The organism is Streptomyces sp. NPDC127038 (assembly GCF_042725875.1).
In the GTDB taxonomy this organism is placed as follows: domain Bacteria; phylum Actinomycetota; class Actinomycetes; order Streptomycetales; family Streptomycetaceae; genus Streptomyces.
In genome coordinates this window covers 1-55844 of the sequence record NZ_JBHXDQ010000047.1, presented here as the reverse complement: position 1 = coordinate 55844, position 55844 = coordinate 1, and the positions used below count along the sequence as shown (strand labels likewise).

General features: G+C 71.0%; 55 protein-coding genes and 1 pseudogene. 30 read left to right on the top strand and 26 right to left on the bottom strand.

Going from position 1 to position 55844, the window contains the following annotated elements:
* Positions 1-53: 53 nt before the first annotated feature.
* From ACFWI4_RS27810 to ACFWI4_RS27795, 4 genes are all read left to right on the top strand, one after another.
* Entirely contained in the window at positions 54-263 is a 210-nt protein-coding gene (locus ACFWI4_RS27810) for a hypothetical protein (RefSeq protein ID WP_387201357.1), read from the top strand.
* A 3-nt stretch (positions 264-266) separates the two neighbouring features.
* Positions 267-452 (top strand): hypothetical protein, encoded by a 186-nt coding sequence (locus ACFWI4_RS27805; protein WP_387201354.1) that lies wholly within the window; start codon positions 267-269, stop codon positions 450-452.
* Positions 453-538: 86 nt separating this feature from the next.
* The gene (locus ACFWI4_RS27800) at positions 539-2623 is read left to right on the top strand and encodes a cell division protein FtsK (protein ID WP_387201352.1); all 2085 of its coding nucleotides are present in this window, start codon (positions 539-541) and stop codon (positions 2621-2623) included.
* 390 nt (positions 2624-3013) lie between these two features.
* A complete protein-coding gene (locus ACFWI4_RS27795; protein WP_387201349.1) occupies positions 3014-3388 on the top strand; it encodes a hypothetical protein in 375 nt (124 codons plus the stop codon).
* Between the two features lie 46 nt (positions 3389-3434).
* Here the strand turns inward: ACFWI4_RS27795 and ACFWI4_RS27790 are convergent, their stop codons facing one another.
* Together ACFWI4_RS27790 and ACFWI4_RS27785 are read right to left on the bottom strand one after the other, a co-directional pair.
* Positions 3435-3650, bottom strand: a complete 216-nt coding sequence (locus ACFWI4_RS27790; RefSeq protein ID WP_387201346.1) for a hypothetical protein — start codon at positions 3648-3650, stop codon at positions 3435-3437.
* Positions 3651-3716: 66 nt separating this feature from the next.
* Positions 3717-4151 (bottom strand): hypothetical protein, encoded by a 435-nt coding sequence (locus tag ACFWI4_RS27785; protein WP_387201343.1) that lies wholly within the window; start codon positions 4149-4151, stop codon positions 3717-3719.
* An 811-nt stretch (positions 4152-4962) separates the two neighbouring features.
* On the opposite strand from ACFWI4_RS27785, the gene ACFWI4_RS27780 reads away from it, so the two are divergent.
* The 5 genes from ACFWI4_RS27780 (at position 4963) to ACFWI4_RS27760 (ending at position 7498) form a co-directional block, all read left to right on the top strand.
* Positions 4963-5166 carry a hypothetical protein gene (locus ACFWI4_RS27780; RefSeq protein WP_326787868.1) on the top strand — a complete coding sequence of 68 codons (204 nt, stop codon included), beginning with the start codon at positions 4963-4965 and terminating at the stop codon, positions 5164-5166.
* Between the two features lie 3 nt (positions 5167-5169).
* Positions 5170-5706, top strand: a complete 537-nt coding sequence (locus ACFWI4_RS27775; RefSeq protein WP_387201340.1) for a DUF6879 family protein — start codon at positions 5170-5172, stop codon at positions 5704-5706.
* Positions 5703-6548, top strand: a complete 846-nt coding sequence (locus ACFWI4_RS27770) for a helix-turn-helix domain-containing protein (protein WP_387201337.1) — start codon at positions 5703-5705, stop codon at positions 6546-6548. Before ACFWI4_RS27775 ends, ACFWI4_RS27770 begins: the two co-directional genes overlap by 4 nt.
* 87 nt (positions 6549-6635) lie before the next feature.
* Positions 6636-7100 carry a hypothetical protein gene (locus tag ACFWI4_RS27765; RefSeq protein WP_387201334.1) on the top strand — a complete coding sequence of 155 codons (465 nt, stop codon included), beginning with the start codon at positions 6636-6638 and terminating at the stop codon, positions 7098-7100.
* Positions 7097-7498 carry a hypothetical protein gene (locus ACFWI4_RS27760; RefSeq protein WP_387201331.1) on the top strand — a complete coding sequence of 134 codons (402 nt, stop codon included), beginning with the start codon at positions 7097-7099 and terminating at the stop codon, positions 7496-7498. Before ACFWI4_RS27765 ends, ACFWI4_RS27760 begins: the two co-directional genes overlap by 4 nt.
* A 130-nt stretch (positions 7499-7628) precedes the next feature.
* Here ACFWI4_RS27760 and ACFWI4_RS27755 read toward each other — a convergent pair whose 3' ends face one another.
* The 14 genes from ACFWI4_RS27755 to ACFWI4_RS27690 form a co-directional block, all read right to left on the bottom strand.
* The gene (locus tag ACFWI4_RS27755) at positions 7629-11675 is read right to left on the bottom strand and encodes a phage tail tape measure protein (protein WP_387201328.1); all 4047 of its coding nucleotides are present in this window, start codon (positions 11673-11675) and stop codon (positions 7629-7631) included.
* Positions 11675-12088 carry a hypothetical protein gene (locus ACFWI4_RS27750; RefSeq protein WP_387201325.1) on the bottom strand — a complete coding sequence of 138 codons (414 nt, stop codon included), beginning with the start codon at positions 12086-12088 and terminating at the stop codon, positions 11675-11677. The genes ACFWI4_RS27755 and ACFWI4_RS27750 overlap by 1 nt, the downstream gene beginning before the upstream one ends.
* Positions 12089-12156: 68 nt before the next feature.
* Complete coding sequence (locus tag ACFWI4_RS27745) at positions 12157-12378, bottom strand: helix-turn-helix domain-containing protein (RefSeq protein WP_387201322.1); 222 nt, start codon at positions 12376-12378, stop codon at positions 12157-12159.
* 144 nt (positions 12379-12522) lie between these two features.
* Complete coding sequence (locus ACFWI4_RS27740; protein WP_387201319.1) at positions 12523-13170, bottom strand: hypothetical protein; 648 nt, start codon at positions 13168-13170, stop codon at positions 12523-12525.
* A 35-nt stretch (positions 13171-13205) separates the two neighbouring features.
* Complete coding sequence (locus ACFWI4_RS27735; RefSeq protein WP_387201316.1) at positions 13206-13922, bottom strand: hypothetical protein; 717 nt, start codon at positions 13920-13922, stop codon at positions 13206-13208.
* Positions 13923-14011: 89 nt separating this feature from the next.
* Positions 14012-14218: a WhiB family transcriptional regulator gene (locus ACFWI4_RS27730; protein ID WP_387201427.1), complete on the bottom strand. Its 207-nt coding sequence runs from the start codon at positions 14216-14218 to the stop codon at positions 14012-14014.
* 405 nt (positions 14219-14623) lie between these two features.
* Positions 14624-14869, bottom strand: a complete 246-nt coding sequence (locus tag ACFWI4_RS27725; RefSeq protein WP_387201313.1) for a hypothetical protein — start codon at positions 14867-14869, stop codon at positions 14624-14626.
* Positions 14866-15222, bottom strand: coding sequence for a helix-turn-helix domain-containing protein (locus ACFWI4_RS27720; RefSeq protein WP_387201311.1), 357 nt, complete (start codon positions 15220-15222; stop codon positions 14866-14868). The genes ACFWI4_RS27725 and ACFWI4_RS27720 overlap by 4 nt, the downstream gene beginning before the upstream one ends.
* A gap of 385 nt (positions 15223-15607) precedes the next feature.
* On the bottom strand, positions 15608-15832 hold the full coding sequence (locus ACFWI4_RS27715; RefSeq protein ID WP_387201309.1) for a hypothetical protein: 225 nt from the start codon (positions 15830-15832) through the stop codon (positions 15608-15610).
* A gap of 30 nt (positions 15833-15862) precedes the next feature.
* Positions 15863-17458 (bottom strand): DEAD/DEAH box helicase, encoded by a 1596-nt coding sequence (locus ACFWI4_RS27710; protein ID WP_387201306.1) that lies wholly within the window; start codon positions 17456-17458, stop codon positions 15863-15865.
* A gap of 325 nt (positions 17459-17783) precedes the next feature.
* On the bottom strand, positions 17784-20465 hold the full coding sequence (locus tag ACFWI4_RS27705; RefSeq protein ID WP_387201303.1) for a bifunctional DNA primase/polymerase: 2682 nt from the start codon (positions 20463-20465) through the stop codon (positions 17784-17786).
* Between the two features lie 139 nt (positions 20466-20604).
* Positions 20605-21153: a hypothetical protein gene (locus tag ACFWI4_RS27700; RefSeq protein ID WP_387201300.1), complete on the bottom strand. Its 549-nt coding sequence runs from the start codon at positions 21151-21153 to the stop codon at positions 20605-20607.
* Positions 21154-21286: 133 nt separating this feature from the next.
* On the bottom strand, positions 21287-21502 hold the full coding sequence (locus ACFWI4_RS27695; protein WP_387201296.1) for a helix-turn-helix transcriptional regulator: 216 nt from the start codon (positions 21500-21502) through the stop codon (positions 21287-21289).
* The gene (locus tag ACFWI4_RS27690) at positions 21502-21738 is read right to left on the bottom strand and encodes a helix-turn-helix transcriptional regulator (RefSeq protein ID WP_387201293.1); all 237 of its coding nucleotides are present in this window, start codon (positions 21736-21738) and stop codon (positions 21502-21504) included. The genes ACFWI4_RS27695 and ACFWI4_RS27690 overlap by 1 nt, the downstream gene beginning before the upstream one ends.
* A gap of 116 nt (positions 21739-21854) precedes the next feature.
* On the opposite strand from ACFWI4_RS27690, the gene ACFWI4_RS27685 reads away from it, so the two are divergent.
* The 4 genes from ACFWI4_RS27685 (at position 21855) to ACFWI4_RS27670 (ending at position 26338) form a co-directional block, all read left to right on the top strand.
* Positions 21855-22709 carry a hypothetical protein gene (locus ACFWI4_RS27685; protein ID WP_387201290.1) on the top strand — a complete coding sequence of 285 codons (855 nt, stop codon included), beginning with the start codon at positions 21855-21857 and terminating at the stop codon, positions 22707-22709.
* Between the two features lie 73 nt (positions 22710-22782).
* On the top strand, positions 22783-23991 hold the full coding sequence (gene xerC, locus ACFWI4_RS27680) for a tyrosine recombinase XerC (protein WP_387201287.1): 1209 nt from the start codon (positions 22783-22785) through the stop codon (positions 23989-23991).
* 153 nt (positions 23992-24144) lie between these two features.
* Positions 24145-25176: a non-homologous end-joining DNA ligase gene (gene ligD / locus ACFWI4_RS27675; protein ID WP_387201284.1), complete on the top strand. Its 1032-nt coding sequence runs from the start codon at positions 24145-24147 to the stop codon at positions 25174-25176.
* A 124-nt stretch (positions 25177-25300) separates the two neighbouring features.
* Positions 25301-26338: a LacI family DNA-binding transcriptional regulator gene (locus ACFWI4_RS27670; protein WP_387201282.1), complete on the top strand. Its 1038-nt coding sequence runs from the start codon at positions 25301-25303 to the stop codon at positions 26336-26338.
* 117 nt (positions 26339-26455) lie between these two features.
* Here ACFWI4_RS27670 and ACFWI4_RS27665 read toward each other — a convergent pair whose 3' ends face one another.
* Complete coding sequence (locus ACFWI4_RS27665) at positions 26456-27247, bottom strand: VOC family protein (protein WP_387201279.1); 792 nt, start codon at positions 27245-27247, stop codon at positions 26456-26458.
* A 279-nt stretch (positions 27248-27526) separates the two neighbouring features.
* Here ACFWI4_RS27665 and ACFWI4_RS27660 point away from each other — a divergent pair, with 279 nt between their 5' ends.
* Together ACFWI4_RS27660 and ACFWI4_RS27655 are read left to right on the top strand one after the other, a co-directional pair.
* The gene (locus tag ACFWI4_RS27660) at positions 27527-27772 is read left to right on the top strand and encodes a WhiB family transcriptional regulator (protein WP_385398436.1); all 246 of its coding nucleotides are present in this window, start codon (positions 27527-27529) and stop codon (positions 27770-27772) included.
* Positions 27773-27899: 127 nt separating this feature from the next.
* Positions 27900-29117: an esterase/lipase family protein gene (locus ACFWI4_RS27655; protein WP_387201276.1), complete on the top strand. Its 1218-nt coding sequence runs from the start codon at positions 27900-27902 to the stop codon at positions 29115-29117.
* A 115-nt stretch (positions 29118-29232) separates the two neighbouring features.
* Here the strand turns inward: ACFWI4_RS27655 and ACFWI4_RS27650 are convergent, their stop codons facing one another.
* The 3 genes from ACFWI4_RS27650 to ACFWI4_RS27640 all read right to left on the bottom strand — a co-directional run bounded on the left by ACFWI4_RS27650 (position 29233) and on the right by ACFWI4_RS27640 (position 32964).
* A complete protein-coding gene (locus tag ACFWI4_RS27650) occupies positions 29233-30210 on the bottom strand; it encodes an acyl-ACP desaturase (protein ID WP_387201273.1) in 978 nt (325 codons plus the stop codon).
* 213 nt (positions 30211-30423) lie between these two features.
* Positions 30424-31200, bottom strand: coding sequence for a dimethylargininase (gene ddaH, locus ACFWI4_RS27645; protein ID WP_387201269.1), 777 nt, complete (start codon positions 31198-31200; stop codon positions 30424-30426).
* 129 nt (positions 31201-31329) lie between these two features.
* The gene (locus ACFWI4_RS27640; protein ID WP_387201266.1) at positions 31330-32964 is read right to left on the bottom strand and encodes an ABC-F family ATP-binding cassette domain-containing protein; all 1635 of its coding nucleotides are present in this window, start codon (positions 32962-32964) and stop codon (positions 31330-31332) included.
* A 318-nt stretch (positions 32965-33282) separates the two neighbouring features.
* Between ACFWI4_RS27640 and ACFWI4_RS27635 the strand changes: the two genes are divergently transcribed.
* Together ACFWI4_RS27635 and ACFWI4_RS27630 are read left to right on the top strand one after the other, a co-directional pair.
* Positions 33283-33969, top strand: coding sequence for a GPP34 family phosphoprotein (locus ACFWI4_RS27635; RefSeq protein WP_387201263.1), 687 nt, complete (start codon positions 33283-33285; stop codon positions 33967-33969).
* Between the two features lie 106 nt (positions 33970-34075).
* Positions 34076-34912, top strand: a complete 837-nt coding sequence (locus tag ACFWI4_RS27630) for an isocitrate lyase/phosphoenolpyruvate mutase family protein (RefSeq protein WP_387201260.1) — start codon at positions 34076-34078, stop codon at positions 34910-34912.
* A 13-nt stretch (positions 34913-34925) separates the two neighbouring features.
* On the opposite strand, the gene ACFWI4_RS27625 is transcribed toward ACFWI4_RS27630, so the two are convergent.
* Complete coding sequence (locus ACFWI4_RS27625; protein ID WP_385398498.1) at positions 34926-35342, bottom strand: SsgA family sporulation/cell division regulator; 417 nt, start codon at positions 35340-35342, stop codon at positions 34926-34928.
* Between the two features lie 324 nt (positions 35343-35666).
* Between ACFWI4_RS27625 and ACFWI4_RS27620 the strand changes: the two genes are divergently transcribed.
* Positions 35667-36746 (top strand): WD40/YVTN/BNR-like repeat-containing protein, encoded by a 1080-nt coding sequence (locus tag ACFWI4_RS27620; protein WP_387201257.1) that lies wholly within the window; start codon positions 35667-35669, stop codon positions 36744-36746.
* 99 nt (positions 36747-36845) lie between these two features.
* Here ACFWI4_RS27620 and ACFWI4_RS27615 read toward each other — a convergent pair whose 3' ends face one another.
* Complete coding sequence (locus ACFWI4_RS27615; protein WP_387201254.1) at positions 36846-37142, bottom strand: YciI family protein; 297 nt, start codon at positions 37140-37142, stop codon at positions 36846-36848.
* Between the two features lie 219 nt (positions 37143-37361).
* On the opposite strand from ACFWI4_RS27615, the gene ACFWI4_RS27610 reads away from it, so the two are divergent.
* The gene (locus tag ACFWI4_RS27610; protein ID WP_387201251.1) at positions 37362-38051 is read left to right on the top strand and encodes an endonuclease V; all 690 of its coding nucleotides are present in this window, start codon (positions 37362-37364) and stop codon (positions 38049-38051) included.
* Positions 38052-38263: 212 nt separating this feature from the next.
* Positions 38264-38410, top strand: coding sequence for a morphogenic membrane protein MmpA (gene mmpA / locus ACFWI4_RS27605; protein WP_385398456.1), 147 nt, complete (start codon positions 38264-38266; stop codon positions 38408-38410).
* A gap of 48 nt (positions 38411-38458) precedes the next feature.
* Here mmpA and ACFWI4_RS27600 read toward each other — a convergent pair whose 3' ends face one another.
* Positions 38459-39631: a saccharopine dehydrogenase family protein gene (locus tag ACFWI4_RS27600; protein ID WP_385398458.1), complete on the bottom strand. Its 1173-nt coding sequence runs from the start codon at positions 39629-39631 to the stop codon at positions 38459-38461.
* Positions 39632-39773: 142 nt separating this feature from the next.
* Here ACFWI4_RS27600 and ACFWI4_RS27595 point away from each other — a divergent pair, with 142 nt between their 5' ends.
* The 5 genes from ACFWI4_RS27595 (at position 39774) to ACFWI4_RS27575 (ending at position 46084) form a co-directional block, all read left to right on the top strand.
* Complete coding sequence (locus tag ACFWI4_RS27595) at positions 39774-40154, top strand: MmcQ/YjbR family DNA-binding protein (RefSeq protein WP_387201248.1); 381 nt, start codon at positions 39774-39776, stop codon at positions 40152-40154.
* 124 nt (positions 40155-40278) lie between these two features.
* Positions 40279-41415, top strand: a complete 1137-nt coding sequence (locus ACFWI4_RS27590) for a CaiB/BaiF CoA transferase family protein (protein ID WP_387201245.1) — start codon at positions 40279-40281, stop codon at positions 41413-41415.
* 58 nt (positions 41416-41473) lie between these two features.
* Entirely contained in the window at positions 41474-42616 is a 1143-nt protein-coding gene (locus ACFWI4_RS27585; RefSeq protein WP_387201242.1) for an acyl-CoA dehydrogenase family protein, read from the top strand.
* 22 nt (positions 42617-42638) lie between these two features.
* The gene (locus ACFWI4_RS27580) at positions 42639-43853 is read left to right on the top strand and encodes an acetyl-CoA C-acetyltransferase (protein ID WP_385398466.1); all 1215 of its coding nucleotides are present in this window, start codon (positions 42639-42641) and stop codon (positions 43851-43853) included.
* A gap of 38 nt (positions 43854-43891) precedes the next feature.
* Positions 43892-46084: a 3-hydroxyacyl-CoA dehydrogenase NAD-binding domain-containing protein gene (locus ACFWI4_RS27575; RefSeq protein ID WP_387201238.1), complete on the top strand. Its 2193-nt coding sequence runs from the start codon at positions 43892-43894 to the stop codon at positions 46082-46084.
* Between the two features lie 161 nt (positions 46085-46245).
* Here the strand turns inward: ACFWI4_RS27575 and ACFWI4_RS27570 are convergent, their stop codons facing one another.
* The gene (locus ACFWI4_RS27570; RefSeq protein WP_387201235.1) at positions 46246-46944 is read right to left on the bottom strand and encodes a MerR family transcriptional regulator; all 699 of its coding nucleotides are present in this window, start codon (positions 46942-46944) and stop codon (positions 46246-46248) included.
* 156 nt (positions 46945-47100) lie between these two features.
* On the opposite strand from ACFWI4_RS27570, the gene ACFWI4_RS27565 reads away from it, so the two are divergent.
* Together ACFWI4_RS27565 and ACFWI4_RS27560 are read left to right on the top strand one after the other, a co-directional pair.
* The gene (locus ACFWI4_RS27565; protein ID WP_387201232.1) at positions 47101-47580 is read left to right on the top strand and encodes a macro domain-containing protein; all 480 of its coding nucleotides are present in this window, start codon (positions 47101-47103) and stop codon (positions 47578-47580) included.
* A 144-nt stretch (positions 47581-47724) separates the two neighbouring features.
* A complete protein-coding gene (locus tag ACFWI4_RS27560; protein ID WP_387201229.1) occupies positions 47725-48657 on the top strand; it encodes an adenosine kinase in 933 nt (310 codons plus the stop codon).
* A gap of 130 nt (positions 48658-48787) precedes the next feature.
* On the opposite strand, the gene ACFWI4_RS27555 is transcribed toward ACFWI4_RS27560, so the two are convergent.
* On the bottom strand, positions 48788-50287 hold the full coding sequence (locus tag ACFWI4_RS27555; RefSeq protein WP_387201225.1) for a M1 family metallopeptidase: 1500 nt from the start codon (positions 50285-50287) through the stop codon (positions 48788-48790).
* 182 nt (positions 50288-50469) lie between these two features.
* On the opposite strand from ACFWI4_RS27555, the gene ACFWI4_RS27550 reads away from it, so the two are divergent.
* Complete coding sequence (locus tag ACFWI4_RS27550; protein WP_387201222.1) at positions 50470-52428, top strand: Xaa-Pro dipeptidyl-peptidase; 1959 nt, start codon at positions 50470-50472, stop codon at positions 52426-52428.
* 77 nt (positions 52429-52505) lie between these two features.
* Here ACFWI4_RS27550 and ACFWI4_RS27545 read toward each other — a convergent pair whose 3' ends face one another.
* Entirely contained in the window at positions 52506-53462 is a 957-nt protein-coding gene (locus tag ACFWI4_RS27545) for an FAD-dependent oxidoreductase (RefSeq protein WP_387201219.1), read from the bottom strand.
* Positions 53463-53528: 66 nt separating this feature from the next.
* On the opposite strand from ACFWI4_RS27545, the pseudogene ACFWI4_RS27540 reads away from it, so the two are divergent.
* Both ACFWI4_RS27540 and ACFWI4_RS27535 read left to right on the top strand, forming a co-directional pair.
* Positions 53529-54026: pseudogene (locus ACFWI4_RS27540) on the top strand (oxidoreductase); the annotation flags it as partial.
* Positions 54027-54157: 131 nt separating this feature from the next.
* Positions 54158-55795, top strand: coding sequence for an ABC-F family ATP-binding cassette domain-containing protein (locus ACFWI4_RS27535; protein WP_387201216.1), 1638 nt, complete (start codon positions 54158-54160; stop codon positions 55793-55795).
* Positions 55796-55844 lie beyond the last annotated feature (49 nt).

Genomic DNA, 55844 nt, shown 5'->3' with positions numbered 1-55844 from the left:
ACTGCGGGGGCGCGGTGGGGCCGGACCGTCCAGCCCGCGACCAGGAGGAACCCGTGAACCGAGAAGCACACGTGAAGCTCGCGGACGAAGCAGTCACCAAGGCGGAGAGGCTCGCCGGATGGGCCGAGAACGCAGCCCGCGGCGACGGCCCGCACAAGGCCGCCCCCTACGCCGCCGCCGGCACCCTGTGGGACTCGATCGCCCGCACCCACCTGCTCATCGCCGAAGCAACGCCCGCCGACGACACCACCCCGGAGGTCTGACCCATGGCGTTCACCGACAAGGACCCCCACTCCGCGGGCGAGATCCTCCGCGTCGTCGCCCTCGGCCTCCGCATCGAGCGCCGCAGGGCCCGCGGCAAGCCCGTCAAGCGCCTGGAGAACCGCGTCGACCGCATCGCCGAGAAGGCGCAGCAGCGCGAGAACCAGCGCGGCAAGGGCCGCAAGAAGTAGATCCACCCCGGGGACGGCGTCACGCCGGCAAGCAGACCGCCGTCCCCGGGCCCGGACCGCCCATCAGAACGACCGGAGAGCACAGCATGACGGACACCATCGTCCCTGCCCAGCCTGCCGCCGCCGAGGTCGTGTCTGGCATGCCAGACACCGACGTCCCGGCGCAGCCCGTCCCCGTCGACAACCCGAAGCTGCCCGACCCCGGTGTCACTACCGAGAAGCGGCGCCCCGTCGTCGCCCCGTGGCTGCGGTCCCGCCGTGATCTGCTCGCCACCGTCGAGCGCGCGGCCGGGCACGCCGGATACGCCACCGCCTTCCACGGGCTGCGCGCCCCCTGGTACGGCATGCAGCTCGCCCTCATGGCGCCGCGCGGCACCGCCCGCCTGGTCACCGGCACCAGCCGGTGGGTGTGGGACCGGGAGGCCGCACCCCTGCGGGACTACGCCGTGCGCACCGAGGACGTCGAGGAGTACATGCGCCTCGCCCGCCTGCGCGCCGGCCGCGTCCGCCTGCGCGGCCTGGTCACCGTCGTCGCCTGCACGTTCGGCCTCGGCTTCGCGATCTGGCTGTACGTCATGGCCCCCGCGTTCCTGTACGTCTTCGCCGCCGGCGGGGTGATGACGCTCGGCTTCTTCGGCCAGCAGCCCGACGCCCCGGTCATCGGCCCGGCCGTCATGCGCACCGAACTCCAGAAGCTCACCGGCACGATCGTGCTCCGCGCCCTCGACGCCATCGGCAACGCCAAGATCAGTGCGGCGGTGAAGCGGGGCGGCGACATGAACGGCATGCGCTTCACCAGCGAGATCACGCGCGACGGCCCCGGCTACCGCGCCGACCTCGACCTCCCGTATGGCGTCGTCCCCGAGGACGTCATGGAGGAGCGCCAGGCCCTCGCCTCCGGCCTGCGCCGCAAGCTCGGCTGCGTTTGGCCCTCCGGCGACCCCGACGAGCACGAGGGCCGCCTGATCCTGTGGGTCGGCGACAAGCCCATGAACGAGACCACGAAGCCGCCGTGGCCGCTGCTCCGCGAGGGCGAGGTCGACCTGTTCAAGCCCGTCGTGTTCGGCAACGACCAGCGGATGCGGGACATCGTCGTCTGCCTGATGTTCGTCTCCGTCGTCATCGGCTCCGTCCCCCGCATGGGCAAGACGTTCCTGCTCCGCCTGCTGCTCCTGATCGCCTCTCTCGACCCCCGGGCTGCCCTGCTCGCGTTCGACTTCAAGGGCACCGGCGACCTCGGCCCGCTGGAGCCGGTCTGCCACCGTTACCGGTCCGGCGAGGAGGACGAGGACCTGCTGTACGTCCTGCACGCCATGCGCGAGCTGAAGGACGAACTGCGCCGCCGGGCCAAGGTGATCCGCTCCCTGCCCAAGTCCCGCTGCCCCGAGTCGAAGGTCACCCCGGCCCTGGCCAGCGACAAGGCCCTCGGTCTCCACCCGATCGTCGTCGGCTTCGACGAGTGCCAGGTCCCCTTCGAGCACGAGAAGTACGGCGCCGAGCTGGAGTCCATCTGCACCGACGTCGCCAAGCGCGGCCCCGCCCTCGGCATCATCGGGATCTTCGCGACCCAGCGCCCGGACGCCAAGAGCCTGCCGCCCGGGATCAGCGCCAACGCGATCCTGCGGTTCTGTCTCAAGGTCATGAGCCACACCGCGAACGACATGGTGCTGGGCACCGGCGCGTACAAGGCCGGCATCCGCGCCACCATGTTCAGTCGCTCCGACCGCGGCATCTGCTGGATGTCTGGCGAGGGCGACGACCCGGTCATCGCCGCGTCCGCGTTTGTCGACGGGCCGGCCGCCGAGCTGGTCGTCGTCCGCGCGCGCGAGCTGCGCGAGGCCTACGGCAACGTGACCGGGCACGCGATCGGCCAGGGCCCGTCGGAGTCGCGCGGGATGGACGTCCTCGGCGACGTCGCCAAGGTGTTCCGGCCGGACGAGGAGCAGCTGTGGTGCGAGCGGATTGCCGCCCGTCTCGCCGAGTCCTGGCCGGACGTCTACGGGGAGTGGACCACCGCGCGGATCGCCCCGGCGCTGAAGCCGTGGGGTCTCGCGACGGCCGACGTGTGGTCGGCCGGGGAGGACGGCAAGGGCACCACGAAGCGGGGCATCAGGCGGGCCGACGTGCACGCCGCGATCACTCGCCGTGACGCGGACCGGGTCGCGGCGTAGCACCAGAACGGCAGCTAGGCCTAGCACCCCGCACTGCTAGGCCTAGCACCTCCGCTAGCACCAGAACATGCCCCTGACCTGTTACCTAGCGCCTAGCAGTAGGGGCCACCGTGAGCGGGATTCACCAGGATTCGAAGGGGAGGACATCCCATGTGGCTTGCTATGGCTGCGGTCGTCGGCTGGCTCGGCGGCTACGCAGTGTTGTGCGCAGCGCGACCGTTCGGGGCATGCCGCCGGTGCCGCGGCGCGGGTGAGGTCGAACGGTTCGGGAAGCCGCGGACGTGCCCGCGCTGCCATGGGAAGAAGCTCCGGCTGCGTCTCGGTCGGCGAGCCCACAACGCATGGCGCCGAACCCATGACGATGGCACCCGCTGAACGGGAAGATGCCCCATGCCCTCACGCCAGCCCTCACCCACCGGGCCGAGCCTGCTCGTTGCCCTGTGGTGGCTGTTCCTCGCCGCCTGCGCCGCCGTGATGTTCCTCGGGGGCATCAACTTCCTGTTCCTGGATAGCCCCGACGACGGGCCCAGGCCGACGCCGACCGTCACGGTCACCGAGATCCGGCCCGAGCAACCTGAGGTATCAACCGACCTCCCGGACACGGCTGTCGACGACGGCCTGACGGACATACCCACGCCCGCCGTCTGCACTGATGCGGACGCCCGAGGCGTGGTCCCCCGGGACCGGTGGACGCCCTGCGGCCAGCTCCTCGGCTACTTCGACGACTCGGCCACGCCGCCACCTGGTGCCCCTGTCGCACCGTGAGAGCAACGAACGCCCCGCTCGGGCTGATAGCGGGGCGGGGCGCTCGTCATGTCGTCCAGACCTCGGGCCCGCCGCCCCGCCACTCGATCAGCTCGGACCTGACGACATCCATCTCGTCCCAGCCTTGGAGACCTGCCTCCTGAAGGAACGCGACGATGTCCCGGACCGAGAACGCGCGGCCGAGGATCACGCCGTCCGCGCGGACACGCCGGCCACCGTCCTCGTCGGGCGGGTACACGATGACGGGCGTCGCAGCGTTCATGATCACAGCGTCACCCGTGTCCGTCGCGGGCGCATGTCGTAGCGGCGGGGAGTCGCGGGCCGCCACTCAATCCGAAGCGCGCTTGCTGCCCATCTTGCGGGCCATCTGGGCTGCCTGCTCCGGGGTCACCAGTTCCACCCGACGGCGGAAAGCGCCCTTCACCACGAAGAAGCCGGAGAACTTCCCGAGCAGCCCGATCTCCCGGCATTCGTACAAGCCATTTCCGGGCAGCGGCCACCCGTAAGGCGGTCCGCTGCGATTGAGGAACGTCCGCGCGTACACGTACTTCTTGTTGGTGCCTCGGATCTTGGCGACCCAGCCGATCGGGCTGTCGCTGATCACCCGCTTCGGAGTGATCGACACCATGGGAAACACGCATGCCGGGTCCGCGGTGGCGATGTTCACGGGGACGTCCAGGGCCGCTTCCGATGCCGCCTTCTGCTCCGGGGTGGCGTGCCGCTGGCAGACCTGCGGGTGAGGGCCGATGCCGTGCCAGACCATGAGCGAGAAGCTACAGCGGGTCCCCTTCTGCGTTGTAGCCGTGCACTGACTCACGCTGCCCCATTCCTTGCGGTCTTACCTGCTCAGCGAGCACTTCGGCAGGACAGTACTTCGCGAGACCTCGATCTCAGCAAGCCGGGCCGACCGAGACCTGGACCCCCTTGAGGCGCCTGGCTGGCGTGGCGTCGGGGTCGTACCCCGGGTTGTCACTCGCCCACGCCGCTTCGGTGCAGGCCCCGGCCACGTTCGGCGATGTCCGCTGCACCGTGTCAAAAGTGGACTCGCAGTTCGGGTATCCATTGCCACCCAACAGCTGGGCGCTGTCGGGGACCCCAGGCACCCTCATCCACACGACGATGTCCCCCACGTCCGGGCATTCCTTCACGGAAGTCGACGGGGTCGGCTTCGCCTTGGACGCGGGAGACGGGCTGTGGACTGGCGCAGCCGCGGAATGGCTGCGCGTCATGGACGGCTTGACCGAGGTGTGCGTCGGTCCCGATGCAGAGTCCACGGCACCGGAGCCGCAGCCGGCAGTCAGCAGAACGGCAGTGATGGGCAGGATGAAGCGGCGCACGAGGCCCCCATGGTGGTGCGGCAGTTGAATGCGGCCACCGTGGCAGGTGCGCGCGGAGCGTGCGCGAGTGTTTCCGGACCGTGACATCCGATCGGCAGCAGAGCAGTCAGCCCCTGTGCCTCTCTTGCGCGCAATCGGCTCGCGCCCCGCTCTCCCCGCAATCCTGAGCAATCCACCAGCGCGCACGCGGAATGCCGCGCATCCTGGGATCTTCAACCCGGCCAGACGGAGGATGAGATGACGCTCAGGTTCCTCGGCACCACCAGCGACGGCGGCGACTGCCCGACCCTGTACGAGGTCGAGGAGACGGGCGACATCGTCGTCCAGGGCGACAAGCTCACCGACCCCGAACACCTCGCCCAACTGCGCGACGTGAAGGACTCCGAGACGTTCGTCGTCATCCCGCGCGAGCTGCTCACCCGCTTCGCACCGAAGGAGTAGCCCGTGCCCGAGGTGATCCCCTTCAAGGAGATCGCGCACGTCTTCAGGACCTTCGAGCACACCGCGTGGAGGTTGGAAACCCGGCGCGGCTACGCCACGGACCGGAACAGTGAGACGTGGGCGCGATGGCAGGCCGGTGAGGACGTTGCCCTTGAGCCACCGGACGGCTGGCGCCGCAACGTCGCCGAGCAGACCGCGCTCGGCAAACGGTTCGGCCGCGTCCGTATCATCGACCAGCCGCTCACTGAGGGGCAGAAGTTCCTCCTGGCCCGCGCGCCGAGCAATGTGGCCGCGGGCGACGAGGTCCGCTACCTGACCCGCACAGACGCGGACCGGCTCGGCCTGCCGGACTTCGACTTCTGGCTCCTCGACTCGCGCACCCTGCTGCGGTTCGTCTTCGACGAGCAGGACACCACCCTCGGGGTGACCGTGTCGCAGGAGCCGACCGACGTCCTCGCCGCGTGCCAGGCCCGGGATGCGGCCTGGCATCACGCGATCCGTACCGCCGAATTCGCGCGGCGGGTAGCTTCCACAGTGTGAGCACCGACTACCAGTCCGCCCGGGTCGCCCTCGGTGCGCGCCTTCGGGAGCTGCGCACTGAGGCCGGGTTGGACGGCAAGGGCATCGCCGAGCGCCTCGGCTGGCAACGCTCCAAGGTGAGCCGGCTAGAGAACGGGAAGCAGACCCCGAGCAGCGACGACCTGCGGCTGTGGGCCGAGGCCGTCGAGCGCCCGGACGTCACGGCCGAACTGTCCGGACGGCTCACCGGTCTTGAGACGCGGTACCGGTCGATGCGCCGGCAGTTGGCCAACGGGCACCGAGCCCGCCAGGAGCAGGCCGTCGCCGAGACCGAGCAGACGCAGATGATCCGCGGCATGGAAGTCGTGCGAATCCCGGGCCTGTTCCAGACCGCCGAGTACGCGCGGCACGTGTTCGCCGCGAACGCTGCCTTCCGGCAGGTCCCCGACATGGACATCGAGGACGCCGTCCGGGCCCGCATCCGCCGCCAGGGCGCCTTGTACGAGCCGGGCCGCTCCTTCCGCATGCTGATCTGGGAAGGCGCCCTGTACGCCCTCACGTGCCCGCGCGAGGTGATGGCGGCCCAACTGGACCGGCTCGTCTCCCTGATCGGCCTGGACACCGTGGAGCTCGGCATCGTGCCCTTCTCGGCGCAGCTGCGACGCAGCCCCTCACACGGCTTCTGGATCTACGACCGTCGATTGGTCATCGTCGAGACCCTCAGCACGGAGATGTGGCTCGACGACGAGGAGAACCTCGCCCTGTACGGGCGGGCGTGGGAATGGCTCGCCGAGTCCGCGGTCCACGGAGCACCAGCGCACCGGCTGATCGGGCGGGCCCGGGCCGCGCTGAACCTGTCGTGAGCAACCCTCGGCAACACCGCGTGTAGCGCGAGCAATCCGGCGCAATCGGCGCGCGGGCGCGCAATCGCAGTCCCTACGGTCCTGGTCATGGCCTTACAACCTGCCCTGTACGAACGGCAGGCGGGACAGGATTGGCTCCTGTCCTGCGCCGACATCCCCGCCGAAATACGGTCCCTCTGGGACGCCGACGAACTCGGCCCGTTCCCCTCCGGCGGCCACTGGATGGTCGCCGAGACCACTCTCGCGCGGACCATGGACGCCCTCCGGCGCATCGACCAGCCGCGCCGCGGCCCGGTCCTGAGCGACGTCACCACGGGCCTCGCCTGGTGGCTGCTCCCGGCCACGCTCGGCGAGGAGCTGGACGACGTCCGCACCATCACCATCCACCCCCGCGGCTGGGTACTGCGCTGCCCGCCGGTGCTGTACCCGGTGCGTGGCCGGGTCTGGCTGGAGCGCCCGGACGGCACCGGACGGCTCACTGACCCTGTCCTGCTCGGTGCCGCGCTCGGTCCCGGTGGCGGGCCCCGACTCCCCACGGAGGCATTCGCATGACCGTCACCTCAGCCCAGACCGCGGACGGCGCGCTGCTCGACGAGCCAGCGAAGCGCCTGCTCGCCTCGGCGAAGACAGCCGGGGACCGGGCCGCCGCGCAGGCGCTCGTCGAGGAGGAGACGATCCTCGCCCACCGCAGCGTGCTGAGCGTGCTCGGTCTCCTGGATACGCCGGCTTGGTCGCCGGTCCGCTGGGAAGGGCTGACGGGCCGGGTCTACAGCCTCGGCCTGGACGAGGAGCAGCGGGCGTTCCTCGGCCTGACGCTGTCGATGGTGGGCATCGGGCAAGTCACCCTGGCCGCAGTGACCGATCTAGGCGAGCGTCGCCTGGCGGTCATGCTGCGTGCGATCGCCCGTCTCGCGGGCAACGACACCCTCGCGGTGGGCACCCGCGTCTGAACTCTCGCGGCCGGCCCCGTGGTCGGCGGCGAGTAGGGGCCGACCCGCCCCGGCTGTACACGGGACGGGTCGGCGACGGCTGTCCGCCCGCCCTCAGCACCCCAGGCGACATGAGGGCGGGCGGGCTCGGCTACATCCCTCGCGGCGGGTTGATGACCTGCTGGACGTTGCCGCCGCGCGCACGGACCATTCGCCGAATCTCGGTCAGCAGAAACTCCTCGTACCGAGAATTGGTGGTCCCCTGAATCTCCAGCACCACCTTCACCTCCTGCGCGCGACCACCGACCCCGCCGGCAGCAGTGGGCGCCCGGCGGGGGGTGTTGAGCATCGACGCCCACGGAGCCTGAGCCGCCGCCAGCCGCCGCATGCTGTCCGGGTTCGACAGCACCCGCGACCCCACCGGCAACTCCGCCAGCTCAGGGCCCTGCTCGCCGACCAGCGTCAGCCCCGACCGGATACCGCCCGTCGCAGCCGCACCGACGATCCCACCGCTGGCCTTGCCCTTGAGCGCCTTCTCGATCATCTTCTCCATGGACTTGGCCAGCCGGTCCATGCTCTTCTTCAAGTTGTTCTGCGACGTCGTCAGCGTCTTCACGACCGCCGTCTGAGCCTTGATCGCAGCCCCATACACGGAGTCCGCAGTGGTCTGGCCAGCCGAACCAGCAGCGGACTCGATCTGCGACTGCGTGGAATTGAACGACGACACCTCAGACGACGACGCCTCCAGCAGGGCGCCAGCCGTCTCCAGGCCACCGCCGTCGATACCCGCCTCGGCAACCTGCTGAATGATCGACTTGCTGTAGCCCTTGGCACGCAGCTGCTTCAACGCACTGGCGAAGGCGACGACCTTGTCCCGCGACATGACCATCTGCCCGCGGATCGACCCCAACGTCACCGTCTGATCGCCGCCGGCCCCCTTGGTGATGTTCGCCGAGCTGATGAGACTCGACTTCACCGAGTCCTTCAGCTGCGAGGCAGCGTCCTTCAGGCCGTTGAGCTTGTCCTTCGCCTTGTCCAGCGATGCAGTGACGCTCGTCAGCTTCTTCTCGTAGTTGATCAGGCTCTTGCCCACCGAGTTGAGGTGCTTCAGCAGGTTCGACTCGGTGCGTCCATGGAACGCCGCCTTGATCTTCCCCGCCGCCTCGTTCAGCGACGACACCAGCGCGTTCACATCCGACGGCGCACCCAGATTGTGCTCGAACGGCGTCCGCGTGTAGCCCGCCGCCCGGCCGAAGTAGCTGATCCCGAACTCGCCGTGCAGTTCGTGACGCGCGTCGGCCTCGGCCTTCGCAGCAGCCTTCGCCTTGGCCTGCGCCGCCCTCTGCGACTTACTCAGATGCCCGCCCTTCGCGAAGTGCGGCACCCGGTCCTCGTTGATCGCCTCCAACAGTGCCCGATACTTCGACGTCTGCCGCTTGTTGACGATGAACTCGCCGCCCATCGCCAGCAGCGGCACATCATCCTGCGTGCCCGAACCGCCCTCGATACCACCACCGTCCGCGTAGCGGCGCACCATGCCGCCGGCCGCGTACTTGCCGCCCTCGTGGAACACGGAGCCCGCGTTCGACGTGGACGTCTTGGTGATGACGTAGGTCGTGGCCGTCTTCCCGTCCAGGGCGTTCATCGCCCCATTCACATCCGCGATCTGGCCCAGCGCCTGGCCATCCTTCGCGAAGATCTGCACCGTGCCGTTCTTCAGGTGCTTCACCTTGAATCCGAAGGACTCCAGCACCTTCTCAGCCCCCGAGGACAGGGCCTTCAGCGTCACGCTCTTCGCACCGGGCGACTTCTTGACCGCGGCGTTGAACGACTTGAGGTCCGCCTCCGCCGCCTTCTTGTCGACCTTGAGCTTTGTGGCCTGCGCCTTCGGGGGATTGAGGAGCAGCTTGGCCAGCTTCTCTGCTTCCTTGCGGGTGTCGCCCATCGCCATCGCCGTGTCGATGAACGCCTTCCGGCCCTTGGCGTAGGCCTTGTCGACCTGGTCAGCAGCGAAGTGCTGCTTGTTCATCTTGTCGATGTAGTCCTCGGTCTTGGCCGCGAGATCCGACAGCACAGCGCGGTTCTTCCGGCCCGCGTCCGTGTGGATGTTGAGGGTCCGTCCGTTCTCCTTCACAGCCTTCGAGGAGTCGGAGATCGCCTGCTCGAACGCGGTCTCTGCGTCGAACGCGGCGCGGTGTACTGCGTTGAGCGCCATGATCGACTGCTCCAGGCCCTTGGCGCTCATCGCCTCAGCGTCAAGGTTCTTCTGCGTCGACACTGCCGCCGCGCCGAAGATGCCCATGGCTTTGGCCGTCAGCTCCGACTCGGCCCCCGCATCCGCCACAGCCAGCGAGTACTTCGGGAACAGGGCGTTGATGTCCTTCTGAGTGCGCCCTGACGACAGCATCGCAGCCTCGTACCCCCTGAAGGCGTCCGCGGCCTCCTTGGCATGGCCGCCCTGCGCCAGCTGCGCCAGCCCTTCGTCGAAGGCCTTGAAGTCGTCCTTCGCGGCGCCCATCGACTTAGTACCGTGGAGCAGGTCGTCGATCTTCGGCACGACATTGTCGATGATCGGCCCCATGGCCAGGTACTTCTTCGACCAGCCGAGCCCTTTGTCGAGACCCGCCTCCTCGCCCTTCAGCCGGTTCAGCTTCGCGACGAACTGGTCCACGCTGCCGATCGACGACTTCAACTCGCCCGTCGTCTTGCCCGTCGCGGCAAGGGTCTTCAGGCTCGTCGTCAGCTTGTCGACGTCCGGCGGCGCACCCCGGGCCATCGTTGCCAGCTTCTGAATCCCCACAGCCGCAAGCGCCAGGCCAGTGATGATGATGCTGCCCTTGCCAACAGCGCTCAGCGATGCGAACGCCGCTTTCAGCCCGGCAATGCCGCCGCCGGCAGCGGAGAACGCCTCCCGCATGTACATCGCCTTCAGGGCGACCGTCTCGAAGACGCCCTTGATCGCTGCCACGCCCCGGGTAGCGCCGGACCACAGCATCGTTGCGGCGGCTGCGGCCTTCATCGCGGCGGAGACAGCAACTGTGACGGTGAGGAGTCCCGCGAGAGCACCGGCCACCGCGACCGTCGCACCCTTGTGCGCGAGCATCACCCCGACCACCGACTGCAACGGTGGCATGAGCTTCGTCCCGACAGTGATCGCGAGCGCGTCGAACCCGGCCTGCAAGGCCTTCATCTGGAACGCGAAGGTCTTCTGCGTAGTGGCCCACGCACCCCCGAACTTGTTCGCCCCTGCGATCCCCGCCGGGTACTTGGACTCCAGCTTCTCGAATTCCCTGACCAGGATGTTCAGGCCCGAACCGGCCTTCTTCCCGAAGGCGTCCGTGATCACCCCGCCCTGCTCCTTGGCGGAGATCCCGGCCTTCTTCATCCGGCCGACCAAGTCCTCCATCGCCAGCTTCAGGCCACCCTTCTGCATGTCGTTCTTGAGGGTGTCCTGCGTCAGGCCGAGTCGCTTCAGCGCCTCCCCGGCCGTCGCGACCGGATGGGCGAGCGCCTGAACGGACATGCGGAGCTGAGTACCCGCGTTCGCACCGCGGATGTTGTTGTCACCGAACACGGCCAACGCCGCTCCGACGTCCTGGATATTGAGGCCGAAGCCGGCCACCGTGGCGACCATGCCGGACCCGAACGCGCTTGCCAGGTCCTGCATTTTCATGTCGCCGGTGCCGACGGTCGCGTTGAGGACACCCATCGCCTTGTCGAAGTTCTGAACGCCCGGAATGCCGGAAGCCACAGCTGCGGTCAGCGCGTTGGTGACGTCGACGAGGTCCGCGTGACCGAGCGTGGCGCCCTTTGCCGCGGTCTCGACGAGGGACAGGGCCTTCTTACCGGAGATGCCCGTCGACTCGAAGTTCGACTCGACGTGGTACAGCGACTCGGCGAGGCTGTCGGGGTCCTGCCCGACCTTCCCCGCCAGCGCGAGAACGCCCTGCTTCAGCCCGGCGATCTTGTTCTGAGAGACGCCCGCCTGCGTATGAAGCTGCGTCATGGAGGCGTCGAACTTGGCGGCCATCTTCACCGACTCGTAGCCGAACGCCGCCAGGCCCACGCCAGCCAGCGCGGTTGCCTTGTGGAAGCCGCGCATCACGCCGCCGGCCTTGTTCACCTCGGCGTTGACACCGGCCATCGCGGGGCCGGTGAGGTTCTTCGCTGTGACGAGGATTTCAACAACGTTCGCCATCACTCACCACCCCCACTCGCAGAAGGTTCGAGCGAGGTCGCCCGCTGGCCCTCGTCCAGCACCCGCCGAGCGCAGCCAAGACACACAGCCGAGACCACGACCCACGACGCCATCTCCACCACGACCGGCCGCGCCCCCGCCATCAGGTCACCCGGGCAGCAACCGCACTGCGCCGTCACGCCCGCCGGGATGCCGGTCGCTGTCCGCTCCAGGTGGCAGGCCAGACAGCGGGCGTAGCCTTCCGTCGCGAACAGGTAGCCCCGGCCCGGTCGGCGCCGAAGATGTCTGCACCGCGGCAGATCCTCAGTGAGGACCCGCTCGACCATCCCGTCGAGCAACTCAGAATCCCCGCGGACGTAGTCGGAAACGATCAGCGCCTTCACACCGTCCGGCGCCACGTGCGCGAACAGCACAGGCAGCAGCGCAGGCCTGCCCGCCGCGCCCTTTGCCGTCCGCCAGCGCGTCCGACCTCCCGCCCGGCTCACCGCTGCTGTCCGAACGTCACAGTGGCCACGGCCCCGTCCAGCAGGCGGAGCCGCACCCTGCTGATGTCCGCCCGCATCTCCGGACGGGCCCGCCAGCGGCGCACCGTCCGCCCGGACACCCCGACCTCGGGGCCGATCTCCTCCGTCGGCCGACCCAAAGCCAGCAGCACCGCCGCCCGCATCCGCGCGGGCATCTCCACATGTCCAACAGCGTCCATTGTTGTCCACCTCCTACAAGGAGATTACGGCTGAACGCGGCTATTCATGCGCCTGTCGACCATCGAAATTGGAGAGTTCCTACAACATGACGGCGCCCGGCCTCCCCTCTCAGGAAGACCGGGCGCCGCGCCCCGCGAGACCCCTCAGCGGCGCCTCTCCGCCCGCACCAGCGCGAGCACCTCATCCCGGCCCCGCGCCGCCGTCACACCCCCGTAGGGAGGCGCAGCGAACCGAGCCAGCGGGTGCCGCGGCTGCACCGCCGCCACCACGTCGGCGAGCACCTGGCCGAGCACCGCCCCGCCGTCGACGAGCGGCCACAACTGGCCGCGCACCCACGCAGATCCGTCGAGGCCGGCGCCCGTCTCCTCACCGTCGGCACACCGCAGCCCACGCGCCGCGAGCTTCGCACCCACCACACGAACCCGGTCGTCGTGTTCCGCGAGCGAGCGCGCCGCCGCCTTCATCGCCTCCGCAGCGGCAACGGCCGCCGCCACAGCCGCCGCCCGCGACGCGGCCAGGCCCTCGACATCCCGGCCCATCTCCTGCGCCGCCGCCTCGCCCTCGGCCGCCCGCCGCTGCCGCGCCTCCTCCTGCACCTCCCAGTCCTCGCGCATCAGACGCGCCCGCACCGCCGCATGGTCCGCAGCGTCATACGCGTCCTTGTGCCTGTCGTAAGCGGCCGGCGAGGCGCGGTTGGTGGCGTACTCCCGCTCCGCCTCCCGCAGCTCCTCCGCGGCCCGCCGAGCCAACGCCTCGGCCTGCTCCAACTGCTCCGTCGTCACCGTGATCACGGCACTCCTCCTCAAGAACTCGTCTACCTGACCGGTCACTTCGACGCCTGCATCGCCTGAAACGCGTTCACCAGCCGCGGCGGCTCGGGGTGCTTCACGACCGGCACCGCCGGCACCCCCGACATCAGGCCGTCCCCCCGCTGCTCCCACGCCCGATAGCCGAGCAGACCCGCCAGCGACGCCCGCACCGGACTCATATGCGGCAGCCTCGCCTCCGCCACCCGGTCCGCCACCCAAAGCAACGCCCCCGCCGGCGCCAGACCCTCATACGACGCACCCCGCACCCGAACCGTGGTGGTGAACAGCCCACGATTCCCGCCGGTCTCCCCGTCCAGCCCGAGCCCGGCCGCCGCCAGCGCGTCCGCGTGCCGGCCCACCAGCCCGTCGTAGGCCTCCGCGGCCGTCATCAGCGCCACGAGCGCCCGCTGTGCCACCTCGGCCGACTGCTCCAGCTCCTTGCGGGCCGCGGCCATCTCCTTCCCCGCCGCCGTGATCTCCTTCCCTGCCGCCTTCTCCCGCTCCTCCCGCGTCGCCGCTGCCCGCTCCGCCACCACCTGCTCGTCGTACCTCTCCCGCAGCTCCCGTGCGCTGGCCCGCAGCCGGGCCGCCAGCTGCGAAGCCTCCGTCAACTCCAGCGCTGCCACCTCGCTGTAGGGCGCCGACTCCAACCGGGCCGCCGCCGTCTCGCGCGCCTGCTCCTGCTCGGCCGCCCGCTCCTCCGCCTTCTCCACCTGCCGTGCCGTGATCTTCATGACGCCTCCGTTACCTTCCGACTCGATCTACCGGTAACCGGGTGGGCACACGCCCGCCCGGAAGTCCTCCGCCATCCCAGGGGTTCGGGCTACCCCGGGACCACGGCAGCGGCTCGGCGCCGCAACGACGCCCGCTCCAGCCGCGTCGTCCCGCCCCACACCCCCCACACCGCAGGCCGCTCCAACGCCCACGCCCGGCAGGCCTCGACGTAGCCGCAGCCCGCACACAACGCCCGCGCCCCAGCCGCCCGCACCCCGTCCTCGAAGTACGCATCCGGATCCGCCCGACACCGCACCTCCGGGCCGACCGCCGTCACGAACTCCGGCACCCCCAACCGCACAGCAGGCCGAGCCCCACTCACCCGCCACCCTCCATACGCCAGTTCAACGCCAGCACCCCCAGCCCGGCGGCAACGAACCCAGCCGTCACCGACCACGTAAACGCAGCCACCGCCAGCAGACCGAGCCCGATCGCGTCCAGCAGCGCCGGCCGCACAGCCACCAGGCCAGCCCGCACCCTGCGCGCCGTCACAACCCCACCCCCTGCGACTCCCGCCACCGCTCCGCCGCCAACACGAGCGCTGCCTGCCGCCGCGGATCCGACGGCTCCAGCCCCAGCCACGCCGCCGTCCCGTATTCAGGGACCCCAGCCAGCACCGCGATCTCCTCCCGAGCCCACGAAGCGGCCTCACCCTCGCCGCTCACCACTGACCCCGGCCCTCACGCCGCGCACGCTCGGCCGCCGCCTCGATGCCCTTCCGCAACGCCGCCTGCCGCTCCTCGCTGTCCCTCTGCGACGCCTCGGGCCGTTCACCCCCCGACACCACCGACTCCGCCGCGCTCACCGAGCCCGCCCGCTGCCCCGCCCGAACCATCGCCCACAGCAGTACGACGATCACCACCGTCACGCACACGACGACTACCGCCGCCAGCCCATACCCGTTCACCACCGGTCTCCCTCACTCCGCTCCAGCACCCGGGCAATCCCGGCCGCCAACAACCGCCGACGCCGAGCCGGAGACGCACCCGCCGGAATCACCACCGTCACCGGACCCCGGTCCCGGCCATCCAGCCGGGCCTCCGCCTGAGCCACCGCAGCCATCACCCGCTCCGCATCCAGCGGCTTCACCGCCACCGCGGCACGCACCCGCTCCAACTCCGCCACGAACACCGGATCCCGCAGCCACGAGCGCACCGTGCTCGGATGCACACCCACCTCATCCGCCGTCGCCCGCTGCGACTTACCCGCAGCCAACGGCCACAGCGCCTCCACCCGCTTCCGCGGATCACGCCTGCTCATACGTCGCCTCCTCGATGTAGCGGCCCACCCGGGCCATCCAGCTCCTCGATGAACGGCCGCCCCCGCGGACACCTCCGCGTCCCCCGCATCGGCGGCAACCGCCCCGCCCTCACCCCCCACCGCTCCGGCAGCGTGAAGTCCATGAACCAGTGGTAGCGGCGCCACGCAGTCGTCGCCGACAACCCCAACGCCGCCCCCGCCGCCCGAAACGTCAACCCCCGCCCCAACACCAACTCCGCCACCGCCAACCCCTGGTCAGCCTTCACCGCCAAACCCAGCCGAAGCCGCGGATACGGACCCCCCTGCCCCACCCGCCCAACCAACGGAGAAGGTGAAACAGCCTGGCCCTTCAACCGCATCGACACCCGACCCCGCGGCCCCCCGGTCACAGCGCCACACCCTCGTCGGATACGGCCGACTCCTCGTCGGCCTGGCGGCGCTGCTCGGCCTCGGCGAGGTTCCGCAGCTTGCGGGCGTGCCGGTGGGCGAGGCCACGCCGGCGGGCGGCGGCAAGGTCGTCCCGGCGCTCCTTCGCTGCTTGGATCCGGGCGCGGGCCGCGGCGATGCGAGCCTGCACCTGCTGCTCGACGTGCGAGACAAGCTCAGTCATGACGTCCTCCGGGCCGAGTTGCGGACGGGGTCAAGCCGCATGGGCGTAGCTGTCCAGCCGGGCCGATGCCTGCTGCACCGCCTGAAGGTCCGAGACCTCCCCGGCTGTCGCGCCAGGGGGCACCGGGATCCTCTTGAAGCGGCAGTAGTTCAACTGCTTCACCGACGGCGGGCGCTGCCGCCACCCTGCGCCCCGGGTCGCGAGAGACCGGGCGGAGCGCTGCGCGTACAGCTCCGCCCACTGCATCGCGAACTCCAGCGGATACTCGGGGTCCGGTGAGGGGGCGCGGACACCTTCTGCCTGCGTCGAGCGGCGGATGCGGTACGAGCCCGGTTCTTCGCCCGATACGAGGAAGTACAGGGTGTCTCCGGCGGGGACGAACCAGGTGCCGCCGCTGGTGCGCAGCCATCGCACGGCCGAGTCGTCGAAGAGGCTGATGTCCTGCCAGTCGACGGCGACCGCACGCAGTCCCGGCAGGGCGTCAGGGTCGTCGTCGAGGGCGGCCGCGGCGAGAGACTCCCCGTCGTCCACGACGAGATCCCGTTCGGTGAGATCGGCGAGGGTGGCCAGCTTGTGCCGGGTCGAGGCGCCCATGACGTCGAGGACCAGGGCGTCACGCTTCCCATGCCAGGGGCGCAGCACCCGGCCGACCATCTGTACGTACAGGCTGGCCGACTTCGTAGGGCGCGCGATCACCGCGCACGACGCCCACGGGGCGTCAAAGCCTTCGGTGAGCACCATGCAGTTGGAGAGGACTTGGATGCTGCCGTCTGTGTACGCCTTGAGGGTGGCCGTCCGCTCGTCCCGGGGCATGTCTCCCCACACCGTGGCGGTGCGGATGCCGCGGGCGTTCAATACGTCGGCCATGGACTTGGCGGTGTCGACGGTCGGGGTGAAGACGACGCCCGGCCGGTCCGCGGCGTACTCGGTGTAGGCGTCCGCGACGACCGCAGCGGCGTTGGAGTCGTCCAGGGCGCGGGCGAGCTGGCCGTCCTGGAGGTCGCCGTGCCGGGTCTTGACCGAGTCGAGGTCGAGGCCGCCGACTCGGACGGCCTTGCCGCGGACGTTGACGAGGTGCCGGTCCGCGATCATCTCCAGGATGTCGCGGGTGTAGACGATGCGTTCCCAGACGTCGGCGAGGCCGCCGTCTTCGCGGTGCATGGTCGCGGTGAACCCGGCGGCCGGCGTGGAGTCGAAGCATCCGAAGTGCTTGAGGACGTCGATGTACGTGGGCGCGGCAGCGTGGTGCGCCTCGTCGACGATGACCAGGCCGATCCCGCGGATGGCTTCGCGGCGGCGGGGGTTGGCGAGGGTCTGCACGCTGGCGACGACGACGTCCACGTCCTGGTGCTCGTCGCACTCGGCCTTGACGATCCCGACTCGCAGGTGGGGAGCGACGGCGCGGATCTTGCCTGCGGCCTGCTGGATGAGTTCGTCTCGGTGGGCGAGGACGAGGGTGCGGACGCCGCGGGCGTGCTGTTCTGCGGCGAGGTGGGAGAAGACGACGGTCTTGCCGCTGCCTGTGGGGAGCAGCACGGCCAGGCGGAGGCCGCCGGCCTGCCATCCGGTGCGGAGTGCATCGATGGCTGCCCGCTGGTACGGGCGGAGAGGAAGCGCTTCGGGCACGGGGATCACCTCGGCTCTGCGGGGTTCTGCGGGGAAGTTGCGGGGATGTCTGCGGGGAAGTTGCGGCAGGGCCGCATGACCGCTGACCTGCTGTTCTGCGGGGTTTGCGGGGTTGTGCGGAATGTTTCTCTAGGCCGCCATATAGGGAGCGCTTCACCGTTGCTGCGCCGCATGCAGATGTGTGTTGCATGTGAGGTCTGCGTGACGCTCCCGTATGCCCGGGGATAGCGGGCAACTCCGCACATCCCCGCATCCCCGCATCCCCGCAGGTCAGAGGCGGTGCGGGATCCCCGCAACTTCCCCGCGGTCTGCGGGGTTGTGCGGGTCATCGGCCGCCCTCGTACTTCTCGACGCGCCACAGGTTCTGCTTCCGGTGGGTGTCGTAGACGAGGCTGATCTTCAAGTCCTCGAAGTACCGGCCCTGCCTCGCCTTGAGCCAGTGGCCGAGCTGCTTGGGGGACGGCGGGTCGCCGTTCTGGAGGCGGGGGACGGCGTCCTTGAGGGCGAGGAGTTCCTTCGTGGTGACGGTCCGGGCGCTGAGATCAGGCGTGCCGTACCAGGCCGTCAGGAACGCAGCCCACTCCAGGGCCTCTTCGTCCATCGTGGCCGTCGCCGCGTCTCGGTTGGCCAGCCAGCCGGGTACGTCGAGGTAGTCGAGGATGCCCGCCACCGTTGACGCCCATCGCGAGTAGTCACCCATGCGGGTGGTGATGGTCTTGCCGCCGGCCGCGAGCCACCCGCGGACCATGGTCACGAGGGCGGCGACGACAGTGGAGGCGTTCTCCTCCAGCCACTGCCGGAGGTCGCCGACGGTGAAGTCGTCGCGCTGGTCAGGGTTGGGACAGTTGGGGTCAAGGCGTACCCACAGGGTGCGGCGCGCGTTGTCCCCGCCGGTGCTCAAGTTGTTGCCGGTGAGAACCCACAGTCTGTCGTTCGGGATGCTGACCGAGCTGGTGCTCCCGAGCAGGCGGTCGCTCCACGTTGCCGACGTCGCCAGGGACGACAGGATCGGCGACTTGATGACGTGCCCGTTCGGCAGGTTGTCCATGGCGATGACGGGGTCGCCGCAGTCCCAGAGCTTGGCGGTGACGGCCTTCCGTAGCTCGGCGTCGTTCTCGGGCCACTGGGTTACGGCGAGGCCGTAGATGTAGCCGAAGGCGTCCATCAGCAGGGTCTTGCCGGAGCCCTGCGAGGTGCTGGTGATGACCAGGAGCGGGGTCGGGCCGGGGACGTAGTGGCGGATGATCGGCGAGAGCAGGGCCCCCAGGTACTGCGCCCGGTCGGATGCGGCCACGAAAGGGAAGTCCGCGAGCATCTGGCCAAGGACGACCTTCTTGGCCCGCTCGACGGACTCCTCCGTCACCTCTGCCTGAAGGCGGCGGAGCGGCACCTTGGGGTGCATGTACAGGCCTGTCAGGCGGTCGTACCCGACGGCCTGAACGATGGTGCCGTCCGGGCGCACGACGGGTGCCGTGACGATCCCGCGCAGAGGCATGAGAGGCCAGTCCCGTCGGCCGAGGATGGTGCCGCACGTCTTCGGCATCACCAGGGCGCGCTCCTCCTTCAAGCCCTGGGTGATCGGGTCGGGGACGACGGCGTAGGTGAGGACGTACTCGGCGAGGTAGGCGCGGAGGTTGTCGGTACCCAGCTGCTTGACGAGCGGGTTGCCCTGGTCATCCTGGTAGACCCAGCAGGGGCCGCTGGACCGCTTGTAGAGGCCGGGTAGTTGCTCCGCGGCCATGACGGCGAGGATCCCCTCGATGGCTTCGGCCTCGTTCGTGATGTCCAGCTCCGGGCGCTGGCCGGCCACCCGCAGCCGGGCGCCCTGGTCCTCGGTCTCGTCGGGCGCGAGGTCGGGGTCGAGCGCGGAGGACCCGTCGCTGAACTGCGAGGACACGACGGTCAGTCGGCGCCGCGTGGGCTCGGACCCGTATCCGCGGCGGCGGAGTTCTCCGGCTGCCTGCTTGAACGCGGAGGCTGTAGTGGTGCCCTGGGTGAGCAGGGTGTAGGCCGCGAACTTGTCGTAGGGCGTCTCGGCTTCGAAGGCGGTCGAGGTGCTGAAGACGTACAGCCGGTCGCGGTCCTTGGCGTAGCCGGTCGTCGCGGAGATGCCCCGGCTCTTGCCCTTGCGCCGCCAGAAGGTGACCTGGCCGCGCGTGAAGATGGGGTCGAAGTCGTCGCCGATGATCTCGGGCCAGTCGGCCTTGGCCTCGAAGTCGTCACCGGGACGGACGGCGCCGGGCGGTAGCTCGCGCTTGGGACGCGGCGCGGTCTTCGCCTTCTCCTCCTTCGGCATGGCGTCGACCGCCCGGCACAGGGCATAGACCGCGTCGAGGTCGTCGGGGCCGAGCACAGGCATGGTCGAGGGCCCGCCGGAGATCCGGAGGTACGGCTTGCCGCTCGGGTGTACAGATCCGTGCGACGGGGCGATCACGACGAAGCCGCCCTCGCCACGGGTCTCGATCAGCACCCGCACGATCTTCGAGTTGGGCTTCTCCCGGAGCCGCTGCCGCTCCTGGTCGGTGTACTCGTCTTCACGGGCCAGCCGGGAGGCGAGCTTCTGGTTCCCGGCGGCGGGCCGCCCGTCGACGACAACCTTGAGGTGGACACCTTCGGAGGGCGACTTTTCTGCCCAGCCCGTGGTGACGGCCTGCCACAGTTCGCCGAGCCCGGAATTCTCGGCCAGCTCGGTGACCTCGTCGAGCAGGCCCTCCGCCACGGCACGGCCCTCGAATTCGATCAGCTCGATGTTGCCGGAGACGGCGCCGGTAACGATGCCGATACCGGTACGGCGGCCGTCTCCAAACCAGCGGTCGTGTTCCTCGGGGGTGGATCGGGTGGTCTTGTACGGCGTCCATGAACGGACGTCAGGAGCCTTGCTGCCGTCCTGCTTCACGGGAAGGGGGCAGAGGCCAGCGGCGTCCAGTTCGCGGGCCACCTCGCGCAGGCTGAGTGCCCCAGTCGCCTGGCCGGCGGCGGGGTTCTCTGCGGTCGTGCGGTCGTTCACGCTGAAGTCCTCGCGGGAGAGGCGGCCGTGACGGCTCGGTCGCGCGGCGTTCTGGGGAAGGTCAAGCCAGTGATGCGCCCCGCTGCACCCCGCCCGACCGTGATGGTCAGGCGAGGTGCGCGGCGGCCGGGGCGGGACGTCACGGACGGGCGTCCGCGTGCTCGGCGAGGTGGGCACGGAGCTGGTCGAGCGCCTCGTGCGCGCTCATGCTGTGCGGGACCAGGACGAGCCCGGACTCGCGCCAGACGATGAGCTGTCCGCCGAACTGGTCGTCTGCGCTCGCGTTCGCCCGCGCCAACCGCAGGTTGTTCTCCGCCGCGATCTGGTTGGCCATCGCCTGGAAGATGGCTTCGAGGACGGTGTCGACGTCGTTGGCCTCGATGAGCATCTCGCCGAAGGTGCTCAGGACCCGCTCGTACTGGGCGTCCCAGAGGCCGGCGTCCTTCGCGGCCTGCTTGTCGAGTTCGATCTGCGCGAGCGCGCGGGTCACCTCGGGGGACTGCTCGGGCTGGCTGAGTTCGGCCGTCATAGCGGCGGCGATCTGGTCGGCCTGCTCCGGCGTGCAGAGCCCGGTCGTCTCGGCGGCCTGCCGTACCGAGTCGTGCAGGACGGCGAGGACCTTGTCGCGTTCCGTCTCGGACTGCGGGGCAGTGCTGACATCGGTCCGGCTGGTCGTAGCATGGTTCATGGCGCTAGTCCGTTCTGGTTGTGCAGGGCCCCGCTCGGCTGTGGTGGTTGAGGCGGGGTCTTGCTGTTGCTCGGGTTGGTGCTGAGGCCCGGTCGCTGGTGGTGATGACACCGACGGCCGGGCCGCCCGCATCTCAGGCGGCTTCGAGCAGTGCCACGAGAGATGCGGTGATCACGACGTGACGACTGCCGAACGAGAGGATTCGGACAGGCGCTTCGCCACGCTTGATCAGTTCGTAGAGCTGCGACCGGCTACAGCCGAGAGCGAGCGCAGCACGCGGGACGTTGACCGTCGCGGGCCACTTCTTCACCTCGGCGAGCGTCGGCGACTCCGCCTTCTTCGCGGCCATCAGGCGGCGCTCCGGAGCGTGCGGATCGCAGTGACGTACCGCTCAAGGTGCCCGCCCTTCGGCGTGCGGATTCCGCTCTCCCAGTTGCTGATGGCCTGCCGGGTCACACCGATGGCCTCGGCCAGTTCCCCCTGCGAGAGTCCCGCCGCCAGGCGGATCGCCCGCCGCTCCGCCGGGGCCGGAAGGTCCTGGTGCAGGAGCAGGCGAGCCCTAACGCGTAGCGCTGTGGCTGTCATGTGGCCAGCTTGGCAGACCTGGTGGGTTCAGGTCAACCATGTCTGCCGACATGGTGAGCCACGTCTGCCGGGCTGGTGTGTTGACCTACCGTTGCGTTTCTTGCCATGCTCGTGAGGTGACTACACCGACTCCCCCCACCGCCGATGGGCCCGACGAGGTCTTCATCAGTGCCATCGCCGACCGCGACGCCGCCGCCGACCAGGCAGAAGGGAAGGTCGTGGCCACGTTCGAGGCGCGCCCCGCCTCGGGAGAGTGGCTTGCCGAGGGCGACATCACCCGGGGCTCTCAAGGCCTGGTGATCTCCCGGGTGGAACTGACGGCCGTCGACCCGACCGGCAGCGGCATCACCGGCAGTCTCCTGCGGCGCATCCAAGTTGGCGACATCCTGCATCTGGCCCGAGCCACTACAGCGCGCGCCGCGCAGTCGTCCGAGGCGCCGAAGTTGGTGGACTACCCGCCGAACTCGCCACGCTACGGCGGGAGGGGTGCCTTGAGCGACGAACTCCTGCGCAGTGTGGCTGTCTCCTACCTGGCAGAGACCGCGCCCGGTCGCCCATCGGGAGCTGTGAAGCGGATGGCCCAGGAGTTCGATCGGCCCGAAGAGACAGTGCGCTCATGGATTTCGCGCGCGAGGAAGGCGGGATGGCTTGGTCCGAGCGTCAAGGGTCGCGCCGGCGCCGAACCGGGACCGTTGCTGCGTGACCTGACTCCGGATGAGTTCGGCCGGATCTTCACGGAGGGATACGACAGCCCCCCGGAGAACCTTGCCGAGCTCGCGGCCGGCTTCGGCGCGATGTCCCCGGAACGCCAGAAGGCGGCCTCGGCAGCGTGGTTCACGCGGGAACGGGTGGCGGAGCAGAACCGGGCGACTCTCGAATGGGAGCGCAGGCAGCGGGGGGAAACGGCTGACGGGGAAGCAGAGGGTTCGACAGGTGGCGATGCGGACGGAGAGGAGGCCGACCAGGAGTGAAGCAGTGCCTGGAACGTCACGCCCTTGTCGCCAGCCCTCCCGGTAGTGCTTCGCGAATCGAATAGGGGAGGACATGGCCGAGATCAAAAAGATCACGCTGAAGAACGGCAAGACCCGGTACCGGTTCGTGGTCGACGTAGGCCGCGACGCGACCGGCAAGCGCAAGCAACTCACGATCACCAAGGACACGAAGCGCGAGGCCGAGGCCGAGTACAACCGGCTCCGCCACCAGCGCGACGCGGGCACGCTCATCGTCCCCAACAAAATCACGGTGGGGGAGTGGGTCGACGAGTGGTTCGCCAAGAAGAAGGAAGACCTGGAGCCCACCACGATCCCCAGCTACGAGACCCAGCTCGGCTACATCAAGAACCGGCTGGGAGAGACCCGTCTCCAGGCGCTCACCGAGGACGACTGCATCGACTTCGTGCAGTGGCTCCTCACCCAAGGGCGCCGGCGCCCCATCATCGTGCAGACCGGAAACCCCGAGCAGCCTGTCGAGACCCTGACCGGGCTGCGACCCACCAGCGTCGACACGATCCTCTCCCGACTCAAGGAGATCCTCGGCCGCGCCTTCGTCCGGCAGATGGTCCGGGCGAACGTCGCCGAATACGTTCACGTCCCCAAACAGGCCCGCAAGCAGGACAAGCGGCGCAGCACCAAGGTCCAGCCGTGGAACGTCGCGGAGGTGCAGCAGTACGTCTCCGGTATCCGCAACGATCGGCTGTGCGCTCCGCTCATGGAGTCGCTGATGGGCATGCGCCCGGCCGAAGTCGCGGGCCAGCGCTGGGAGCCGGACGTCGACCTGGTGGGCGGCACCGTGTCGGTGCTCAACACCCGCACCATGGTCCGCAACCACTACACCGTCGAGAAGGACACCAAGACCACCAGCGGCGAACGCACCCTGCCGCTCCCGCGGTTGGTCTGGGACTCCCTCAAGAGCTTCAAGAAGTTGCAGGCCCGCGAGCGCCTCGCGGCCGGCGAGGCGTACACCGTCTCCGGGTACGTGCTCGTCGATGAACTCGGGGTGCCACTCGACACGCGGAACCTTCGGGACCACGCGTGCGGGCTGATGGAGCAACTCGGCCTGAGGCGGGTCCGCTTGTACGACGCGCGGCACGCCGTCCTCAAGTACCTCGCTGTGAACGGGGTCGCGGATGTCGTCCTGGCGGCATGGGCGGGGCACACCAACGCGGCCTTCACGAAGGCCAAGTACGTCGCTCCGGACGCCGAGGATCTTCGTTCGGCAGCCGCCGCGCTCGATGGTCTACACGGGCTCGGGTGAGAGATTGTGAGAGAACAGCGTGAGAGGGTCGGTCAATATGGCGTCTGACCTGCACCTATCGAAAATCTCGCAGAACCATACTTCGATTCTGCGCGGTCACGTGCCCGTCCGCCCGGTGTGCGGGCCCCGCGAGCTGCGCCTACCGTGGCTCGCATGGGCGATGCGGTGGAACTCGAAGCGGCGGGGCGGAGCGTTCGTCTGTCCAGTCCGGACAAGATCTTCTTTCCGGAGCGGGGCTTCACCAAGCTGGATCTGGCCCAGTACTACCTCGCCGTCGGCGAGGGCATCCTGCGCGCCCTGCGCAACCGTCCGACCACGCTGGAGCGCTATCCGGACGGGGTGACCGGCGAGTCCTTCTTCCAGAAGCGGGCGCCCAAGAACATGCCCGACTGGATCCCGACCGCCCACATCACCTTCCCCAGCGGCCGCAGCGCCGACGAGATGTGCCCCACCGAGCCCGCCGCCGTGCTCTGGGCCGCGCAGTTCGGCACGCTCACCTTCCACCCCTGGCCGGTCCGCCGCGACGACGTCGACAGTCCCGACGAACTGCGCATCGACCTCGACCCGCAGCCCGGCACGGACTACGCCGACGCGGTGCGCGCCGCCCACGAACTGCGCGAGGTCCTGCACGAGTACGGCGGCCTGCGGGGCTGGCCCAAGACCTCAGGGGGCCGCGGGCTGCACGTCTTCGTGCCGATCCAGCCGCGCTGGACCTTCACCCAGGTGCGCCGGGCCGCCATCGCCGTCGGACGTGAACTGGAACGCCGTATGCCGGACCAGGTCACCACCGCGTGGTGGAAGGAGGAGAGGGGCGAGAAGATCTTCGTGGACTACAACCAGACCGCCCGCGACCGCACCATCGCCTCCGCCTACTCCGTACGGCCCCGCCCGCACGCCCCGGTCTCCGCGCCGCTGCGCTGGGACGAGGTGCAGGACGCCCGGCCCCGGGACTTCGACCTGGCGACCATGCCGAAGCGCTTCGCCGAACTCGGCGACGTGCACGCCGACATGGACGAGCACGCCTTCTCGCTGGAGGCCCTGCTGGAACTCGCCAGCCGCGACGAGCACGACCACGGCCTGGGCGACCTCCCGTACCCGCCCGAGTACCCGAAGATGCCGGGCGAGCCCAAGCGGGTGCAGCCGAGCCGCGCGAAGCACGCGGACGCGAAGCAGGGGGACGCCTAGTACGAGGGTCCCGGCCCCGTCGGGCAGGTCGGTTCGAGTCTTTCTCGGTGATCGGGAAGCACTTCCCCGGAGCGGGCGCTCCCGCGGCTATCCTGATCCGCATCCGCCGAGGAGGTGCCCTGAGGTGACCGAGACAGCGTCGCGCCCCACGCTGGAGGCCGTGGCCGCGCGGGCCGGGGTCTCCCGGGCCACCGCGTCCAGGGTCGTGAACGGCGGGGACGGGGTCCGTGAACCGCTCGTCGAGCGCGTGCGCCGGGCCGTGGAAGAACTCGGATACGTTCCGAACCAGGCCGCCCGCAGCCTCGTCACCCGGCGCCACGACGCCGTCGCCGTCGTCATCGCCGAGCCCGAGACCAGGGTCTTCGCCGACCCCTTCTTCGCCCTCCAGCTCCGCGGCATCAGCAAGGAACTCGCCGCCAACGACTCACAGTTGGTGCTGCTCCTCACCGAGGGCCGCGACGACCACGCCCGCGTCGCCCGCTATCTCGCCGGCGGTCACGTCGACGGCGCGCTCGTCTTCTCGCTGCACCTCGACGACCCGCTGCCGGGCCTGATCCACGGCGCGGGGGTGCCGACCGTGTTCGGCGGACGGCCCGGCTGGGGCGACGGCGACCGGGAAGCGGTCTACGTCGACTGCGACAACCGCGGCGGAGCCCGTCAGGCCGTACGCCATCTCCTCGGCCTGGGGCGGACCCGCATCGCCCACATCACCGGTGCCCTCGACCAGACGTCCGCGGTCGACCGGCTGGACGGCTACCGGGACGTCATGGCCGACGCCGACCCGGCGCTCGTCGCGACCGGCGACTTCACCCCGGCCGGCGGCGAGCGCGCGATGCGGGAACTGCTGGAGCGCCGCCCCGACGTGGACGCGGTGTTCGTGGCGAACGACCTGTCGGCCCTCGGCGTGCTGCGGGTGCTGCGCGAGCACGGACGACGGGTCCCCGAGGACGTCGCCGTGATCGGCTTCGACGACATGCTGCCGATCGCCGAGCAGACGGACCCGCCGCTGACGACGGTGCGTCAGGACATCGAGGAGATGGGCCGGTTGATGACCCGTCTGCTCATCGGCGGACTGGAGAGCCGGACCGGGGTGACCGGGCCGGTGTCCGAGCCCGCCGGGATCGTCCTGCCGACGACGGTGGTACGACGGGCGTCGGCGTAGAACCGAGACCGGGACGCGGACGCGGGCGCACACCTCGAAGGGAGCCCGCCGCAGGGACGAGGGCACCCGCGCCGGGCGCGAGCCCGCCGTCAGGACGCTCGCCCGCCCCGCGAGGGGTCAGCCCTGCCGGGGCGTGCTCTTGATCACCGCGAGGTGCGCCCCGTACGGATCCGCGATCCTGGCCATGCGGCCGACGCCCTCCATGTCCGTGGCCGGCATCCGGACCGTGCCGCCGAGTTCCTGGGCCCTCGCGACCACGGCGTCGGCGTCGCGGACCTCGATGTACGGCAGCCAGTACGCGCCGGTCCTCGCCTCGACCGGGTCGTCGGCCAGCGGTACCAGACCGCCGAACATGGCCTCCTCCTCCGTTCCCGCCGGGTTGACGCAGGTGTAGGTCCCGCCGGGGAACTGGGCCGCCGAGGTCTCCCATCCGAAGACCGAGTTGTAGAACGCGGCGGCCGCCGCGATGTCCGGGGTGACGAGCTCGACCCAGCACAGGGAGTTCGGGTCGCCCGCCATGCCCAGGCCCTTGGTCCGGCCCGGCTGCCAGATGCCGAAGGTCACGCCCGCACGGTCGGCGAGCATGGCCATGTGCCCCTCGCCCATCACGTCCATGGGCGGCATCAGCACCGTGCCCTTGGCCTGCTCGACGGCCTTCGCTGTGGCTTCCGCGTCCTCGGCCTGGAAGTAGACGTGCCAGGCCGGCGGGCCCTGCTCGGCGGTGATCTGCATGCCCCCGGCCACGGTCCTGCCGTCGACCTGGAAGAAGCCGTAACCGCCGGCGTCCGGCCCCGCCGACAGGAACCGCCAGCCGAAGAGGCCGTCGTAGAAGGCGATGGCGCCGTCGAGGTCGGACGTGCCGACATCCAGCCAGTTCGGGGAGCCGTTGACGAAGCGCGTGGTGAGCATGATTGTCCTCCTTCGAGGGGTCCCGTTGCCTTGGTGTCCACTCTTCCACCGCCCACTGACAATCGCCGTCGCCGCGCGCGAGCGGACGGGAGCGACCGCCTCCCGGCGACCCCGTCACTCCGGGTGTCCGCGCGAATTCCCGTTGTCGCCGATTTCTTCCGCGCGCCGCCGTGCCCGGCACCGGCCGGCGGGCCATCATCGAGGCCGCCGGCAGCCTGGGTGCCCGGCGTTGATCCCGCGTTGAGCGAACGTTTTTCGCGGCGCGGCACGCTCGTCCGCATGTACTCGCAAACCATCACTCCGTCCGACCTCGCCTGGCAGGAGCAGGCGTTGTGCGCGCAGACGGGGGCGGACTTCTTCTTTCCCGAGCCGGGCAGCTCGGTCCGTGACGCCAAGCGCATCTGCGGGATGTGCGCGATGCGTCCCGCGTGTCTGGAATACGCGCTGAGCAACGACGAGCGCTTCGGTGTGTGGGGCGGACTCTCCGAGAAGGAGCGCCTCGGCCTGCGCCGCGCCCAGGAGTGACGCGCGTTCCGGCGGTCGGCCGGGGAGCGTGGTGCATCGGAGTGAGCCCATTGTCATATGCGCATGGACCATGCCAAATGTGCGCATGACGTCCTCTGACGTTGTCACCGACATCGAAAGGGACGTCATGGCAGACAGCAAGGCCGGCAGAGCGAGGAAGGCCGCCGGGTCGATGGGACTCGTGGCGCCGATGGAGAGGCCCGCGCCCGCGCAGGCTCCCCGGCCCGACGAGGAATGGCAGCTGCCGCACGGCAGAGCGGTGGTGTACTACGGGGAGGGCCGGCAGGGCGTGGTCCGCCCGGTGGTCCTCGCCGACGGATTCAACCTCGGGCCGTCCGACTTCGACTGGCTGTGGGACGGGCTGGAGAACGGCAGGTTCCCGTTCATCAGCGAACTGCGCCGCCGGGGCCGCACCCTGGTCCTCGTCGGGTTCGACGAGCGCAGCGAGTCGATCCTGCGCAACGCCGAGACGATGACCGCCGCGATCATGCGGACCATCGCGGAGCAGCTCGACGACACCCGCCTGTTCGTCGGCGGGTTCAGCATGGGCGGCATCGTCGCCCGCTACGCGCTGGCCAAGATGGAGACGCAGCGCATGGACCACCGGGTCGGGGTCTACGCGTCGTTCGACAGCCCGCACCGGGGAGCGTGGGTGCCGATCGGGCTCCAGGCGCTCGCCCACTACCTCGCCGACGCCGGCGACGACACCTATCTGCGGCAGATCGGCAGCCCGGCCTCGCAGCAGATGCTCTGGCGCCACCTGGACGCTCTTGACGGCACGCCGAAGGAGAGCCCGCTGCGCAAGGAGTTCAAGGAACAGCTGGAGCGGGTGGGCGGCTGGCCGCAGATCCCGCACCTGATCGGGGTGTCCAGCGGGCGAGGTGACGGCGTGGGCAACGGGGTGCGTGCCGGGGCCAAGGCGCTGACCTGCGCCGGGCCGCTGTTCGACGGTACGTACTTCCTCGCCCAGAGCAAGGGCGAGGCCGCGGAGGTGGCCGTGCTCGACGGCGTCCTCGGCGGCCCGTACACGATCACCACCAGCGGGTTCCCCGAACTGGACGGCGCGCCCGGCGGGACGCTCGAGTCCTTCGGCATCGTCGGGGACACGCTCAAGGCGTTCGGCGAGGACGTCGACATGGTCCACCGGTCCGTGTGCTTCGTCCCGTCGGTCAGCGCGGTCGCCGTCCGCGACCTGGACCGGCAGGAGAACCTGTACGTCAACATCGACGGGCTGCCCCCGGAGGAGTCGGATCTCAACGACTTCCTGCTCTCGGGGGACAACGACCCGCACGCGATCATGACGCCGGAGATCGGGGAGTGGGTCCTGGACCGGCTGCCCGACTAGTCGGCGCCCGGCCCGCCCGGCCGCAAGGACCGGCTCGGGCCGGTTCGGCGGGCCCGGCGGGCGGGACCGAGGGTGTGGGGGGGCCCGGGGGCCCCGCCACACCCGTCGGACGGGGTCACGCGCTCGCGCGGGCCGCCATCCGCGCCTTGCGCGCGGCGAGCTTCTCGTCGAACTTCGAGGCTTCGGCGTCCAGGCCGCCCATGAAGAAGCCGAGCTCCTCCTGGGCCTTGAGGCCCTCGGGGCCCAGGCCGTCGATCTCCAGGACCTTGAGGTGGCGCAGCACCGGCTGGAGCACGTCGTCGTGGTGGATGCGCATGTTGTAGACCTCGCCGATGGCCATCTGGGCCGCCATGCGCTCGAAGCCGGGCATGCCGTGACCGGGCATGCGGAAGTTGACGACGACGTCCCGCACGGCCTGCATGGTCAGGTCGGGGGCGAGCTCGAACGCGGCCTTCAGCAGGTTGCGGTAGAAGACCATGTGCAGGTTCTCGTCGGTCGCGATGCGCGCCAGCATGCGGTCGCAGACCGGGTCGCCGGACTGGTGGCCGGTGTTGCGGTGCGAGATGCGGGTCGCCAGCTCCTGGAAGGCGACGTACGCGACGGAGTGCAGCATCGAGTGACGGTTGTCCGACTCGAAGCCCTCGCTCATGTGCTGCATCCGGAAGGCCTCGAGCTTGTCCGGGTCCACCGCGCGCGAGGCGAGCAGGTAGTCGCGCATCACGATGCCGTGCCGGCCCTCCTCCGCCGTCCAGCGGTGCACCCAGGTGCCCCAGGCGCCGTCACGGCCGAACAGGGACGCGATCTCGTGGTGGTAGCTCGGGAGGTTGTCCTCGGTGAGCAGGTTGACCACGAGGGCGATCCGGCCGATCTCGGTGACCTTGGACTGCTCCTTCTCCCAGGCCTCGCCGTCCTCGAAGATGCCGGGGAAGTTGCGGGCGTCGCTGAACGGCACGTACTCGTGCGGCATCCAGTCCTTGGCGACCTTCAGGTGACGGTTGAGCTCCGTCTCGACCACTTCCTCCAGCGCGTACAGCAGGCGGGCGTCGGTCCAGGCGGCCGACGAGGTGCCGAGGTCGGGAGAAGTGATCGTCACGGGTGCTCCAGGGAGGGACGGGACAACGAGCGGAAAAGCTAACCTACGGCATCGTAGGCTACGTATCCGTAGGTTACGTCTCCGTAGGTTAAGAAGCCTGTAAAGGTCTCTGATCAGCGATGATGCGGGCCGCGGTACCGGCGGATCCGGTCCATGACGGAGCGACCCGGGGCGTCCGGAGCCCGGGTCCGTACGGATGGCCCGCTCACCCGTTCAGACGTACAGCTCCCGCAGCCTCACCGAGAGACAGGTCACACAGCCCTCGAGCTTCTCGAACTCGCCGATGTCCACGACGACCGGTTCGTGACCGAGCCCGGCGAGCAGTTCCGCGGTCTTCGGGGCGGACGCCGCCATCAGCAGCCGGTCGCCGCCCAGGAGCACCACGTGCGCCCCGGACTCCTCCGGTACCGGCAGGAAGCGCGGGAACAGCGAGGGGGTGTCGACGAGCGCCTCGTGTCCGATCACCGTGCCGTCGGGCAGCGCGGTGACCGCCGACTTCAGATGCAGCACCTTGCTGACCGGGACCGCGACGACCCGCGCCCCGAGCGGTTCGAAGACCGCCCGCAGCTGCTGGACCCCGGCCGCGTTCGTCCGGCCGCCGCGGCCCACGTAGATCGTGTCGCCGACCTTCAGGACGTCGCCGCCGTCGAGGGTGCCGGGATTCCGGATCCGGTTCACCGAGCAGCCGAGGCGCTCCACCGCCTCCTCCACCCCGCGGGTCTCGCCGCGCCGGGACTCGGCTCCGGGACGGGTGACGAGGGCGACGTTGCGGAAGACGACGACGGCGTCCTCGACGAACACCGCGTCCGGGCAGTCCTCGGCCGGGTCCACCTCCACGGTCTCCCAGCCGTGCGCGCGCAGCGCCCCGGTGTACGCCTCCCACTGCTCGACGGCGAGGCCGACGTCCACCGCCGTGCGTTCCACGTGCGTCACCAGCCCCTCGGCGAGGCGGGGGCCGGGCCTGCGGACGAGCGCTTTCCTACTGGGCACGGGAGGGTCTCCGAATCGGCCGGGGGTGTCGGCGCGCCATCATGCGGCGCGGGTCACGCGCGCAAAGGTCCCCGGCCTGACGCCGGGGCACCGCCCACCCCCGACGCTAGGCCGCCCCGGCGTTCCGCACTATGAGGAATACCCGACAGTTTCCGGAGCGATTTCTTTCAGTTCTCCTCCTTCCAGCAGCAGCCGTCGCGTGATGCCGATCGACTCCAGGAACGGCATGTCGTGGCTCGCGACGATCAGCGCCCCCTCGTACGACTCCAGGGCCGTGGTGAGCTGCCGGACGCTCGCCATGTCCAGGTTGTTCGTCGGTTCGTCGAGCATGAGGAGCTGCGGGGCGGGCTCGGCCAGCATCAGGGCCGCGAGCGCGGCGCGGAAACGCTCGCCGCCGGAGAGCGTCGCCGCGAGCTGGTCGGCCTTCGCCCCCTTGAACAGGAAGCGGGCGAGACGGGCCCGGACCCGGTTGTCGGTCGCGGCCGGCGCGTACCGGGCCACGTTCTCGGCGACGCTCCTCCCGTCGTCCAGGACGTCGAGCCGCTGCGGCAGGAAGCGCAGCGGCACATGGGCGCGCGCCTCGCCGGACACGGGGTCGAGCTGCCCGGCGATCGTGCGCAGCAGGGTCGTCTTGCCGGACCCGTTGCGCCCGATGAGCGCGACGCGTTCGGGCCCGCGCAGTTCGAGGATCCCGTTCACCCGCGCTCCGTGCCGCGGTTCCAGCCGGTCGAGGGTGAGGACGGTGCGGCCCGGGGGCACGGCCGTGTACGGCAGGTCGATCCGGATCAGATCGTCGTCCCGTACGGCCTCCACCGCCTCGTCGAGACGCTCCTTCGCCTCGCCGAGCCTGCCCTCGTGCAGGAGCCGGTGCTTGCCCGCCGACTCCTGGGCCGACCGCTTGCGCGCACCCATGACGATCTTCGGTTCGCGCTTCTGGTCGTTCATCTTCTGCCCGTACCGCCTGCGACGGGCCAACTTGACCTGGGCGTCGACCAGTTCACGCTTCTGCTTCTTCAGGTCGGACTCGGCGACGCGCACCATGCGCTCCGCCGCCTCCTGTTCGGCGGCGAGCGCCTCCTCGTACGCGGAGAAGTTCCCGCCGTACCAGGTGACCTCACCGGAGTGCAGATCGGCGATCTGGTCGGCCAGGTCGAGGAGTTCACGGTCGTGGCTGACCACGATCATGACCCCGGACCAGGCCTCGACGGCCGCGTACAGCCGCTGTCGCGCGTACAGGTCGAGGTTGTTGGTGGGTTCGTCGAGCAGCAGCACGTCGGGGCGGCGCAGCAGGAGCGCGGCCAGCCGCAGCAGCACGGACTCGCCGCCGGAGACCTCGCCGATCGTGCGGTCGAGGTCGATGTGGCCGAGACCGAGTTCGCCGAGGGTGGCGCGGGCCCGCTCCTCCACGTCCCAGTCGTCGCCGACGACGTCGAAGTGCTCCTCGGACACGTCGCCCGCCTCGATCGCGTGCAGGGCGGCGCGGACCGCGCGGATGCCGAGGGCCTCGTCGACCCGCAGCGTGGTGTCGAGGGTGACGTTCTGCGGCAGATGGCCCACCTCACCGGCGACCCGGACGGTGCCGTCGGCCGGGCCGAGCTCTCCGGCGATCAGCTTCAACAGGGTTGATTTGCCTGATCCGTTGACGCCGACGAGACCGGTGGTGCCGGGTCCGAAGGCGACCTGGAGGCCGTCGAAGACATCCGTGCCGTCGGGCCAGGCGAAGGACAGGGAGGTGCAGGTGACGGAAGGGGGAAACGCTGACATGAGGGCCTCGCGAATGCTGGATGCGGTCGGGGGTACGCGTACGGGACACCGCGAGGCGACGACGATCAGGTTCGGAGGCGAGCGGGAGGAATGCTCCGCATCACACAGGGCTCCGCACCGAGGACGGCTGGAACGCCGAGGTCGCACGCTGCGCACACACGGGGTCCGACGGGACCAGGCCGGGTGTGACGCGGTGTCTCAGACCTCAGACGAGCAACGTCCTTCTCCATTCGACGGCAACAGAACCGCTTCACACCGTAGGGACGGTCCCGAGGGCTGTCAAAGGAATAACGCCCACCGACGAACCGAGGAGATCGCGTGACGAACGGCCCGCTCTCGTTGCCGGCCCGGCTTTACCTCCTGGCGTGGGACACCACGAAACGCAGGATCACCGGGTCCACCCACCTCCATCACCTGGTGCGCGCCGGCGCCCTCACCGAGCTCGCCCAGCGCGGGCTGCTCGTCGACGACGAGGGAATCGTCACTCCCGTCGACGCCGACTCGCGGACGGGGGACGTCGTGCTCGACGGTCTCCTGGAGCTCGTGTCGGAGTCCCGGCCCCGCGGGTGGAAGCCGTGGGTCACCTGCCGGGCCAGGTACACCCTGGACGCCGTACGCGCCCAGCTCGTCGCCGAGGGGTATCTGCGGGCGGAGCGGAAGCGGGTCCTCGGGCTGTTCCCGTCCGTCGAGCACGAGCTGGACCGGGTGCCCGCGGTCGAGGCCCTGCGCGCGCGGGCACGCGAGGTGCTGGAGGGGCCCGTACCCGTCGCCGACGTCGGCGACCGTGACGCGGCCCTCGTCGCCCTGGCCACCGCCGCCGAGCTCCGCACCTTCGCGTCGCCCGGGGAACGCAGGCTCCACAGGGTCCGCATCGACGCCCTCGCCGAACGCGGCGGCGCGGCGACCCCGGCCCTGCGGAAGGTCGTCCAGGACGTCCGTACGGCGGTGGTCGTGGCGGCCACCACCGCGGCCGCCGCCGGAGCGCCCACGACCGCGGCGAACTGAGGGACCACGGCCGGGGGGAGCGAGTGGGGGCATTCACCTGGGTGCCTCACGTACATGTCGGTTTCCTGCCAGCAGGCCGTGACCCGGCCGTGTTTGGGTGGGGTCCATGACCGACAACGAGCAGCTGCGCGCATCCGCCCTCGCCTTCCGTGACCTGCACGTGCCCGGCCGCCCCCTCGTCCTGGCGAACGCCTGGGACGCGGTGAGCGCGCGGATCGTCGAGGAGGCGGGCGCCGCCGCGGTGGCGACGACGAGCGCGGGCCTGGCCTGGGCCCTGGGCGTCGCGGACGGGGACCGCCTGGACCGGGACGACGCGCTCGCGGCCGTCGCGCGGATCACCGCCGTGGTCCGGGTGCCGGTGAGCGCGGACATCGAGAACGGGTACGCGGCCGAGGCCAAGGGCGTGGGGGATACCGTCCGCGCGGTGCTCGCGGCGGGCGCGGTGGGTGTCAACATCGAGGACGCCCTCTACGGGGAGGGGGTCGGCCCGCTGCGTCCGGTGGCGGAGCAGGCGGAGCGCATCGCCGTGGCCCGGGCGGCCGCCGACGCGGCGGGGGTGCCGCTGTTCGTCAACGCCCGCGTCGACACGTTCCTGCGGGGCGTGGGCGGGGTGGGGGAGACCCTGGAGCGGGCCGGCGCCTTCCTGGCCGCGGGTGCAGACGGCGTCTTCGTCCCCGGTATCACCGATCCGGCGATCGTGAAGGCGCTCGTCGAGGGCGTCGACGGCCCCCTGAACATCCTGGTCGGCCCCGGAGCGCCGTCCGTCGGCGAACTGGCCGCCCTCGGTGTGGCCCGGATCAGCACGGGTTCGAGCATGGCGGCGGCCGTGCACGGCCTGGTCCGGCGTGCCGCGCGGGAGCTGCTGGACACGGGGACGTACGGGGGTCTGACGGGCGGGTTCGACTACGCCGGCCTCAACGCCCTGATGGGGCGCGCCGGTTGACCCTGCCAGGCTGTCAGCAGGTGCCCCGCATCAGCTCCGCCAGATCGTGGTCCAGGTCCACCTGGAGGTGTTCGAGGCCGACCGGCACGAGATCGGTGGTCTGCTGCAGGAAGTTCCGTACCTCGCCCGAGCGCACATGGACCACGGCGGTCCCCTCGGGCGCGTGGAACTCCAGCACGGTGCGGTCGAAGCCGTACGGCCGCACCCGGACGTCACCGTGCCCCACCGCGTCCTCCAGGCCCGACACCAGCAGCTCACGGGCGAAGGTCCAGCAGACCTCGACGCCTTCGAGCGTGGCGGGGGCGGGGAAGGTCATGCGGACGGCGAACGGGTCGGTCCGGTCGTAGTGGAGCGTGGCCGGAATGCTCGGCATCCGCGGCGCGGCGGCGACGAGGCGGGCCTCTACGGGCTGCTCGATGACGGTGGACAACGCCTTGCTCCCTTGTGACGGCTGGACGAACTCCGGGCGGATGAAGCCGGTCAATTGAAGAGACGGAATTACGACCCGGCGCGTGCACCTCTGACCCGAGTGACCTCTGTCACCGAGGTCATGCACCGGGAGATCCACTTTCTCCGATCGTGGTGATCCCTTTCCGTTCCGCACTCGCCCGACACCGAAGAGGACACCCGGGCGGCCCCTGAGGTTCCCTCCGGCCGGGATATGGACGCCATCGGGGGACGGAGGCCATCTGGACGCCGCCGGGGCGGTGCACTAGCTTCGCCCGCCATGAGGGGCTTGGGGAAGACGAGACGCATGAGCCGGGCGACCGGGGTGGCACCGGCGGTGGCCGCACTCGCCGCGGCGCTCGTGGTGGCCGCGCCCGCGACGGCGGCGCCCGCACCGGCGCGCGACACGGCACGGACCCCGCACTGGGCGCTCAAGGACAGCGGCACGGACGCCCGCTTCCGCGGACTGTCCGCCGTCAGCAGGGACACCGCGTGGGTGGCCGGATCCAAGGGCACGGTGCTGCGGACCACCGACGGCGGGGCGCACTGGCACGACGTGTCGCCGCCCGGCGCGGCGGACCTGGAGTTCCGTGACGTCCAGGCGTTCGACGCGCGGCGGGCCGTGGTCCTGGCCATCGGCGAGGGCGAGGCGTCCCGCGTCTACCGGACCGAGGACGGCGGCACCACCTGGACCGAGTCCTTCCGCAACACCGACGCCAACGCCTTCTACGACTGCCTCACGTTCCTGGACCGGCGGCACGGACTGGCGATGAGCGATCCGGTGGACGGCAGGTTCCGGATCCTGTCGACCAGTGACGGCGGCCGCTCCTGGAGGGTGCTGCCGGGCGACGGCATGCCCGCCGCGCAGGACGGCGAGGCCGGGTTCGCCGCGAGCGGCCAGTGCCTGGTCGGTTCGGGGCCCCGTGACGTGTGGCTGGCCACGGGGGGCGGGGCACGCGCGCGCGTGCTGCACTCCGCGGACCGGGGACTGACCTGGACCGCCGCCGACACGCCGGTGCCCGCGGGGGACCCGGCGCGCGGTGTCTTCGCCCTCGCCTTCCGCGACCGCGCCCACGGCATCGCGGTCGGCGGCGACTACCGCGCCGGCCAGGCCTCACCGCGGGCGGCGGCGGTCACTTCCGACGGCGGCCGCACCTGGACCACCGCGGACGGGCCCCCGCCCGCCTACCGCTCCGGCGTCACCTGGCTCCCGCACAGCCGGACCTCCGCGCTCGCGGTCGGCCCCACCGGCACCGACCTGACCACCGACGGCGGCCGCACCTGGCGCACCCTGGACACCGGCTCGTACGACACCGTGGACTGCACCCCGGACCTGGGCTGCTGGGCCGCGGGCGAGCAGGGGCGGATCGCCAGGCTGGAGCGCTGAGGCGGGGGAGCGGCGACCGGGCCGACGGAGAGCTCCGGGAGCTCCCGGGGGTTCCCGGAGGGTTCCGGGGGTTCCCGGGAGCCTCAGGGCCTCAGGGCCTCAGCCGAGGGTCTCGCGGTAGCGCTCCAGGGCCGGTGCCGTCTTCGTCGCCACGAACTCCGTGACGCGGTACGCGCACACGCCCGCGGTGACGAACGGGTCGCCCGCGGTGATCTCCTCGATCCGCGCCCGGTCGTCCGCGACGGCCAGGATCACGCCTCCGTCGCGGGGGTTCTTGCGCCCCGAGGCGAGGAAGGTCCCGGCCGCGTACTGCTCGTCGAGCCAGGCGACATGGGCCTCCAGGACGGCGTCCACGGCTTCGAGCGGCGCGGTGTAGGACAGCTCCAGTACGAACATGATCGCGAGCCTACCTCTCGGTCCGCCCGCCCCCGGGTGACCGGCGGCCGTGCTGCCCCGCACCGTCAACACCCGTGTGCCGGGGCCCTGTTGAGCGGGCCGGGCGCGAACTCCGGTGCGCGGCCGCGGAGACGGGCCGGACCGCGCACGGCGGTGACCCTCTGCGGGGGGCGCCCCGTGTGGTCCCGGGCGAGGGAGGCCCGTAGGCTCGTCCGCATCATGACGACCGTGAGGACCCCGGCGGGCTGGCCCGCCACCGAGGAACAAGCCCGCGCCGTGCAGGACGAGTTGCGCGGGCGGCTGGTGCTCGACGAGCCGGGTCCGCCGCCCGGTACCGGCCGGGTGACGGGCGTCGACGTGGCCTACGACGACGAGCGGGACGTAGTCGCCGCGGCCGCCGTCGTCCTCGACGCGGCGACCCGCGAGGTCGTCGCGGAGGCGACCGCCGTCGGCCCGGTCTCCTTCCCGTACGTACCCGGACTGCTCGCGTTCCGCGAGATCCCGGCCGTGCTGGGCGCGCTCGACGCCCTGCCCTGCCCGCCCGGCCTGGTCGTCTGCGACGGGTACGGACTCGCCCACCCGCGCCGGTTCGGCCTCGCCGCCCACCTCGGCGTCCTCACCGGACTCCCCACGATCGGGGTCGCCAAGAACCCGTTCACCTTCTCCTACGAGGAGCCGGGCGCCCGGCGCGGCAGCGCATCGCCGCTGCTCGCGGGGAGCGAGGAGGCGGGCCGCGCACTGCGCACCCAGGACGGGATCAAGCCCGTGTTCGTGTCCGTAGGCCACCGGGTGGACCTCGACAACGCCTGCGCGCACACCCTGGCCCTCACCCCGCGGTACCGCCTGCCGGAGACGACCCGCCGGGCGGACGCCCTGTGCAGGGCGGCCCTCCGAGAGGCGACCGCCTGACTCCGGCCCGCCGTCCGCAACCGGCTGCCTCCGATTCCCCCGTCTGCGGCGAGCTGACTCCGTTTCACCCGCCCACGAGGGACGGACTCCAGCCGTCAACCCGTGACCGCCCGGCCCCAACCGCCCCGCCCGACCCCTCTCGCGTACCTGAGTACGGTTTCTGAGTACCCGTACGGATGTGCGGCCGGGCCGCGGACGCGAGGCTGGTGCGTATGACGACGCACCTGGACGCGCAGCCCTCGGCCGAACCCGCCCGGACCGCCGGACGCGCGGTGACGACCGCTCTGGTCCTCGCGTTCTCGGCCGGACTCGCCTGGACGGGCGGGATGATCTACACGGTGATCGTCTGGGCGTCGTGAGGACCGGAGGCCCCCGACGAACGCGCGGCGCCCGCCGGGTTCCCGCCGCTAGCGAACCGCCGCCACCCGGAAGGTGATCCCCGCCGCGCCGAGCCGGGCGAGGAGCGCGTCGCCCATCGCCACCACGGGCGTGACCTGTCCGGCCGTCTTCGGCAGGTCGTCGAGGGCCAGCGACAGGGCGGCCTCCGCCAGCATCTTCGCGGTCTCTCCGTAGCCCGGGTCGCCGCCCGAGACCTCGGTGTACACGCGCCGGCCGCCGCCCTCGCCCACGAAACGCACCGAGAACCAGCTCTTCGCGCGCAGCTCGGCGCTCGGCCCCTCGCCCGGCTTGATCCGGCCCGACAGCCAGCGGCGCGCCGCCGGCACCTGCGCGGCGGCGAACAGCGCGCTCACCCCGGCGACCCCGCCGAGGGCGACGGGCAGCCGCTCGACGGCGGCGTAGTGGCTGTAGCGGAAGTCGGGCCCGTACCGCGCCAGGGCGCGCGCCGAGCGCTGGACCACCTGGGCGTCGATCGTGGGCAGCGGCAGCGCCCACGCCCCGACCTCCTTGGCGAACCGCGGCGCGCCCAGCGGGGCCACCACCCGCCGCCCCAGCAGGCGCGGTTCGTGGTAGCGGCGCTCCCGCGCGGCGGCGAGCATCTGCCGGCCGCGAGCGAACTGGTTGAGCGCGGAGGCGAACGTGCCGCCCGAGAACATCGCCCGGGAGCGCACGAATCCCTCCACCCGCAGCGGCACGTCCTCAGGGAGCTGCTTGACGGTGAAGTAGGCGCCCAGGTCGTGCGGCACGGAGTCGAATCCGCAGGCGTGCACGAGCCGCGCGCCCGTCTCCCGCGCGCGCGTGTCGTGCCGGACGTACATCAGGTCCACGAACTCGGGCTCGCCGGTCAGGTCGAGATAGTCGGTCCCGGCGTCCGCGCACGCGGCCACCAGTTCCTCCCCGTAGGTGATGTACGGCCCCACGGTCGAGGCCACCACGCGGGCCTGCCGGGCGAGCTCGCGCACCGAGTGCGGGTCCTTCACGTCCGCCGACAGCACACCGGGGGCGCCGCCGAGCCGCTCCCGCAGCCGTTCCAGTCTTCCGGCGTCCCGCCCGGCGATCGCCCACCGCAGTCCCTCGGGCGCGTGGGCGGCCAGATACTCCGCGGTGAGCTCCCCGACGAACCCCGTGGCTCCGAAGAGCACGATGTCGTACGCACGGTCCGGCTCGATAAGCCTGCTCATGACACCCTCCACCACTGTGGGCTGCGCCCGGACGCGCGGTCCCGCGCCACGTCGTGCGCGAAGCGCCGTTGTCGGTGGCTGAGGCTAGCGTGAGGTACGAACAGTCGGACGACGAGGTCGCACGAACAGGCCGGAGGCAGCCGTGGCCGTGCCGGAAAACGCGCTGAAAGAGTGGCAGAAGGTGCGGGGATTCGCCCTGGGTCTGCCCGGCGCCGCGGAGGAGTTCCCCTGGGGCGAGACCGTCGCGAAGGTCAACAAGAAGGTCTTCGTCTTCCTCGGGCTCGACGACGGCAGTCACCCGATGGGCGTCACCGTGAAGCTCAAGGACGAGGCGGCCCACGCCCACGCGCTCACCTCGCCCGGCGCGGAGCCCGCCGGTTACGGCCTGGGCAGGGCCGGCTGGGTGCGGATACCCCTGGAGGAGCGAGGCGCCCCGGCGGCGGAGCTGCTGTGCGACTGGGTCGAGGAGAGCTACCGCGCCACAGCCCCCAAACGGCTGATCGCGGAGCTGGACGCGCGCTGACCGCGGAGCCGTGCCCGATGGCGGAATTTAACTAAGCGCTTGCTCGTTAGGGCCTTGCCTGGAGTGGAACACGTTCTTAACATCACTGATGTCACATCAGTGGTGTCACGGTGCTGGGGGCTTGATGACAGCGGCAGGAACGCCGGGGCACGGTCCCCTGTCCGGAGTGCGCGTGGTCGAGCTGGCGGGCATCGGGCCCGGCCCGTTCGCCGCCATGCTGCTCGCCGACCTCGGAGCGGACGTCGTCCGCGTGGACCGGCCCGGCGGCCCCGGGATCGGGGTCGACCCGGCCCACGACGTCGTCAACCGCAACAAGCGGTCCGTGATGGTCGACCTCAAGGCCGAGGACGGCGCGTCCCGCGTCCTCGACCTGGCCGAACGGGCCGACATCCTGATCGAGGGCTACCGGCCCGGCGTGGCCGAACGGCTCGGCGTGGGCCCCGAGGACTGCCGGGCCCGCAACCCGAGGCTGGTCTACGGCCGGATGACCGGGTGGGGCCAGGAGGGCCCGCTCGCCCGGCACGCCGGGCACGACATCGCCTACATCGCGCTCACCGGCACCCTCGGGATGATCGGCGCGCCGGGCGAGCCGCCGCCGGTCCCCGCGAACCTCCTCGGCGACTACGCGGGCGGCTCGCTCTATCTCGTCGTCGGCGTCCTCGCCGCCCTGCACCACGCGCGCGCGACCGGTGCAGGACAGGTCGTGGACGCGGCCATCGTCGACGGCACGGCGCACCTCTCGACGATGATCCACGGCATGATCGCCGCAGGCGGCTGGCAGGACCGGCGCGCCGCCAACCTCCTCGACGGCGGCTGCCCGTACTACGGCACCTACGAGACCTCCGACGGCGGGTTCATGGCCGTCGGACCCCTGGAGCAGCGCTTCTACGACCAGTTCGTCGACCTGCTCGGCATTCCCGGGCTCGCCCCCGCCCGCAAGGACCCGGCCCGCTGGGAGGAACTGCGCGCCACGGTCGCCGACCGCTTCAGGACCCGTACGAGGGACGAGTGGACGGCCGTCTTCGAGGGCACCGACGCCTGTGTGGCGCCGGTCCTGTCCCTGCGCGAGGCGCCCGGACACCCGCATCTCGCCGCCCGGGGCACCTTCGTCGACCACGAGGGCATCACCCAGCCCGCCCCCGCGCCGCGTTTCTCGGCCACCCCCACCTCCGTCCGCGGCGGGCCCGCCCTGCCGGGCGCCGACACCGCAGAGGTGGCCCGCGACTGGGACGTTCCCGGGCTGACCGGGGACGCCGGCTGATGCGGGCGCGCCGGCCGTTCCCTCCGTACCCCCGTCACTCCAGGAAGGCGTTCCCCGCATGAAGCGGCAGATCTTCACCGCCGAGCACGAGGCGTTCCGCGAGACCGTGCGCACCTTCCTCGCCAAGGAGGTGCTGCCCCACTACGAACAGTGGGAGAAGGACGGCATCGTCTCGCGCGAGGCCTGGCGGGCCGCGGGGAAGCAGGGCCTGCTCGGACTCGCGGTGCCCGAGGAGTACGGAGGCGGCGGGAACCGCGACTTCCGCTACAGCGCCGTACTGGCCGAGGAGTTCACGCGCGCGGGCGCTGCGGGCCTGGCCCTCGGACTGCACAACGACATCATCGGCCCGTATCTGACGGACCTCGCCACCGAGGAGCAGAAGCGGCGCTGGCTGCCCGGCTTCTGCGACGGCTCGGTCATCACCGCGATCGCGATGACCGAACCCGGCGCCGGATCCGACCTCCAGGGCATCACGACGCACGCCGAGGACAAGGGAGACCACTTCCTGCTCAACGGCTCCAAGACCTTCATCTCCAACGGCATCCTCGCCGACCTGGTGATCGTGGTCGCCAGGACCACGCCCGAGGGCGGCGCGCACGGGCTGTCGCTGCTCGTCGTCGAGCGGGGCGCGGAGGGCTTCGAGCGCGGCCGCAACCTCGACAAGATCGGCCAGAAGTCGCAGGACACCGCCGAGTTGTTCTTCAACGACGTCCGCGTGCCCAAGGAGAACCTGCTGGGCGAGCTCAACGGCGCGTTCGTCCACCTGATGACCAACCTCGCGCAGGAGCGCATGGGCATCGCCGTCGCCGCCATCGCGGGCGCCGAGTATCTGCTGGAGATCACCACCCGGTACGTGAAGGAGCGCGAGGCGTTCGGAAGGCCGCTCGCCAAGCTCCAGCACATCCGGTTCGAGATAGCCGAGATGGCCACCGAGTGCGCCGTCACCCGCACCTTCCTGGACCGCTGCATCGTCGACCACTCGGACGGCGAACTCGACGCGGTGCACGCCTCGATGGCCAAGTGGTGGGCGACCGAACTCCAGAAGCGCGTGGCCGACCGCTGCCTTCAACTGCACGGCGGATACGGCTATATGACGGAGTACCGGGTCGCACGGGCCTTCACCGACGGACGCATCCAGACCATCTACGGCGGAACGACCGAGATCATGAAGGAGATCATCGGCCGCTCCCTGCTCGGCTAAACCCTCCTCGAAAGGCTTACCAGTGAGCACCGAAGCGTACGTGTACGACGCGATCCGCACCCCGCGCGGTCGCGGCAAGCAGAACGGTTCCCTGCACGGAACCAAGCCCATCGACCTGGTCGTCGGACTCATCCACGAGGTGAAGCGGCGCTTCCCGGGCCTGGACCCGGCCGCCGTCGACGACATCGTGCTCGGTGTCGTCGGCCCCGTCGGCGACCAGGGCTCCGACATCGCCCGGATCGCGGCCATCGCCGCCGGACTCCCCGACACGGTGGCCGGCGTCCAGGAGAACCGCTTCTGTGCCTCGGGCCTGGAGGCGGTCAACATGGCCGCCATGAAGGTCCGTTCGGGCTGGGAGGACCTCGTCCTCGCGGGCGGCGTCGAGTCGATGTCGCGCGTGCCGATGGCCTCGGACGGCGGCGCCTGGTTCGCCGACCCGATGACCAACCTGGCCACCAACTTCGTGCCGCAGGGCATCGGCGCCGACCTCATCGCCACCATCGAGGGCTTTTCCCGCCGTGACGTCGACGAGTACGCGGCCCTCTCCCAGGAGCGCGCCGCCGCCGCCGTCAAGGACGGCCGCTTCGACCGGTCCGTCGTCCCCGTCAGGGACCGCAGCGGTCTCACGGTCCTCGACCACGACGAGTTCCTGCGCCCCGGCACCACCGCCGACTCGCTGGCCAGGCTGAAGCCGTCGTTCGCGGACATCGGCGAACTGGGCGGATTCGACGCGGTGGCGCTCCAGAAGTACCACTGGGTCGAGAAGATCGACCACGTCCACCACGCGGGCAACTCCTCCGGCATCGTGGACGGCGCCTCCCTGGTCGCCATCGGCTCCAAGGAGGTCGGCGAGCGCTACGGCCTGACCCCCCGCGCGCGGATCGTCTCCGCCGCCGTGTCCGGCTCCGAGCCGACCATCATGCTCACCGGTCCCGCGCCCGCGACCCGCAAGGCGCTCGCCAAGGCCGGCCTGACCATCGACGACATCGACCTCGTCGAGATCAACGAGGCCTTCGCGGCCGTCGTCCTGCGCTTCGTGAAGGACATGGGCCTGTCGCTGGACAAGGTCAACGTCAACGGCGGCGCCATCGCGCTCGGCCACCCCCTCGGCGCCACCGGCGCGATGATCCTCGGCACCCTCGTCGACGAACTGGAGCGCCAGGACAAGCGGTACGGCCTCGCCACCCTGTGCGTGGGCGGCGGCATGGGCATCGCCACCATCGTCGAGCGCGTCTGACCTTCCCAACGGATCAAGGATCTACGGAGCATCCCCTGATGAGCACTGAGCCCACCACCATCCGCTGGGAACAGGACGAGACCGGCGTCGTCACCCTCGTCCTCGACGACCCCAACCAGTCCGCCAACACCATGAACGCGGCCTTCCGCGCCTCCCTCGCCGCGGTCACCGACCGCCTGGAGGCCGAGAAGGACTCGATCCGCGGCGTCATTTTCACCTCCGCCAAGAAGACCTTCTTCGCGGGCGGCGACCTGCGCGACCTCATCCGCGTCACCCCCGAGACCGCCCAGGACCTCTTCGAGGGCGGCCTCGCCATCAAGCGCGACCTGCGCCGCATCGAGACCCTGGGCAAGCCGGTCGTCGCCGCGATCAACGGCGCGGCCCTGGGCGGCGGCTTCGAGCTCGCCCTCGCCTGCCACCACCGCGTCGCCCTCGACACCTCCGGCACCAAGATCGGCTGCCCCGAGGTCACCCTCGGCCTGCTCCCGGGCGGCGGCGGGGTCGTCCGCACCGTGCGCCTGCTGGGCATCGCCGACGCGCTGCTGAAGGTCCTCCTCCAGGGCACGCAGTACAACGCGACCCGCGCCCGGGACAACGGCCTGATCCACGAGGTGGCCGCCACCCCCGAGGAACTGCTCGCCAAGGCCCGCGCGTTCATCGACGCCAATCCCGAGTCGCAGCAGCCCTGGGACAAGCCCGGCTACCGCATCCCCGGCGGCACCCCGTCGAACCCGAAGTTCGCGGCCAACCTGCCCGCCTTCCCGGCCAGCCTGCGCAAGCAGACGAACGGCGCGCCCTACCCGGCACCGCGCAACATCCTCGCGGCCGCCGTCGAGGGCTCCCAGGTCGACTTCGAGACCGCCCAGGTCATCGAGGCCCGCTACTTCGTCGAGCTGGCCGCGGGCCAGACCTCGAAGAACATGATCCAGGCGTTCTTCTTCGACCTCCAGGCCGTCAACTCCGGCGCCAACCGCCCCCAGGGCATCGAGCCGCGCCCGGTCCGCAGGGTCGCCGTCCTCGGCGCCGGGATGATGGGCGCCGGCATCGCCTACTCCTGCGCCCTCGCGGGCATCGACGTCGTCCTCAAGGACGTCTCGGCGGACGCGGCGGCCAAGGGCAAGGCGTACTCCGAGAAGCTGTGCGCCAAGGCGGTCTCCCGGGGGCGTACGACCCAGGAGAAGGCCGACGCGCTGCTCGCCCGCATCACGCCCACCGCCGACCCGAACGACCTCGCGGGCTGCGACGCCGTGATCGAGGCGGTCTTCGAGGACACCGCGCTCAAGCACAAGGTGTTCCAGGAGATCCAGAACATCGTCGAGCCCGACGCGCTGCTCTGCTCCAACACCTCCACCCTGCCCATCACCGCGCTCGCCGAGGGCGTGGAGCGGCAGGAGGACTTCATCGGACTGCACTTCTTCTCGCCCGTCGACAAGATGCCGCTGGTGGAGATCATCAAGGGCGAGCGCACCGGTGACGCGACCCTGGCCCGCGCCTTCGACCTGGTCCGCCAGATCAGGAAGACCCCGATCGTCGTCAACGACTCGCGCGGCTTCTTCACCTCCCGGGTCATCGGCCACTTCATCAACGAGGGCGTGGCGATGGTCGGCGAGGGCATCGAGCCCGCGTCCGTCGAACAGGCCGCCGCCCAGGCCGGCTACCCGGCGAAGGTCCTCTCCCTGATGGACGAGCTGACCCTCACCCTGCCGCGGAAGATCCGCAAGGAGTCCAAGCAGGCCGTCGAGGAGGCGGGCGGCACCTGGGAGACCCACCCGGCCGAGGCCGTCATCGACCGCATGGTCGACGAGTTCGGGCGCCCCGGACGCAGCGGGGGAGCGGGCTTCTACGAGTACGGCGAGGACGGCGGGCGCGGTCTCCTCTGGCCCGGTCTGCGCGAGCACTTCACCAAGGCGGGCCACGAGATCCCGTTCGAGGACATGAAAGAGCGCATGCTCTTCTCCGAGGCGCTGGACACCGTCCGGCTCCTGGAGGAAGGCGTCCTGACGTCCGTGGCCGACGCCAACATCGGCTCCATCCTCGGGATCGGCTTCCCAGGCTGGACCGGCGGCGTCCTTCAGTACGTCAACGGCTACGATGGCGCGACCGGGACGGGCCCGGCCGCGTTCGTGGCCCGCGCGCGGGAGCTCGCGGAGCGCTACGGCGACCGTTTCCTGCCGCCGGCCCTGCTCGTCGAGAAGGCGGAGAACGGCGAGCGGTTCACCGACGCGACCTGACCGTCCGACCCGGTGCCCGCGCCCGCCCAGGGGCGCGGGCACCGGCTCGCACGGACGCGTGCGCGGGAACCGGCCTGCACGGGCCCGGGCGCACCCGGAGCACCGGCAGCGGGTTCGCCGGACGTGCGTGACCGCAGCGGACTCGCCGGACGGGCGCGCGGTCAGGACTCCTTGAGCCACTCCCGCAGTTCGTCCTTCAGCGACCGCTGGAACGCGGTCAGCAGCGCCTGCACCACCAGCGGCTGCATGTGCGCCGACAGCGACTTCACGGCCGCCACGGACTCCTGTTCGCCCACGGCCTCACGCAGCAGATCCGACAGTTCGCGGGCCGCCGCGCGCGCGTGCTCCAGCAGGACGGCGCGCGCGGCGAGGACCGCCTCGTCCGCGATCGGTACGTCCAGCAGCTCCAGGCCGAGCTTCAGCAGACCGGGGTCCAGCCGGACGGAGTCCCCCGTCCGCTCGATGACACCCATCGCGGCGAGCCGCTCCAGGTCCGTGTCCCCGAGCGGCCGTCCGGCCCGCAGCTCCAGCTCCTCCCGCGTCACGTCCTCCATCGCGTCCGGCGCCCAGGACGCCACCACCGCACGGTGGATGGCGAGGTCGTGCGCGCTGAGACCCGGCGGCAGCTGCGTCAGCCGGCGCTCGATCGCGGCCAGGGTCATGCCCTGGTGCTGCAACTCCTCGATGAGCGCGAGCCGCGCCAGGTGCTCCTGGCTGTAGTGGCCGACCCGGCGGTGCCCGATCACGGGCGGGGGCAGCAGACCCCGGGCGCTGTAGAAGCGGACCGTGCGGACCGTGACACCCGCCCGTGCGGCCAGCTCGTCGACCGTGAGCGTCGGCTCCCCGGTGTCCGTCGTCATCGCAGGTCCTCGCCTCTCGCTTCGTGCGGCGCACGCCCATGGTGACGGCTGACGGCGCGGTGCAACAGTAGTGCTGTCCCACCGGCGTTGTGAAAGCGTCCGCGGGACCGCTCCGGCGCGGGGGCCGTTGTCAGTGGCGGCACCTACGGTGGTGTCATGACGGAGATCAGGTACGTCCGGGGTGATGCCACCGTGCCCTCGGTCAAGGGGGTCAAGCTGATCGCCCACGTGTGCAACGACATCGGGGGCTGGGGAAAGGGCTTCGTGCTCGCCGTGTCCCGCCGCTGGCCGGAGCCGGAGGCCGCGTACCGCGCCTGGCACCGCGGCCGCGCGGCCAACGACTTCGGCCTGGGCGCGGCGCAGTTCGTGCGGGTCGAGCCGTACGTGTGGGTGGCGAACCTGGTGGGCCAGCGGGGGATACGCGCCGGCAGCAAGGGAGTCCCCGTCCGCTACGAGGCGATCGACGCCTCGCTCGTGCTGCTGGCCGACAAGGCCGTCGAACTCGGGGCCTCCGTGCACATGCCCCGCATCGGCTGCGGTCTGGCCGGCGGCACCTGGTCGCGCGTGGAGCCCCTGGTCACCGAGCGGCTCGTGCGCCGGGGTCTGGCGGTGACCGTGTACGACCACGGTGACTGACCGGGGCGAGGAGAGGCCGGGACCGCGGTACGGGGCAGGGGGCGAGGGGCGGCACACGACGGCGCTTGTGGAAGTTTCTGCAAAGCCTTGCGAGGGGTGTCGGGTGACTGGTTGACTCGCTGCCCGCGTTCGAGAGGGAGAGTCATGAGCCGCGACATCGATGTCCTCGTCCTGGGCGGTGCGGGTGTGGACACCATCGTCCACGTCCCCGAACTGCCGTTGCCCTACGCCGACAGCTACATGATCCGTCCGGGCATCGAGACCCGCGCCGGACAGACCGGTGATTTCGTCGCGCTCGGCCTGCACGCCCTCGGGCTGCGCACGCACCACCTGGACCTGCTCGGCGACGACCCCGAGGGCGACCTCGTGAGGGCCCTGCACCGCGACCGGGGCATCCCGTTCACCGCGGTCCCCCAGCCCGCCGGCACCAAGCGCGCGGTCAACCTCGTCGGCCCCGACGGACGCAGGCTGTCCCTGTACGACGACACCCGCGCGCACGAGACGGACCGGCTGCCCGAGGACGCGGTACGGAACCTGGCCGCGGCGAGCCGGCACGCCCATGTGTCCATCACCTACCCGTGCTCCTTCGCCCTGCCGGTCCTGCGGGAGGCCGGGGTGACCATCTCGACCGACCTGCACGACTGGGACGGCGAGAACCCCTATCACGAGCCGTTCGCGTACACCGCCGACCTCGTGTTCGTCTCCACCACCGCCCTCGCCGACCCCGAGCGCACCATGCGGCGGATCGTGGAACGGGGGCGGGCCGAGGTGGTCGTCGCCACCGCCGGTGCCGAGGGCGCGTACGTCCTGGCCGACGGCGAGGTGACCCACGTCCCCGTCGTCCCGCCGCGCACACCGGTCGTCGACTCGAACGGCGCCGGGGACTCCTTCGCCGCGGGCTTCCTCTACGGCCGGCTGACCGGCGAACCGGTCGGCCGCTGCGCCCTGTTCGGCGCGGTGGCGGGCGCCTACGCCTGTACGGTCCCGGCGACCCGTGCCGACGCCATCGGCCGCGCGGAACTCCTCGACCAGGTGGCCGGGGCGGACGCCCGCGTGACCGATCCGGCCCTCTCCTGACGGAACCCGCACCGGCGCGAGCCCCCCGCTCCCGGTCCCCGCGGGGCTCCCGGCCACGCCCGGTGAACCCGGGCCGGCCCTTCCTCAGGGCCACGCCCGGGTCCGGTCCGGACATGCCCGGGCGTGGGCCTCAGCCCGGGTGGACCGTGTCCGTCGCGGCGATCCTCTTCCACGACTTCGGCCGGGCGACCTGGCCCTTCGCCGCCGGGGCGGGCGCGACCCCCGCGCTCCGCGCCGCGGGCGCCGCCGGCTTCGACGGCTGGAACAGCCAGGTGTCGAACAGCGCCGAGAGCGAGACGCCGGACACCCGCTCGGCGTACTCCCGGAAGTCCGCCACCGAGGCGTTCCCGTACGCGTGCTCCTTCGGCCACCCCTTCAGGATGGCGAAGAAGGCGTCGTCACCGACCCGGTTGCGCAGCGCCTGCACCGCCAGCGCGCCCCGGTCGTAGACCGCGATGTCGAACTGGTTGTCAGGACCCGGGTCGCCGGGCGCCACCGTCCAGAACGCGTCGTCCGCCGGATGCGAGGCGTACACGTAGTCCGCGAGCTCCTGCGTCGTACCCTCGCCCTCGTGCTCGGACCACAGCCACTGCGCGTAGCGCGCGAAGCCCTCGTTGATCCAGATGTCCTTCCAGCCCTTGAGCGACACGTCGTCGCCGAACCACTGGTGCGCCAACTCGTGCACGACGACAGAGGTGTTGGAGCCGTTCGCGAACTGGCGCGGGCTGTAGTACACCCGGGTCTGGGTCTCCAGCGCGTACCCGGTGGTGGTGTTGGGGACGTAGCCGCCGGCACTGCTGAAGGGATACGGCCCGAAGTAGCCGCTCAGCCAGTCGACCAGTTCCCCGGTGCGCTCGACGCTGGCGCGCGCGGCCCCGTCGTTGTCCCCGAGGTCCTTGCTGTAGGCGTTGACGATCGGGACACCACCCTCGGACGTACCGGTCGTGATGTCGAACTTCCCCACCGCGAGCGTGGTCAGATAGGTCGCCTGCGGCTTGTCGGAGCGCCAGTTGTAGCGGGTCCAGCCGAGCCGTGAACTCGTCGACTGGAGCGTGCCGTTGGAGATCGCCTGGGTGCCGTCCGGGACGGCGACGGACACGTCGTAGGTCGCCTTGTCGAGCGGGTGGTCGTTGCTCGGGTACCACCACCACGCCGATTCGGGCTCGTCCGCCGCCACCGCCCCGTCCGGGGTGCGGTGCCAGGTCGAGAAGCCGTACGCGCTCTTCGTGGACGGCACTCCGCTGTAGCGGACGACGACGGTGATCTGCGTGCCCTTGGCCAGCGGCGTGGCCGGCGTGATCTCCAGCTCGTGCTGGCCCGAGGTGGCGAACGACGCCTTCGCGCCGTTGACCCGCACCTCGCTCACGTCGAGCAGAAAGTCCAGATCGAACCGTGACAGGTCCTGCGTGGTGGTCGCCAGCAGGGTGGCCGTGCCCTCCAGCTCGTCCGTCCGCGGCTGGTACGTGAGCCTCAGGTCGTAGTGCGAGACGTCGTATCCGCCGTTGCCGTAGGCCGGGTAGTAGGGGTCGCCGATGCCCGGTGCGCCCGGGGTGTAGCTTGCCGCCGATGCCGGGATCGCCAGCAGCAGCGAGGCGGCGAGGGCGCCCGGGGCGATGAGTCTGCGGTGCACGTCAAGCTCCAAGTCGTCGGGGCATGAAGTCGGTCCGGAGCCTATTCAGTCCCTGGGGTCCCGGTCATGTCCACGGCCACCCCTGTCACACGATCGCCATTCGGCCGACATGAGCCCTCCCGAACCGATGGCCCGTCAGACACCCTCTGTCGCAGGAGAGTTGACCGGGGTACGTTCCGCTCATGCCGAAATCAGTGCGCCGCACGCGCTTCATGACCTGGAGACCGCTCGCGACGGCGGCCGTTGCCGCCCTGATGGCCGCGTTCCTCGTCCCGGTCGCCGCACACGGCGCCCCGAGGGAGAGCGCCCCGGTCTACTCGTACGCGAACGCGATCCGCGAGTCCGTCTGGGTCGACACCGGACTCGACGGCGACAACGACGGGAAGCACGACCGCGTCGCCGTCGACATCGTCCGGCCCGCCGAACCCGCCCGCCAGGGACACAAGGTCCCCGTGATCATGGACGCCAGCCCGTACTACTCCTGCTGCGGGCGCGGCAACGAGAGCCAGAAGAAGACGTACGACGCGAACGGCCACGTCGTGCAGATGCCGCTCTTCTACGACAACTACTTCGTGCCGCGCGGCTACGCCTTCGTCGGCGTCGACCTCGCCGGCACCGACCGCTCCGACGGCTGCGTCGACGTGGGCGGCCGCTCCGACATCCAGTCCGCCAAGGCGGTGATCGACTGGCTGAACGGCCGCGCCAAGGGCTACACCAGCCGCACCGGCACAACGACGGCCCGGGCCACCTGGACCAACGGCAGGACCGGGATGATCGGCAAGAGCTGGGACGGGACCATCGCCAACGGCGTGGCCGCCACCGGCGTCAGGGGCCTGAAGACCATCGTGCCGATCAGCGCCATCTCCTCCTGGTACGACTACTACTTCGCCAAGGGCGCCCCGCTCTACGACTCGGGGCCCGACTGGCTGTCCGGCTACGTCGACAGTCCCGACGCCACCGCCAAGTGCGCCTCCGTGCAGCGGAAACTGGTGGACGGGGCGCCCCGCAGCGGCGACTGGACCCCGTTGTGGACCGAGCGCGACTACGTCAAGGACGCCGCGAAGGTGAGGGCCAGCGTCTTCCTCGTCCACGGCATGCAGGACCTCAACGTCCGCACCAAGAACTTCGGCCAGTGGTGGGACGCCCTCGCCCGGCACGGTGTCGCGCGCAAGATCTGGCTCTCCCAGACCGGCCACGTCGACCCCTTCGACTTCCGCCGCGCCGCCTGGGTCGACACCCTGCACCGCTGGTTCGACCACGAACTCCTCGGCTACGACAACGGCGTCGACCGTGAGCCCATGGCCGACATCGAACGCCACCCCGACCAGTGGAGCACCTCCGCCGTCTGGCCGCCCCGCACCACGAGCGCCGCGACCCTGCGTCCGGGCGCGGGCGCGCGGGCGGGAGTCGGCACCCTCGGGCTCACCCGCCGGTCCGGGACCGAGACCTTCACCGACGACCCGACGCACGGCGAGACCGACTGGGCCGCGCACATCGACCAGCCCACCGCGGACAAGGCCGGATTCACCACCGGACCGCTCACCCGTGACCTGCGGCTCTCCGGGTCCTCCAAGGTGACCGTCACCGCCACCCCCACCACCCCGACGGCGTACCTCTCGGCGGTCCTGGTCGACCTCGGCCCGGACACCATCCGTGACTTCGCAGGATCCGGTGAGGGCATCAACACCCTCACCGACCGCACCTGCTGGGGCGCGAGCACGGCCGGCGACAGCTCCTGCTACAAGGTGACCGAGGCGGCCAGGACCGACGTCGGCTACGACGTCGTCAGCCGCGGCTGGGCCGACCTCGGCAACCACGCCTCGGACAAGGGCGCCGTGCTCACCCCGGGGAAGGCGTACACGATCACGCTGGACCTTGCGGCCACCGACCACGTGGTCCCGAAGGGGCACCGGCTCGCGCTGATCGTCGCGGGCACCGACAAGGACCTCATCGACCCTCCCGCCGACACCCCGACCCTGACCCTCGATCTGTCCCGCACCTCGGCCCGGGTGCCGCTGGTGGGCGGCGCGGACGCGTTCGCACGGGCGACCAAGGGCTCCACGGCGATCCCGGCCGCGTCCGTCCTCGACGGCGTACGCGCACCGCGCACCGCGCTCCGCGTCCCCGGGGACAACCACTGACCGGCTGACCGGCCGGCCGCGAACGCGACTCAGCCCCGAGGCGGCCGGACCCCCGAGTCCGGCCGCCTCGGGCTCCCTCAGTCGCGCAGGCCCGCGAGCCGGGCCGCCTCGCGGGCGCAGCCCCAGGCCACGGTGACCCCGGCGCCCCCGTGCCCGTAGTTGTGCACCAGTACCCGGCCGTCCGGCCGGACCTCACGCTCCAGCCGGACCGTCTCGCGCACCGGCCGCAGCCCCACCCGGTGGCCGAGCACCCGTGCGCCGGCGACCTCGGGGCGCAGCGCCGCGCACCGCTCGACGATCCGCGCCGCCACCGCGGGGTCGGGGACCCGGGACCAGTCGTCCTCGTCCGTGGTGCCGCCGAGGATCACCCGGTCGGGCTGCGGGAAGACGTACGTCGTCGTCCCGTCCGCCGCGTCCTTCGTGACGAGCCACTCGCTGATCCCGGGGTTCTCGACGATCACCAGCTGCCCGCGTACGGGCCGTACGGCGGGGTCCGGGACGAGTTCGCGGGCGCCGAGGCCCGTGCAGTTCACGACGACCGGCGCGTCCGGCTCCGCGAGGTCCGTCACCGTACGCTCCTCGACCGCGCCGCCCGCCCGCAGCAGCCGCTCCCGCAGATGGCGCAGATGCACGGGCATGTCGATCAGCGGCAGCCGCGCCCGCAGGGCCGGGCCCGGACACTCCTCGGCCGTCGCCGCGCGCAGTCCCGGCACCCGGCCAGCCCACGAGCCCAGTTCGTCCAGCCGCGTCTCGCCCATGACCCCCTCGACCAGGCGTACGCCACTGTCCTCGGGCCGCGCCGCCAACTCCTCGTACACGCCGAGCGAATCGAGCGCCCACTCACGGGCCGACGCCACCGGCGCGATGCGGTACGGCCACCACAGGGCCCCCGCAACAGCCGAGGTGGTCCGCTCGGAGGGCTCCCGCGTCCACACCCTGACCCGTCCGCCGGCCTCCGCCAGCACCAACGCCGTCGTCAGGCCGACGACACCGGCGCCGACCACGATCACATCACCGCTCCCGGGGTTCTCCATGCCGGGACGCTAGCGGAAGTCGCCGTCCCCTGGTCTCGTCACTCTGTGTCCGGGAATACTCACAGCATGTCCTCCGAGTACGCCACATTCGGCCTGGCACCGGCGCTGCGAGCCGGTGGAGTCCTCACCGACGGTGACCACCAAGTCCACCGGGACTTCGTCGACTTCATCGTCGACGGACGCCCCCTGCTGTTCCGCCTCTCCGACCTCGACGCGGTCTCGCCGCTCGCCTCCGACGTACCGCCCGCGATCTTCACCGCCCAGGTGCGCGGACTCCTCCTGGAGGCCGCCGCCCCGCTCGACGGGGGCAGGTACGTCATCTACGGCTGCCCCGAGTGCGAGAGCATCGAGTGCGGTGCCGTGACCGCGCTCGTCGAGAAGGACGGCGACGACTACGTGTGGCGGGACTTCGCCTGGCAGACCGGGGAGCGCGCCGACCTGGCGCTGAACGGCTACCACGGCATGGGGCCGTTCCGCTTCCGCGGCCCGGAGTACCGCGGCGCGCTGAGCTCCCTGCTCGCCGCCGACGCGGGCCGTCGCCGCCGCGTACGGCTGATCGCCGCCGTCAGGCGAATCGTTCCTCGTGGCCCCGACGTCGGAAGACGTCCCGGGCGGCCGCGCCGGCGCTGACGCACGGCGGGCCGCCGACGGGGCCGGCGGAGGATCCCCGGCGGGCCGTTAAAATCGGCTCCCTGATGACTGCCACCCTCGTCGCCAAGAACCTCACCGCCGGACACGGCGACCGCGCTCTCTTCTCCGGACTCGACCTCGTCGTCGCGCCCGGGGACGTGATCGGGCTCGTCGGCGCCAACGGCGCGGGCAAGTCCACGCTGCTGCGGCTGCTCGCCGGCCTCCTCACCCCGGAACAGGGCGAGCTGCGGCTCTCCCCGCCCTCCGCGACCGTCGGGCACCTGCCCCAGGAGCCGGAGCGCCGGGAGGGCGAGACCGTACGGGACTTCCTCGCCCGCCGTACCGGCGTCGACGAGGCCCAGCGGGTGATGGACGAGGCGACGCAGGCGCTCGTCGACGGGGCGCCGGGCGCGGACGACGCGTACGCGAACAGCCTGGAGCGCTGGCTCGACCTCGGCGGCGCCGACCTGGACGAACGGGCCGAGGAGGTCGCCGACTCCCTGGGCCTCGGCGTCGGTCTCGACCAGCCGATGACCTCCCTGTCCGGCGGCCAGGCCGCCCGCGCCGGACTCGCCTCCCTCCTGCTCTCCCGCTACGACGTCTTCCTCCTCGACGAGCCCACCAACGACCTCGACCTGGACGGCCTGGAGCGCCTGGAGCGCTTCGTCTCCGGTCTGCGCGCCGGCACCGTCGTCGTCAGCCACGACCGCGAGTTCCTCACCCGCACGGTCACCAAGGTCCTCGAACTCGACCTGGCCCAGCAGCAGATCACGCTGTACGGCGGCGGCTACGAGGCGTACCTCGAAGAGCGCGACACCGCCCGCCGGCACGCCCGCGAGGACTACGAGGAGTACGCCGACAAGCGCTCCGCCCTGGAGGGCCGGGCCCAGATGCAGCGGGGCTGGATGGACAAGGGCGTCAAGAACGCCCGGCGCAAGGCCAACGACAACGACAAGATCGGCCGCAAGTTCCGCAGCGAGGCCAGCGAGAAGCAGGCCGCGAAGGCCCGGCAGACGCAGCGCATGATCGAGCGGCTCGACGTCGTGGACGAGCCCCGCAAGGAGTGGGAACTGCGCATGGAGATCGCGGCGGCCCCGCGGTCGGGCGCGGTGGTCGCCACGCTGCGGGACGCCGAGGTACGGCGCGGGGACTTCACCTTCGGCCCGGCGAGCCTCCAGATCGACTGGGCCGACCGGGTGGCCGTCACCGGCGCCAACGGCGCGGGCAAGTCGACGCTGCTGGGCGCGCTGCTCGGCCGGGTGCCGCTGACCGCGGGACACGCCACGCTCGGCTCCGGCGTGGTCGTCGGCGAGGTGGACCAGGCCCGCAAGCTCTTCCACGGCCCGGAGGCGCTGCTGGAGGCGTTCTGCGCGGCCGTCCCGGACACGGAACCCGCCGAAGTCCGCACGCTGCTGGCCAAGTTCGGGCTGAAGGCGGACCACGTCCTGCGTCCGGCTGCCACGCTGTCGCCGGGCGAGCGGACCCGCTCCGCGCTGGCGCTCCTCCAGGGCCGGGGCGTCAACCTGCTGGTCCTGGACGAGCCCACGAACCACCTCGACCTGCCGGCCATCGAGCAGCTGGAATCCGCCCTGGACTCCTACGAGGGCACGCTCCTGCTGGTCACCCACGACCGCCGCATGCTGGACGCCGTGCGCACCACCCGCCGCCTGGAGGTGGCGGACGGCAAGGTGACGGAGCGCTGATCGCTTCGAGTCTCCCGGGCTTCCGACCGCACAGGGGAAGGGGGCGACC

Excerpts from the sequence above, each read along its gene's own strand:
- ACFWI4_RS27805 (WP_387201354.1), top strand. The coding sequence starts at position 267 with ATGGCGTTCACCGACAAGGACCCCCACTCCGCGGGCGAGATCCTCCGC.
- ACFWI4_RS27800 (WP_387201352.1), top strand. The coding sequence starts at position 539 with ATGACGGACACCATCGTCCCTGCCCAGCCTGCCGCCGCCGAGGTCGTG.
- ACFWI4_RS27795 (WP_387201349.1), top strand. The coding sequence starts at position 3,014 with ATGCCCTCACGCCAGCCCTCACCCACCGGGCCGAGCCTGCTCGTTGCC.
- ACFWI4_RS27790 (WP_387201346.1), bottom strand. The coding sequence starts at position 3,650 with ATGAACGCTGCGACGCCCGTCATCGTGTACCCGCCCGACGAGGACGGT.
- ACFWI4_RS27785 (WP_387201343.1), bottom strand. The coding sequence starts at position 4,151 with ATGGTCTGGCACGGCATCGGCCCTCACCCGCAGGTCTGCCAGCGGCAC.
- ACFWI4_RS27780 (WP_326787868.1), top strand. The coding sequence starts at position 4,963 with ATGACGCTCAGGTTCCTCGGCACCACCAGCGACGGCGGCGACTGCCCG.
- ACFWI4_RS27765 (WP_387201334.1), top strand. The coding sequence starts at position 6,636 with ATGGCCTTACAACCTGCCCTGTACGAACGGCAGGCGGGACAGGATTGG.
- ACFWI4_RS27760 (WP_387201331.1), top strand. The coding sequence starts at position 7,097 with ATGACCGTCACCTCAGCCCAGACCGCGGACGGCGCGCTGCTCGACGAG.
- ACFWI4_RS27755 (WP_387201328.1), bottom strand. The coding sequence starts at position 11,675 with ATGGCGAACGTTGTTGAAATCCTCGTCACAGCGAAGAACCTCACCGGC.
- ACFWI4_RS27745 (WP_387201322.1), bottom strand. The coding sequence starts at position 12,378 with ATGGACGCTGTTGGACATGTGGAGATGCCCGCGCGGATGCGGGCGGCG.
- ACFWI4_RS27735 (WP_387201316.1), bottom strand. The coding sequence starts at position 13,922 with ATGAAGATCACGGCACGGCAGGTGGAGAAGGCGGAGGAGCGGGCGGCC.
- ACFWI4_RS27720 (WP_387201311.1), bottom strand. The coding sequence starts at position 15,222 with ATGAGCAGGCGTGATCCGCGGAAGCGGGTGGAGGCGCTGTGGCCGTTG.
- ACFWI4_RS27715 (WP_387201309.1), bottom strand. The coding sequence starts at position 15,832 with ATGACTGAGCTTGTCTCGCACGTCGAGCAGCAGGTGCAGGCTCGCATC.
- ACFWI4_RS27700 (WP_387201300.1), bottom strand. The coding sequence starts at position 21,153 with ATGAACCATGCTACGACCAGCCGGACCGATGTCAGCACTGCCCCGCAG.
- ACFWI4_RS27695 (WP_387201296.1), bottom strand. The coding sequence starts at position 21,502 with ATGGCCGCGAAGAAGGCGGAGTCGCCGACGCTCGCCGAGGTGAAGAAG.
- ACFWI4_RS27690 (WP_387201293.1), bottom strand. The coding sequence starts at position 21,738 with ATGACAGCCACAGCGCTACGCGTTAGGGCTCGCCTGCTCCTGCACCAG.
- xerC (WP_387201287.1), top strand. The coding sequence starts at position 22,783 with ATGGCCGAGATCAAAAAGATCACGCTGAAGAACGGCAAGACCCGGTAC.
- ligD (WP_387201284.1), top strand. The coding sequence starts at position 24,145 with ATGGGCGATGCGGTGGAACTCGAAGCGGCGGGGCGGAGCGTTCGTCTG.
- ACFWI4_RS27665 (WP_387201279.1), bottom strand. The coding sequence starts at position 27,247 with ATGCTCACCACGCGCTTCGTCAACGGCTCCCCGAACTGGCTGGATGTC.
- ACFWI4_RS27660 (WP_385398436.1), top strand. The coding sequence starts at position 27,527 with ATGTACTCGCAAACCATCACTCCGTCCGACCTCGCCTGGCAGGAGCAG.
- ACFWI4_RS27655 (WP_387201276.1), top strand. The coding sequence starts at position 27,900 with ATGGCAGACAGCAAGGCCGGCAGAGCGAGGAAGGCCGCCGGGTCGATG.
- ACFWI4_RS27640 (WP_387201266.1), bottom strand. The coding sequence starts at position 32,964 with ATGTCAGCGTTTCCCCCTTCCGTCACCTGCACCTCCCTGTCCTTCGCC.
- ACFWI4_RS27630 (WP_387201260.1), top strand. The coding sequence starts at position 34,076 with ATGACCGACAACGAGCAGCTGCGCGCATCCGCCCTCGCCTTCCGTGAC.
- ACFWI4_RS27620 (WP_387201257.1), top strand. The coding sequence starts at position 35,667 with ATGAGCCGGGCGACCGGGGTGGCACCGGCGGTGGCCGCACTCGCCGCG.
- ACFWI4_RS27615 (WP_387201254.1), bottom strand. The coding sequence starts at position 37,142 with ATGTTCGTACTGGAGCTGTCCTACACCGCGCCGCTCGAAGCCGTGGAC.
- ACFWI4_RS27610 (WP_387201251.1), top strand. The coding sequence starts at position 37,362 with ATGACGACCGTGAGGACCCCGGCGGGCTGGCCCGCCACCGAGGAACAA.
- mmpA (WP_385398456.1), top strand. The coding sequence starts at position 38,264 with ATGACGACGCACCTGGACGCGCAGCCCTCGGCCGAACCCGCCCGGACC.
- ACFWI4_RS27600 (WP_385398458.1), bottom strand. The coding sequence starts at position 39,631 with ATGAGCAGGCTTATCGAGCCGGACCGTGCGTACGACATCGTGCTCTTC.
- ACFWI4_RS27590 (WP_387201245.1), top strand. The coding sequence starts at position 40,279 with ATGACAGCGGCAGGAACGCCGGGGCACGGTCCCCTGTCCGGAGTGCGC.
- ACFWI4_RS27585 (WP_387201242.1), top strand. The coding sequence starts at position 41,474 with ATGAAGCGGCAGATCTTCACCGCCGAGCACGAGGCGTTCCGCGAGACC.
- ACFWI4_RS27575 (WP_387201238.1), top strand. The coding sequence starts at position 43,892 with ATGAGCACTGAGCCCACCACCATCCGCTGGGAACAGGACGAGACCGGC.
- ACFWI4_RS27570 (WP_387201235.1), bottom strand. The coding sequence starts at position 46,944 with ATGACGACGGACACCGGGGAGCCGACGCTCACGGTCGACGAGCTGGCC.
- ACFWI4_RS27565 (WP_387201232.1), top strand. The coding sequence starts at position 47,101 with ATGACGGAGATCAGGTACGTCCGGGGTGATGCCACCGTGCCCTCGGTC.
- ACFWI4_RS27560 (WP_387201229.1), top strand. The coding sequence starts at position 47,725 with ATGAGCCGCGACATCGATGTCCTCGTCCTGGGCGGTGCGGGTGTGGAC.
- ACFWI4_RS27550 (WP_387201222.1), top strand. The coding sequence starts at position 50,470 with ATGCCGAAATCAGTGCGCCGCACGCGCTTCATGACCTGGAGACCGCTC.
- ACFWI4_RS27545 (WP_387201219.1), bottom strand. The coding sequence starts at position 53,462 with ATGGAGAACCCCGGGAGCGGTGATGTGATCGTGGTCGGCGCCGGTGTC.
- ACFWI4_RS27535 (WP_387201216.1), top strand. The coding sequence starts at position 54,158 with ATGACTGCCACCCTCGTCGCCAAGAACCTCACCGCCGGACACGGCGAC.